This window comes from Marichromatium sp. AB31 (assembly GCF_003718685.1).
Lineage (GTDB): Bacteria > Pseudomonadota > Gammaproteobacteria > Chromatiales > Chromatiaceae > Marichromatium > Marichromatium gracile.
Map to the genome: position 1 here is coordinate 111,361 of NZ_RHFI01000006.1, position 56,159 is coordinate 167,519.

Below are 56,159 nucleotides of genomic sequence, written 5' to 3' on the forward strand. Positions count from 1 at the left end.
TCGTCGAGGGCGATGGCCGCGGCCAGCGCGAGGTGCTGGTTGCGACCGCCGCGTCCGGGGCGGGGCGGTAGCCTGACCGTGGTCTCGCCGCTCCACAGATAGAGCCCCGGCGTGGTCGTGGCGGCGAGCTGGGTGGCCAGGCGCTGACCGGCGACGGCGGCCTCTCCGGTGAGCGGCTGGGGGTGCGGCCAGGTGGCGAGTCCCTGCGCACGGGCGTGTGCGAGCGCGGCGGCGCGGGCGTGGGCGGCGGCGCGGGCGTGGGCGGCGGTGGCCACCAACTCGATCTCCGGGCCGGGGCCGGTGGGCGCGGGGCGCGCGGCCAGTCCGTGGCGGACCAGCCGGTCGAGCCAGTCGGGCAGTCCGTGCAGCCCGCTGCAGCGGGCTGTCAGCTCCGGTTCGGGCACCAAGAGCCCGGAGCCGATCACCCCGGGGTCGTCGCCGGGGACGTCGGAGATCGCCAGCACCCGGGGGGTGTGCCCCGGCGGGCAGACGGCGAGCAGTCCGCCGGCCTTGATCCGCGACAGCGCCTTGCGCACCAGATTCATCGTCGCGATCGGTTGGCCGCTGGCGAGCAGCCAGTCGTTGACCCGCACCAGGGTGTCGAGATCGACCCCGGCGACCGGTACCTCGACCAGGCTCGAGGCCCCGCCGGAGATCAGCAAGAGTGGCTCGACCCCGGCGGGCAACGCGGCGAGCCGCGCGATCAGCGCGCGCCCGGCATCGAGGCTGCCGGCATCGGGCAGCGGGTGGCCGCCGCAACGGCAATCGAGTCGGGGGAAGTCGGCCGGGTCGACATGGCCCGCCTTGGTGATCAGCAGGCCGCCGGCGATCCTCTCCTCGCCGAGGGCGTTACAGGCGCCTCGGGCCATGGCGGCCGCGGCCTTGCCGATGGCGAACAGCTCGACCGGGTGAGGCGGCGCGCGCGCCTCCAGTGCGCGGGTGACCGCCCGGGTGCCGCCGACGGCTGCGATCGCCGCCATGAAGCAGTCGATGAGCAGGCGCCGGTCGTCGGTCATTCCCGGGATCAGCCCTTGCGGGTGACCTGATCGCGCAGATAGACGGGGATGGCCAGCTCCGGCACCACCTCGTGACCGAGCCGGTGCTCGGCCTCGGCGAGCACCGCCAGGTCACGCGCCTCGCAGACCCCTTCCTCGAGCACCCCGGCGAGTGCCGTGCCGATCTGCGGGCGCAGCCGTTCCGCATAGGCCGCCCAGCCGGGACCGACCCCGTACCAACCCTCGCCCTCGGGTGCTGGCACCGCTTCGGGGGCACAGACGCGCTCGCTGCCGCGCGCCTCGGCCAGCCCGGCTTCGTTGATCTCGAAGGCCCCCCAGTAGACCTCGTCCATGCGCGCATCGAGCGCCACCAGCAGCCGGGTGTGACCGCTGCGCCGGTAGGCGCCCTGGGCGATCGCCGCCAGGGTCGAGACCGGGATCACCGGCTGGTCGACGCCGAAGGCCACGCCCTGGATCACCGAGGCGGCGATCCGCACCCCGGTGAAGGACCCCGGCCCGCGCGCGAAGGCGAGCGCGTCGAGATCGGTGAGCCGCAGCCCGGCCTCGTCGACGAGCTGCTGCATCATCGGCAGGATGAGTTCGGCGTGGCGTCTGGGAGCGGTCTCGAGGCGCTGGGTCAGGGTCCCGTCCTGCAACAGGGCGGCTGAACAGGTCTCACCTGAGGTGTCGATCGCGAGGAGCTTCATGATGGTGGGATTACCGGGGTGATCGATGGTGCCCGTCGAGGACGGGCGATGACGCCGGGGCCGGGGCCCCGGCGGGCCGGGGCGGGCGGGATCAGGCGAAGTCGCGCAGCACCGCCTGGGTTTGCTCCGTGGTCAGGCGCGGGCCGAGGCTGGTGACCAGTCGCGCCGAGGCCGCCGAGGCCAGATCGCCGGCGCGCTGATGATCCCAGCCCTGGCTGAGACCATAGAGGAAAGCACCGGCGAACATGTCGCCGGCGCCGACGGTGTCGACCGCCTTGACCGGCACCGGAGCGATCTCGAGCATCTGTGCGCCGTCCCACACCAGCGCGCCCTGCGGGCCGCGGGTGATGGCGAAGCTGCGGCTGAGGGTCTTGAGATAGGTGATGGCGTCGCCGAGGTCCTCGCTGCCGGCCATGCCCATGGCCTCGAACTCGTTGGCGAACAGCAGGTCGACGCCCGAGCCGATCATCTCCAGCAGGCCGTCCTTGAAGAACTTCACCATGTTGGGGTCGGAGAGCGAGAAGGCGGTCTTGACGCCGGCCTCGTCGGCGATGCGCTTGGCCGCCTTGGCCGCCTCGCGGGCGCTGTCGGAGGTGACCAGATAGCCCTCGGTGTAGAACCAGCCCGAGTCGCGCAGCGCCTCCTCGACCAGTTCGTTGGTCGACAGCCCCTGGCTGATGCCGAGGAAGGTACACATGGTGCGATCGCTGTCGGGGGTGACCAGCACCACGCAGCGACCGGTGTCGCCGGCCTCCTTCTTGGTGTGGAGGTTGGTGTCGATACCGCCCTCGACCAGGTCCTGCATATAGAAGTGCCCGAGTTCGTCGTCGGCGACCTTGCAGGAATAGAAACCGCTGCCGCCGAACTGACCGACCGCGATCACGGAGTTGGCCGCCGACCCGCCCGAGCCGCGCTGATGGTGACGCTCACGGAGGTGGTCCATGATCGCTGCCTGCTGCTGCTCGTCGACCAGGGTCATCACGCCCTTGTCGATGCCGAGGATGCCGAGGTCGTTGGGGTCGACCTCGAACTCCATGTCGACGAGTGCGTTACCGATCCCATAGATGTCGTACTTGGCCATAGTGTCTCCGTGCTCCTGAAGTCGAGGGGGCACATTGTACAGATGTCGCTCGGGGGTGCAGGGCGGCGATGTGCTCAGTCGCGACCGGCGCGGTCGACGCGTCCGCCCTTGCAGCCAGCCGCGCGCGGCGGTGCGGCGCGCAGCAGTGCGTCGAGTCCGCGTCCGGCCTCGATCGGCCCCTTGAGGGCGAGGCGCAGCTCGCTGATCAGGCCGTCGTGACAGACCAGTTGCACCCGCTCGCCCGCGCCCTTGCCGAAGGCCCTGTCGAAGACCGCGCGTACCTCGCTCGCGCGCAGGTGCTGGCCGATGCGCGAGACGAAGAGGTCGCGGACCGGCGAAGCGTTGAGCGCGGCCAGGAGTCGCAGCGAGTCGGCGAAATAGCCCTCGGGGTCGTCGCCGTAGCAGCTGCCGTGCTTGACCCACTCGTGACGGTGCAGGGCCGAGCGCGTGCCCGGCATCACCCGGTCGAGTTCGCGTCGGGTGTCGGGCGCGAGTGCGAGCGCCGGCAGACGCTGCCAGTCGCCGTCGCGCGACAGCGCCCGTGCCTTCGCCGGGACATCGCAATAGACGTTGTCGCGCGGTTGCGGCCATAGTCCGTGGAGCGAGAAGGCGCGGGCATCGAAGCGTTGCGGGGTCTGGTCGCGGCACTCCGGTGCACGGCCACGGCGCTCGCAGAAGGCCGGCTGCCAGCTCACCGCGAGCAGATAGCGCGGTTCGCCGGTTGGGGCGGGCGGCGTGGCCGTGTCGGCGACCTCGACCAGCCGACCGCAGTCGTGCGCCACCCAACGCTGGGACGGCTCGACGCCCTGCAGACGCAGCAGATAGTGGCTGGGCTGGTCGGGGCGGTTGGCACCGACCACCGGGTAGCGCGCGCCCGGGTCGAGATGGATCGCCCCCGGGTTGGCGTCGTGACGGATGGCGACGGTGGCCGGGCAGGCGCGTTCGGCGATCAGGGTCGCCGAGAGCGGCGCGGCGCGCAGCGGCGCGAGCGCGCCGAGCGCGAGCAGCAGCGCTGCCGTCGCGCGCCATGTCGGCAGCGGTCTGATCGATGGGGTTCGGGTCATACGGTCACATCCTCGCTGGCGCGGGCCCGGCGCGTGCCGGGCCGATCAATGTGGGTGCGGGTGCGCGGGCGAGGGCAGCTGACGGTATTCCGAGCAGCGTCGTGGCGTCGGCACGCCCTTGCCGGGGTTGAGCAGTCCCGCGGGGTCGAAGACCGATTTTACCGCGTGGAACTGGGCCAGTTCGCGGGCGCTGAACTGTACGCACATCTGTCCGAGCTTCTCCACCCCGACCCCGTGCTCGCCGGTGATGGTGCCGCCGACCTCGACGCACAGCTCGAGCAGACGGGCGCCGAGCGCCTCGGTGCGTTCGAGTTCGCCGGGACGGTTGGCGTCGAACAGGATCAATGGGTGCAGGTTGCCGTCGCCGGCGTGGAACACGTTGGCCACCGCCAGGTCGTGTTCCGCGGCCAGCTCGGCGGTGCGGCGCAGCACCTCGGGCAGGGCGCGGCGCGGGATGGTGCCGTCCATGCAGTAGTAGTCGGGGGAGATCCGACCGACGGCGGGGAAGGCCGACTTGCGCCCCTGCCAGAAGCGCGCGCGTTCGGCCTCATCGCGCGAGACCCGCACCTCGGTGGCGCCGGCGCGCGCGAGCAGGGTCTCGACCGCCTCGACCTGGGCGGCGACCTCGGCCTCGGTGCCGTCGAGCTCGCAGAGCAGGATGGCGGCGGCCTCGACCGGGTAGCCGGCACCGATGAAGTCCTCGGCGGCGCGGATCGCCGGGCCGTCCATCATCTCCAGCCCCGCCGGGAGGATACCGGCGGCGATGATCTCGCCCACCGCCGCGCCGGCCCGACCGACGTCGTCGAAGGCGGCGAGCAGCGCGCGCGCCAGCGGCGGGCGGGGCAGCAGCCGTACCGTCACCTCGACGGTGATCCCGAGCATCCCCTCGGAGCCGATATAGAGCGCGAGCAGGTCGTAGCCGGGGCCGTCGAGCGCCTCGCCGCCGAGTTCGATCAGCTCGCCCTCGGCGCTGACCAGCTTGACCGCAAGCACGTTGTGCACCGTCAGGCCGTATTTCAGACAGTGCACCCCGCCCGAGTTCTCGGCGACGTTGCCGCCGATGGTGCAGGCGATCTGGCTGGAGGGGTCGGGGGCGTAGTAGAGCCCGTGGGCGGCGGCCGCCTCGCTGATGGCGAGGTTGCGCACCCCGGGCTGGACCCGCGCCAGCCGCGCCTCGGGGTCGAGTGCGAGGATGCGGTCGAGCCGCGCCAGGCTGAGCACGATGCCCTCGCCGCAGGGCAGGGCGCCGCCCGAGAGTCCGGTCCCGGCGCCGCGCGCGACCACCGGCACCCGACGCTGATGACACAGCCGCATCACTTGCTGCACCTCGGCGACATCGCGCGGCAGGACCACCAGCAGTGGCGTCTGGCGATAGACCGAGAGTCCGTCGCACTCGTAGGGGCGCACCTCCTCCTCGCGTGCGAGTACCGCCTCGGCGGGGAGGAAGGTGCGCAGCGCGCGCGCCAGTTCGGCACGGCTGGCGCACAGCTCGGGGTCGTCGAACGGACGTCCGGGTGGCTGGATCCGACTCATCGGCGGTCTCCTCGGCGCTGGTCTCGTGGTGTGCCGTCGGTCGGGACGAACGACGGCATTTGAGCATCGGGTGCGCTTCGCGCTAGAATCGCCTCCCCCAGCACCCTTCTTGGGTGCCGGCACCCCTACCTCAAGGCTGGCGTAGCTCAGTTGGCAGAGCAACTGATTTGTAATCAGTAGGTCGTCGGTTCGAATCCGTCCGCCAGCTCCATCTCTCCGCTCCCCGGTCTCAGTCGATCTCCGCGTCCCGAGACACGATCACGGTTGCTGTGATCCGGGCGTCATGTCCCTGCTGCAGGCCCCGGACCCCATCGCTCTACTTCCGCTCGTTGACGGTCGCTGTCGTGCCCTGCCAGTCGGATAGGATGCGCTGGCAGCCCTGTCGCCGGGATCGGTCCGCTATGCGGCGGCCGTCTCGATGTGTCTGGCCAGATGGGCATCGAAACGGCTCAGGGCCTGCTCGATGTCCGGGTTCTTCATCACGTCGTAGCAGGCGAAGGTCGCGAGCGGCTCCATGCCGAAGAAGCGGAAGTTCATGTGCATGGGGAAGAACAGGTCGTCGACCGAGCGGCCCTGGAAGAGGTCTTGCTCGGGGTCGTCGAAGGCCGCCCGGGGCGCGTTGAAGGTCAGTGAGAGCATGTAGCGCTTGCCGGTCAGGGTGCCGCCGGAGCCGTATTGTCTGGAGGGGTCGCTGCGGGTGCGACCGTCGCCCTCGCACAGCTCGCCCGCCATGCCCGCCGAGTAGACCTCGTCCATGTAGCGCTTGAACGTCCAGGGCACGCTCATCCAGTAGACCGGGGTCTGCAGCAGGATGATGTCGGCCCACCGGTGTTTGTCGAGTTCGTCGGCGAGCCTGTAACCATCGTGGACGACAGTGGTGCGGATAACGTGACCTTGGTCCCCGAGCCGGGTACGGGCGCGCTCGACGAGCGTGGCGTTGAGCCGGCCGGGCGAGGACGGGCAGGGCTCATGGGCGTTGATGATGAGGATGTTCGACATCGCTGCGGCTCCACCGTGTGAGACTGTGGTGGTATGGTGTGACACCAAGTAACCCTCGTCAATCAGTATACTTTTTGTAACCACATGAAGACACCCAAGCCCTCCCTCGAACCCGTGCCGGATGGGTGTAAGGCCGTCCTCGATGCCTGTACCGAGCCCTGTCCGATCGAGCGCGGGATGCGGATCATCGGTGGCAAGTGGAAGGGCTCGATCCTCTGGCACCTGCAGGACGGCCCCGTGCGCTTCAACGACCTGGCGCGCCAGCTCGGCGGTGCCAGCAGGAAGATGGTCGCGCAGCGGCTCAGGGAGATGGAGGAGATGGGGCTGGTGGAGCGCACCGTGCTCAGCACCCGCCCGATCGCCGTGACCTACGAGATCACCGACTTCGGGCGCTCGTTGCTGAGCGTGCTGGAGCAGCTCAAGGCGTGGGCCGAGGCCCACGGGGTATGAGCATGTGATGCCCGCTCAGCCCCCGGCGTCCGCCGCCAGCCCGTGCGCGGCCTTGAGCTGCTGGCGGATCCACAGGCACATCGGGTCGCGGTGGAAGCGCTCGTGCCAGTAGAGATGGATCTGCGGGCGATCCAGGGTGGTGGTGGTCGGCGCCTCGCGCACCACCAGCGCGCTGCCCCGGGTGAGTGTCTCGGCGAAGCGTCGCGGCAGGCGGAAGACGACGTCGCTGTGCTCGCAGAAGGCGGCGATGGCGCTGAAGCTCGACAGTCGCAGCGGCTCGTTGAGCCGTTCGCCGGGTGCGAGCAGCCCCTGCTCGACCAGTTCCTGCCCGAGTAGGCCGCCGCCGCGACTGGTGAGCGAGACCAGACCGTGGCGCGCGGCGACATAGCGCTCGACGGTCAGCTCGCCCGCTGCCAGCGGGTGGTCGGCGCGCATCACCAGCGCAAAGGTCAGTGGTGCCAGCGGGGTGCGATGGAGTTCGCCGGTGCCGGCGGCGGGGGTGAACGCGGAGAGCACGAAGTGCACCTCGCCGCGCTCGAGTTGGCCGAAGTGCTCGCGCGGCTCGCTCTGGACCTCCAGCACCATCCCCGGCGCCAGCCGACTCATGCGCGCGAACAGCGGTGGCAGGAACCAGCCGATCTCGGGCTCGGGGCCGTGGAAGCGCACCGTCTGGGTCGAGGTCGCCGGGTCGAAGTCCGGGCCGGCGACCAGTCGCTCGGTCTCGGCAAGCAGCTGGCGCAGCCTCGGCAGCAGTCGCTCGGCACGCGCGCTCGGCACATAGCCGCTGGGGGTGCGCACCAGCAGCGGGTCGTCGAACAGGGCGCGCAAGCGCCGCAGCGCACGGCTGACGGCGGGCTGGCTCATCCCGAGCTGCTCGGCGGCGCGCGAGACGTGACGCTCTTCCAGGAGCTGGCGCAGCACCACGAGCAGGTTCAGGTCGAGGTCGCGGAGATTCATTCAGCGAATATGCATTATCGCACTCATGCATTGGAAGCATGAGTGTGCACCCCCTAGTCTGGCGACATCGAAACCAACCGCCGCTGCGCGGCGCCAGACGGAGATTGAACGATGCGTCCAGATACCCCCACCAGACTGAGCGGCAACACCATTGCGCTGCACTGGATCGTCGCGGTGATGATGATCGTACTGACCCTCAGTGGGCTCTACATGGAACAGGCCGGGGTCTATGCGCTCTACCCCTGGCACAAGTCCTTCGGTGTGCTGATCGTGCTCTTCGTGGCACTACGGGTGCTCTGGCGCATCCGTAACGGCTGGCCCGCGCACGTCGGTCGCTACACCCGGATCGAGCAGTGGCTGGCCAAGGCGGTGCACTGGCTGTTGATCATCGGTACGGTGCTGATGCCGGTCTCCGGCTTCATGATGTCGGCGCTGGGCGGGCACGGCGTGTCGCTGTTCGGGCTGGAGCTGGTGGCGCCGAACCCGGACCCGGCCGACCCGCAGCAGGTGGTGCCGATCAACGCGCTGCTGGCGCAGCTCGGTCACTGGCTGCACGGTCTCGGCGGCGATCTGCTGATCGGTGCCGTGGCGCTGCATCTCGTCGGCGCGCTCAAGCATCATCTGATCGATCGCGACGGCACGCTGCGACGGATGCTCGGCGCCGAGGTGCAGGTCGACGGCTGAGGCCGGTCGGTCGGCGCGACGGGCCGGGTTGGTCCGTCGTCGCCGTGCTGCTAGTGTTGCCTCGACATGACCAACCCTGGGAGTGCGAGACATGCGCGACGCGCACCATGACCTGCGAACCGTCACCCTGCGCAACGGCGTGCGGATGCCGACCCTCGCCTTCGGCACCGCCTTCGGCGACTGGGTGGGCGCGACCGCCTTCCAGGGCTTCCTCCCCGAACGGGCCTGGCGCGCCGTCGATCTGGCGCTGGACAACGGCTATCGGGCGTTCGACTGTGCCCATGTCTACGGGACCGAGCGCATGGTCGGCACCCTGCTCGGTCAGCGCTTTGCCAGCGGCGCCCTGACCCGCGATGCGGTCTTCATCACCACCAAGCTCGCCCATCCGGCGGCGCCGCCGCACCTCAACGTCTCGCACAAGCGGACCTGGGACGCCGACCGGGTCGAGGACATCGCCCAACGGGTCCGCGACGACATGGTCGACAGCCTCGATGATCTCGGGCTCGGCTATGTCGACCTGCTGCTGGTGCACTGGCCGGGGAGCTTCAGCGCGCCGCCCGGCGGCGACCCGGAGGTCTCGCGGCGCGCCCGCGCCACCATCTGGCGCGCCTTTTGTGAGCTTGCCGACAAGGGCGCGGCGCGCGCCATCGGTGTCTCCAACTTCACCATCGACCATCTGCGCCAGCTGATCGCCGACGTGCCCGAGCCCGCGTACCGTCCCGCGGTCAATCAGGTCGAGATCCACCCCTATTGCCGGGACCCCGAGCTGGAGGCCTTCTGCCGCGCGCAGAGCATCGTCGTCACCGCCTATGCGCCCTTCGCCAGCGGGGCCTTCGAGTTGCTGCGCGACCCGGTCCTGGTCGCCATCGCCGGGCGTCACGGCAAGAGCCCCGGTCAGGTCGTGTTGCGCTGGCACCTGCAGCGCGGTCGCACCGCGCTGCCCAAGACCTCCAGGGCCGAGCGCATGGTCGAGAACCAGTCGATCCACGACTTCATCCTCGACGCCGAGGAGATGCGGGCGATCGACGCGCTCGGCGTCGGCACCCCCCGCCGCACCTGTCCTGACCCGACGGCGATCGCCTGAGGGGCGATCGGGTTTCCAGCCGTCAGTCGGCAGTCGGCAGCCGCCAGCTTTCAGCCGCCAGCTTTCAGCCGCCAGCCGCCAGCTGCCAGCTGCCAGCCTTCCCGCTGGCGGCTGATTCGCCGCGTCTCCCTATCTGCGCCGGTCATGAACACCGGCCCTCCCCACTGGAGGCTGACAGCTGGGGGCTGGCCGCTTGAAGACTGGCAGCTTGAAGACTGGCCGCTGGCAACGGATTCCGCGCCCGCGGCATGAGCGGCATCAGTTGACGACCTCGACTCGGTCGCCGAGACGCAGGCGCTCGAAGAGGAAGCGGGCGTCGCGCTCGCCGACGCGCACGCAGCCGTGCGAGTCGGGGTAGCCGGGGAGCCAGCCCTCGTGGAGGAAGTAGTGGCCGTGGAACTGGATGGCGTAGGGCATCCACGCCTGCCAGCCGAGCTGGTTGGTGTAGCGCGAGGAGACCTTGTCGATGTCCTTGGCGAGCACGGCGAAGCGTCCGCGCGGGGTGGGGTGGCCGGCGCGGCCCGATGAGATCGGGCCGCTGTGCACCGGCTCGCCGTCCTCGATATAGGTGAAGCGCTGCTCGCCGAGATCGATGCGGATGGCGCGCCTGGCGGCGTCGCTCGGCCCGCTCGGCGGTCCGGGATCGGTGGTCGGGGGTGTTCCGGGTGGTTGTGGCTCGGTGGCGACCGTGGCGGGTGCGGTCGCGACTGGGGCGTCGACCGGCTCCGGCGCGGGGCGCTCGGGCGGCGCCGCGCAGCCGCTGCCGAGCAGGGTCACGGTGAGCAGGATGGTCGGGGCGGTGGCGGGATGGTTTCGGTCTGTTGCCGTGTCGCTCGGCTGCTCCATGGTTCGCTCCCTCGGCGTGCCCGCCCGTCTCCGGGGCCGGGGCCCGCCGGTGTGGATCCGCGTCGCGCCCTCCCTGTCCGCGCCGCCCGGCGGCTCATAGCACCGAGATCCGCACCTCGTAGACCCCGCCGATCACCACGTACTCGTCCTCGCCCTTGAGCAGGTCGGGGAGCAGCCGGTTGTAGAAAAATACCTTGGGGCGCGGCACCTCGGTTTCGAGGATGTAGTCGCCGAACTCGTCGGCGCGCTCGCGCTCGCTGGTGAAGCTGTTGAGGTTGTTGAGCAGCACGCGGTAGCGATGGCGTCCGACCCGTTCGAGGACCTCGTGTTCGTCGATGCGGTTGATCCCGCGATAGAGCCGCAGGTGGGTGCGCCCGGGGTCGCGGCGCTGCAACTCGTACTGGCCGTAGGTATAGAGCAGGTCGAGTTGGGACTCGAGCGCGTTGGTGGCGTAGAGCCCCTGGGTGCCGGCGGCGACATAGCGCAGATAGGTCTCGCTGCCGCGTCCGTGCAGCGGGCCGGCGTGGTGGCGTGCGAGCAGGCCGAAGCGGCTCTCCGCCCAACGCTTCAGCACTGCGCCCTCGCGCCCGTCGGAGTCGAACGACCAGCCGCGCACCATGCGTTGGTAGTCGGCCTTGGCGCGTCCGCGACGTCCCCGGGTGAGCCCGGCCTCCTCGGGGAGGTCGAGGAGGAAGCGCCAACGCATGTAGTCCTGGAAGTGACGCGCGCGCGCGCGATGCTCGGGGATGGCGTCGAGGTTGCGCAGCAGTGGGGTGTGGAGTGGGGCGATGCCGTCGAGTTCGAGGTCGACCGGGTGTTGCTGGTAGGTGAGGCTGCCGAGGATCACCGCCGGCAGGTTGCAGCGGTTGAGCGTGAGTCTGGCGTGTGCCGGGAGCGAGGGTGGCGGCGGGTCGGGCGCCTGGGTCGTTTGTCTGTTGCTATCCATACAGCCCCTGCGGCTTTGTCGTGGATACGACCATCCGGTCTCTGCCCGAGGGGTGTTGAATAATCGAGCCCAATCAATGCGGTAGGTCGTTTTATCGATGTTGGCACGGTGGCTGCTTGAGCCTCCGTGTGGATAACGTCGTGCAACGCTCGCCAAGCGAGCCAACGAGAGGAACCTACCATGGCAACACGGCAATGCGCCATCTACGGCAAGGGCGGCATCGGTAAGTCGACCACCACCCAGAACCTGGTCGCCGGGCTCGCCGAGCTGGGCAAGCGGGTGATGATCGTCGGGTGTGACCCCAAGGCCGACTCGACCCGTCTGATCCTGCACTCCAAGGCCCAGGAGACCATCATGCAGATGGCCGCCGACGCCGGCTCGGTCGAGGATCTGGAGCTCGAAGACGTGCTCAAGGTCGGCTTCGGCGACATCAAGTGCGTCGAGTCCGGCGGTCCCGAGCCGGGTGTCGGCTGCGCCGGTCGCGGCGTCATCACCGCGATCAACTTCCTCGAGGAAGAGGGCGCCTACGAGGAGGATCTCGACTTCGTCTTCTACGACGTGCTCGGCGACGTGGTCTGCGGCGGCTTCGCGATGCCGATCCGCGAGAACAAGGCGCAGGAGATCTACATCGTCTGCTCCGGCGAGATGATGGCCATGTACGCGGCCAACAACATCGCCAAGGGCATCGTCAAGTACGCCAGTTCCGGCGGCGTGCGTCTCGCCGGGCTGATCTGCAACAGCCGCAATACCGCCCGCGAGGACGAGCTGATCATGGAGCTTGCGCGTCAGCTCGGCACCCAGATGATCCACTTCGTCCCCCGCGACAACATCGTGCAGCGCGCCGAGATCCGTCGCATGACGGTTATCGAGTACGACCCCAAGTCGGGCCAGGCCGACGAGTACCGCACGCTGGCGCAGAAGATCATCGACAACCAGATGTTCGTGGTGCCGACGCCGATCTCGATGGATGAACTCGAGGACTTGCTGATGGAGTTCGGCGTGCTCGAGGAAGAGGACGAGAGCATCGTCGGCAAGACCGCGGCAGACGAGGCGGTGGCCTGAGCCCAGTCCCGAGCCATCGCGCGGACGCGCCGCCGTCGGCGACGTCCTGTCCCCCAGCGTTTCTCACCGCGCGACCGTCGGCGGATTGGCCGCGGCGCCGTATAGAGGACACAGCATGTCGAACATGACCCTCGAAGAGACCAAGGCCCTCATCCAAGAGGTGCTCGAGGCCTATCCCGACAAGGCGCGGAAGGATCGCGCCAAGCATCTCGCGGCCAACGACCAGTCGGTCGAGCAGTCGAAGAAGTGCATCATCTCCAACCGCAAGTCGCAGCCCGGCGTGATGACCATCCGCGGCTGTGCCTACGCCGGCTCCAAGGGCGTGGTGTGGGGGCCGATCAAGGACATGGTGCACATCTCCCACGGCCCGGTCGGGTGCGGTGCCTATTCGCGCGCCGGTCGTCGCAACTACTACACCGGCCACACCGGGGTGAACACCTTCGGCACGATGAACTTCACCTCCGACTTCCAGGAGAAGGACATCGTCTTCGGCGGGGACAAGAAGCTCGAGAAGCTGATCGACGAGATCGAGCAGCTCTTCCCCCTGGTCAAGGGCGTGAGCGTGCAGTCGGAGTGTCCGATCGGCCTGATCGGCGACGACATCGAGGCGGTGGCCAAGAAGAAGACCAAGGAGCACGGCAAGCCGGTGGTGCCGGTGCGCTGCGAGGGCTTCCGCGGCGTGTCGCAGTCGCTCGGCCATCACATCGCCAACGACGCGATCCGCGATCACGTGCTCGGCAATCGCGACGATCAGGCGTTCGAGTCGACCCCCTACGATGTGGCCATCATCGGTGACTACAACATCGGCGGTGATGCCTGGTCCTCGCGCATCCTGCTCGAGGAGATGGGGCTGCGGGTGGTCGCGCAGTGGTCGGGCGACGGCACCCTGCCGGAGATGGAGCTGACCCCCAAGGTCAAGCTCAACCTGATCCACTGCTACCGCTCGATGAACTACATCAGCCGCTACATGGAGGAGAAGTACAGCATCCCGTGGATGGAGTACAACTTCTTCGGTCCGACCAAAATCGCCGAGTCGCTGCGCAAGATCGCCGCCTTCTTCGACGAGACCATCCAGGCCAACGCCGAGAAGGTCATCGAGAAGTACCAGGCCGAGTACGAGGCGGTGATCGCCAAGTACCGTCCGCGCCTCGAGGGCAAGAAGGTGATGCTCTATGTCGGCGGGCTGCGTCCGCGTCACGTCATCGGCGCCTACGAGGACCTCGGCATGGAGGTCGTCGGCACCGGTTACGAGTTCGCCCACAACGACGACTACGACCGCACCATCAAGGAGGTCGACAACGCGACCCTGCTCTACGACGACGTCACCGGCTACGAGTTCGAGGAGTTCGTCAAACGCGTCAAGCCCGACCTGATCGGCTCCGGCATCAAGGAGAAGTACATCTTCCAGAAGATGGGCGTGCCCTTCCGTCAGATGCACTCCTGGGACTACTCGGGTCCGTATCACGGCTACGACGGTTTCGCCATCTTCGCCCGCGACATGGACATGACCGTCAACAACCCCTGCTGGAACAGCATGCAGGCCCCCTGGCTCAAGCCGGCCGCGGCCGAGACCGAGGCGACCGCCGCGAGCGCCTGATGATCCGTTAGTCCCCAGCGGTCAGCAGCCAGCGACCAGCCCGCCCGGGCTGGTGGCTGGAGGCTGACGGCAGACAGCCCTAGACCTAGATGCCGTCGTCCGCGGATTTGCGGCGCGGCAGGAGCACAAGCCATGAGCCAGACCGTCGACAACATCAAGCCCTGTTATCCGCTGTTCCGCGACGCGGACTATGTCGAGAGCCTCGCCAACAAGCGCGAGACCGTCGAGGAGGTCGCCTCGCCCGAGAAGATCGAGGAGACCTTCGCCTGGACCACCACCGAGGAGTACCAGGAACTCAACTTCAAGCGCGAGGCGCTGACCATCAACCCGGCCAAGGCCTGTCAGCCGCTCGGTGCGGTGCTCTGCTCGCTCGGCTTCGAGAAGACGCTGCCCTATGTGCACGGCTCGCAGGGCTGCGTGGCCTACTTCCGCACCTACTTCAACCGTCACTTCAAGGAGCCGGTGGCCTGTGTCTCGGACTCGATGACCGAGGACGCGGCGGTGTTCGGCGGCCAGAAGAACATGTTCGACGGGCTGGAGAACGCCCGCGCGCTCTACAAGCCGGAGATGATCGCCGTCTCCACCACCTGCATGGCCGAGGTCATCGGTGACGATCTCAACGCCTTCATCGGCAACGCGCGCAAGGAAGGTCACGTCCCCGAGGACTTCCCGGTGCCCTTTGCCCACACCCCGAGCTTCGTCGGCAGCCACACCACCGGCTGGGACAACATGTTCGAGGGCATCCAGCGCTACTTCACCCTCAACGCGATGGAGGACAAGGTCGTCGGCTCCAACGGCAAGATCAACCTGGTGCCGGGCTTCGAGACCTATCTCGGCAACTACCGGGTGATGCACCGGATGATGCAGGAGATGGGGGTCGACTACAGCCTGCTGTGCGATCCCGCCGAGGTGCTCGATACCCCGGCCGACGGTGAATTCCGGATGTACGACGGCGGCACCTCGATCGCCGAGGTCAAGGATGCGCCCAACGCCGTCGACACCCTGTTGCTGCAGCCCTGGCAGCTGGTCAAGACCAAGAAGTTCACCCAGCAGACCTGGAAGCACGATGTCCCGGCGCTCAACATCCCGATGGGGCTGGCGTGGACCGACGACTTCCTGATGAAGGTCTCCGAGCTCACCGGCAAGCCGATCCCCGAGTCGCTGACCCGCGAGCGCGGCCGTCTGGTCGACATGATGACCGACAGCCACACCTGGCTGCACGGCAAGAAGTTCGCGCTCTACGGTGACGCCGACTTCGTCATGGGCATGACCCAGTTCCTCATGGAGCTGGGCGCCGAGCCGACCCACATCCTCTGCAGCCACGCCAACAAGCGCTGGAAGAAGGCCGTCGAGAAGCTGCTCGCCGAGTCGCCCTACGGCGCCTCCGGCAAGGTCTACGTCAACCACGACCTCTGGCACCTGCGTTCGCTGTGCTTCACCGACAAGCCCGATTTCCTGATCGGCAACAGCTACGGCAAGTTCATCCAGCGCGACACCCTGCACAAGGGCAAGGACGCCGAGGTGCCGCTGATCCGCATCGGCTTCCCGATCTTCGACCGTCACCACCTCCACCGCATGACCACCATGGGCTACGAGGGCGCGATGTACATCCTCACCACCCTGGTCAACGCGGTGCTCGAGCGCCTCGACGAGGAGACGCGCGAGATGGGCGTGACCGACTTCAACTACGACCTGGTGCGCTGACCTGGAACCGCGAAGGCGCCAAGGACGCAAAGGTGTGATGGGCGCGTCCCGCTGCCTTCGCGGTCGAGCCACGCACGTGGGGTGCGCTGCCGACCATCGCTCGCCCGACTCTTGGTGGACGCAAAGGCTGTTCGCAAGGTCGCCCGGAGCGAAACAGAAGCAGGTCTGTAAGCACCCCATGTGTGCCGATCCATCAGATGCGCGCGGGCCGGAGAGCCTGGAAACCGAATACCGTGGACGGGGTAGGTGCTCTTGGTGCTCTTCGCGTCTTCGCGGTTTTTCCCGCCGCATCGCAGACAAGGCGAAACCGATGCCTAACGTGATGATCCGCAAGAATGAAACCGGGGCGCTGCTTTTCTATGTCGCCAAGAAGGACATGGAGGAGACCATCGCCTCGGTCGAACAGGACAGCGCCGAGCGCTGGGGCGGGGAGGTGGCGTTGACCGACGGCTCGCGCTGGTACATCGACCCGATCAGCCCGCCGCCGAGCTTCCCCACGACGCTGCGCTTTCGCCGCGTGGACGACTGAACCGCCCTGAGGAGGTACCCAATCATGGCCTATCAAATCCTGCGCGACCTGTGCACCGCCTGCGGCGACTGCCAGCAGGCCTGCCCGAACCAGTCGATCAGCCCCTGGAAGGGGGGCTACCGGATCGACGCCGCGACCTGTACCGAGTGCGATGGCGAGGGCGAACCGGGGATGCCGCAGTGTCTCGACGCCTGCATGGAAGAGGACTGCATCGTCCCGGCCTGAGCCGGATCCGGCCCGTCCCGGCGCATCGGGACGGGTCCCGCCAACACCAGGGAGTCACCCTCATGACCGTCGTACCACTCTCCGACGACATCGCGCTGCGTATCGGGCTCGCCGCCCGCATCCTCCCCGAGATCGATGTCGCGCGCCTGCTGCGCGTGCTCGAGACCACCCTGGGACTGCCGCCGACCGCCGACAAGCTCGATCGTCTGCGATTGCGCGATCTGCGCCAGGGTGCCGACGGCGCGCTCGCCGACCTCGAGCCCGAGCGTCTCAGGGACGCGCTCGCCATCCTCAAGGGCGAGGCCGGCGAGACCCAGCCGCCGCCGCTGCCCGAGCCCTATGCCGAGGGTGAGTTGCCGGACTCGATCCGGGTCGCCTGCGCCTCGGACTCGGGTGAGCAGCTCGACGGCCATTTCGGCGCGGCGCGACGCTTCCTGGTCTATCAGGTCTCGGCCGAGGCGATGCGGCTGATCGAGGTCCGTGAGATCGACGACAGTCAGGCCGAGGACGATCGCAACAGCTATCGCGCCGGTCTGATCGCCGACTGTCAGCTGCTCTACGTCGCCTCGATCGGGGGACCGGCCGCGGCCAAGGTGGTCAAGGTCGACGTCCATCCGATCCGCGTCGCCGATGGCGGCGAGGCGCGTGCGCACTTGCGCGAGCTGCAGGGCGTTCTCGCCGGGCATGTCCCACCGTGGCTGGCCAAGGCGATGGGGCAGGCGGGCGCCCGGAGCGGGGTTGCGGCATGATTGCGCCCGAGCGGATCGAGCAGGTCGTTGCCGTGGTCTCGCGCATCGGTGTCAACGCGCAGACCGTGCAGGCGCTGCGCGAGAGTTTCGACGAGCTGCACTTCACCCTCTGTCTGGAGGATGAGGTCGGCGTCCGCGAGCCCTATCGCGAGCTGCCCGGGGTGAGCCTCTATCTGGTCGGCGCCGGCGCCTCGGGTTGCGCCGCCCTGACCGATGATCCGGCCGAGGCCAGCGGGTTGCTGCTCGCCACCCACGCATGAGCCGGGGGCCGGCCCGTGCTCCTGTCACCGAATCGAGTCCAGTCCGATGACGATGATCGCCAGCACCACCGTCCACCCGCCTGTCGCCGAACTCGAACTCGCCGTCGCACGGCACTGTCAGGACTGTCCGCCCGAGGGCGGGATCGGGTCCCTGGTCAGGACACTCCAACGGCTGTTCCCGGCCTGGCCGCTGCGCCACGTCCTCACCCGCGGCGGCTGGTATCGGCTCGGCGGCGTGGTCGATCTCGACGGTGAGCGGGTGGCCGAACAGATCCGCCCCTGGGCCGAGGCGGCGCTCGCCGCCGCCGGCGGTGATCTGGAGCAGATGCTCGACGAGCTGCCGCAGGGGCGTCTGTTCGCCACCCGGGTCGAGGGTCGCACCCATTACCTGACCGTTGCCACCGGGCACAGCCCCGATGCCGCCATCCAGATCGAGGTCGAGGAGCTTCAGGAGGTGTTCGAGCGCCCACTGACCGATCCCGACTGGTTCCCCGAGGGGCTCGGCGAGTTCATCGACCCGGTCGATGTCCCCAGGGTCGAGCCCGAGCCGGTGGGGGCGCCGCGACTGGTGTTCCGACGGTTGCTGCGTCTCGACACCCTGGAGGAGCACGACACCGGGTTGCGGCGCTTCTTCGCCGACTGGGCGCGCAGCTCCGCCGGTGAACAGGCGCAGCTCTGTCACCATTGGATTGTCGCGGTGCGCGATGGCGGAGGACGCGGCAGCGCCCGACCGGTGGCGGCCTGCGCCGCCGCCCCGCCGCTCACCGTCGGCGAGGGCATGCGCGGCACGGCGCTGGCCAACCAGCTCCACGCCTTCGACCGCCGCCTGGGCTATCCCTTCGCCTGGTACTTCCACATGCTGACCAGCCCGCGGGTGTCGCACCAACTGGTCGAGGCGGTGCATGCCGATCTGATGGGCGCCTACGACTATCTGCCGGCGCGTGACCTGCAAGTGCTGCGTGACTGGTATCGAGATCCGTATGGTGTCTGACCCGCAGGTTTGCGATCGACTGCGGCCCCGAGGTTTTGAGGCGGTGCTAGAATCGGGCCACGGAGGCATGCCGGTTTGCGCATGCCGACCCGACAGGCAGTCCTGCCTTCATTACCGCACCGCACCGCGCCCGCGCGGGCGGTCAACCAGGGGAGTTGGTTATGAAATGCGCCATGCTTCTGACCGGAAACGGCCCGATCGTGATCCTGACCTCTTACGACTCGATCGAGAATCCGAAGCTGCTCGAGCGGCTCAACAACAAGGGGATCCCCAAGTTTCTCGCCTATGAGATCCCGCTGGAGTTGGCCGAACAGCGTTATGGCGGCCACTTCCGCAAGGTCACCAACGGTTTTACCGAGACCGACGACCTGCGGGTGCTCGATCACAACGGTCATCGCGCCTTCAACCTGTTCAGCTGGGACGAGCTGGGCGAGCCGCTGGCCCACGAGGCTCCGCTCTCGACCCACATCTAGACCGACCCCGCCCGGCCCCTCTCGGGCCGGGCGTCCCGCCGCTCACAACAGGCTGTGGCTGGTGCTCACCCCTGCCATCACGATGGCCACCACGCTCATCAGCTTGACCAGGATGTTGAGGCTCGGCCCCGAGGTGTCCTTGAAGGGATCGCCAACGGTATCGCCGATCACCGAGGCGCGATGGGCGCGTGAGTTCTTGCCGCCGTGGTGACCGGCCTCGATGTATTTCTTGGCGTTGTCCCAGGCGCCGCCCGAGTTCGACAGGAACACCGCCAGCACGAAGCCGCTCGACAGCCCGCCGACCAGCAGCCCGATCACCCCCGCCACCCCCAGCAGCAGACTCACCGCCACCGGCGCGCTCACCGCGATCAGCGCCGGCACCAGCATCTCGCGCTGGGCACCGAGCGTCGAGATCGCCACGCAGCGCTCGTAGTCCGGCTCCGAGGTGCCGGCGAGGATGCCGGGGTCGGCGCGGAACTGACGGCGCACCTCCTCGACCATCAGCCCGGCTGCCCGCCCCACCGCCTGCACCGTCAGCCCGCTGAAGACGAAGGCGACCATCGCCCCGAGCAGCACCGCCACCAGCACCGCGGGGTTGAGCAGGGTGACGTCGAAATAGGTCATGAAGTCGGCGAGGGTCGCCCCGGCGGTGGCGACCACCACCTCGTGACCGAGTTCGAGGGTGGCGACCCCGGTGCGGATCAGCTCGATGCGCACCACCTCGACATAGGAGGCGATCAGCGCCAGCGCGGTGAGCGCCGCCGAGCCGATGGCGAAGCCCTTGCCGGTGGCGGCGGTGGTGTTGCCGAGGGCGTCGAGTGCGTCGGTGCGGGCGCGGACCTCGGGGCCGAGGCCGCTCATCTCGGCGTTGCCGCCGGCATTGTCGGCGATCGGTCCGTAGGCATCGCTCGCCAGGGTGATGCCGAGCGTCGAGAGCATCCCCACGGCGGCGATCGCCACGCCGTAGAGCCCCTGGTTGAGCGCCCCGGGGTCGAAGCCCGAGGCGCAGAGGAAGGCGACCAGGGTGCCGGCGCCGACGGCGAGGATGGGCACCGCCGTCGACAGCATCCCCACCCCGATGCCGGCGATGATCGCCGTCGCCGGTCCGCCTTCGGCCTGCTGGGCGATGTGCAGCGTCGGCGCATAGCTCGGCGAGGTGTAGTACTCGGTGGCGCGACCGACGACGATGCCGGTGAGCAGTCCGCTGACCACCGCGCCCCAGATCCCCCAGGGGTTGGCGACACCGAGCGCCCACAGCAGCAGCGCGCTGGCGACGACGATCAGCGCCGCGGCGGCATTGACCCCGCGCGAGAGCGCGCCGAGCAGGGCGCGCTGGTCGGCGCCCTCGCGGGTGCGCACCAGGAAGACCCCGAGGATCGACAGCAGCACGCCGAGCCCGGCGATGGCGATCGGCGCCACCACCGCCTTGATCTGCAGCGTCGGCTCGCCGACATAAGCCGCGGCGCCGAGGGCGCAGGCGGCGAGGATCGAGCCGCAGTAGGACTCGAACAGGTCGGCGCCCATGCCGGCGACGTCACCGACGTTGTCGCCGACGTTGTCGGCGATCACCGCCGGGTTGCGCGGGTCGTCCTCGGGGATGCCGCTCTCGACCTTGCCGACCAGATCGGCGCCGACATCGGCGGCCTTGGTGAAGATGCCGCCGCCGACCCGGGCGAACAGCGCCTGCATCGAGGCGCCCATGCCGAAGGTCAACACCGTGGTGGTGACCAGCACCATGCGCACCCCGGCATCCTCTCCGGCCGGCAACAACCAGTCGGCGAGGGCGAACCAGACGACGATGTTGCCGAGTCCGAGTCCGACCACCACCAGCCCCATCACCGCACCGCTGCGAAAGGCGATGCGCAGCGCCTGGGGCAGCGAGGTGCGTGCCGCCGCCGCGGTGCGGGTGGCCGCGCGGGTGGCCGTCTGCATGCCGATGTAACCGGCCAGCGCCGAGAACAGCCCGCCGCAGACAAAGGTCGCCGGCAGCCAGGTGCTCTGCAGCCCGAACCCGTAGGAGAGCAGCGCGAACAGCGCGGTGAGCAACGCGAACACCAGCAGCATCAGCCGATACTGCTGGCGCAGATAGGCCATGGCGCCGTGGCGGACATGGTCGCCGATCTCGCGCATGCGCGCGTTGCCCTGCTCCTCGGCAAGCATCTCGCGGAAGAAGCGCGCCGCGACCACCAGCGCGGTGAGCGCGGCGACGGGGGCGATCCAGAAGGCGATCTCGTTCATCGGTGGTCTCCCTGACGGGGGTTTCGGGTCATGCGAGCGGACCGAGCTGGGCCGAGCGCCACCAGTCGCGGTACTGGTCCTCGAGCAGCCCGTGATCGGGGAAGGGGTAGTAGGCGAAGTCCTGCTGATCGCCGACATAGAAACCGTTGTGCACCATGCGATAGAGCACCCCGGCCTTGACCTGGCGCAGCACCAGCTTGCTCGACTTGGTGGTGGTGTCGCTGTTGAGTTCGACCAGCACGTCGCGCAGATGGGCGAGGTTGGGATAGGGCAGGTCGTCGGCCGCGCCGTGTTCGGGATCGGTGGCCAGCGCCCCGAGACGCAGCTCGGAGAACACCACTCGGGGGACGTGCACCGGGTTGTCCGGGTCGGTGATGAAGTCGCAGAAGTCGTGCGGTTCGAGCCGGCTGGCGACCAGCGGGGTGACCGGGCTGAACTCCTGGTAGAGGTGCGAGCGCTGCTCGGGGTGGGGCTGGTAGGGTGCGCGCTCCAGGGTCAGGGTCTTGCCGTCGTTGGTGACCAGATGGAGGTTGCCGAGGGCGGCGACCGGGATGCGCTCGAGCACCCGGTAGATGGCGAGATAGACCGAGCGCTTGAGCGCGCCCTCAGGGGTGCGCACGCAGCGCTTCTCGATCAGCTCGAAGGGCAGGTCGGCGTCGCGGAATCCGGGGTCGACCTCGAAGAAGATCGACTCGCCCTGGACGTGGACCTTGGCGCCGATCGAGTAATAGCTGCCGAACGCCTCGGGGGCGAGCATCGAGGCGATCAGTGCCTGCGGGATCAGGGACAGATAGAGGTGCTGCGGATCGGTCATGCGGGGCCTCGCCTTGGCGGTGGCGCCGACCGGTGATGCCGGCGCATCCCGATCACTATAGATCAGCGCGATGACGGTCTCGGTGGTCGAGAGTGGGCCTCGTTCTTGCTATCTCCCGACTGCGACCCCGTTGCGGGGTCGAACCCGTGTTCCGTCGGGTGGGTATTTCCTTGATCGGCAAGCGGTTGTGGCACCAGAACGCAGATTGGCTCAGAACCCCTTGGTGGCAAAACCGACATCACTGTGAGATTCCCACCTCGACGGACGCGCCCCGATTCCCCGTCCTTTGTGGAGATCCTGATCAATGCTGCTCGATACCTATCAACAACAGGAACGGTTCTGGCTCAAGACCCTGTTCGGTACGCCGAGTCGCGAGGGACTGCAGGTCTTTCGCGGCGAGTTCGTGGTGCTCGAGGGCGAGCTCAAGGCCTCGACCGGCAAACGTACCCCGCCCAAGGCGGTGCTCAAGCAGGCGGTGATGGTCGGCGACGAGACCCGGCTGCAGATGGTGGTGGGCAACTTCGCGAGCATCGACGAGTTGCCCGAGTTCGTCGCGCGCTTCCACGACGTACTCGCCCCGGAGTGTCGTCCGGTGCTCTTCATCGACAATGTCGCCGAGAGCGCCGAGGTCGAGATCCAGGGGCATCCCTATGTGCTGATCCAGCACAGCGACGGGGTGGTGTGGAACGCGCTCACCGAGTGCTGCTATCTCGACAAGCAGGACCTCAAGGGGCTCTCCGGCGAGGACAAGGTGATCCGGGTGTTCGAGGCCCTGGCCGACTACCGGCCGGGCCTGCCGAGTCGCGACCTGGAGACCATGCTCGCGACCAAGACCGAGGCCAAGCGCACCACCTGGGGCGCGGTCTGATCCCCGGGCGGGACGGGCGGCTCAGGGCGCGTCGCGCAACAGCCGTCCGGCCCGCCACACCAGCGCCACCACCGGGATACCGATGAGGGTGGTGAAGACGAAGAAGCCGGGATAACCGAGGCCGTCGACCAACGAGCCGGAGTAGCCGCCGAGGACCTTGGGCAGCAAGGTCATCAAGGAGCTGAAGATGGCGTACTGCACCGCGGTGAAGGAGATGCTGGTGAGGCTCGAGAGGAAGGCGACGAAGGCCGCACTGGCCAGCCCGGCGGCGAGGTTGTCGGCGCTGACCGCGAGATAGAGCAGCAGCGGCTCGTTGCCGGCGTAGGCCAGCAGCACGAACACCAGATTGGTGAGGGCCGAGAGCAGGGCGCCGAGCAGCAGGATGCGCATCACCCCGAAACGGGTGGCGAGGACGCCGCCGAGCAGCCCGCCGAGGATGCTCACCAAGACCCCGAAGGTCTTGACCGCCGAGGCGATCTGCGGCTTGGTGAAGCCGATGTCCTGATAGAAAACGTTGGCGATCACCCCGAGGACGATGTCCGAGATCCGGTAGAGCCCGATCAGCGCGAGCAGCAGCAGCGCGGTGCGCAGCCCGTAGCGCGAGAAGAAGTCGGCCACCGGCTCGATCCAGGTCTCGTGCGCCAGCCGCCGCTCGAGCAGGCCGAGGCGCACCAGCCCCCAGCCGACCGTCGCCGCCACGGCGATGGCCGCGGCGAGATGGGCCACCTCCAGCACGAAGCGCAGCAGTGCGTCGCCGGCGGGCGCGGCGAACAGTGGCGCGCCGAGGAAGAAGGCGCTGACGAAGCTCGCCGCCACCAGTACGAACACCACCACCAGACGCAGATAGTCGCGCCCCGGATAAGGGTGTGCGAGCCGTTCTCTGGTCTCGGGCTCGCGCATCAGCAGGGTGGTGACGAGCCCGACGCCGAGGGTGGCGGCCATCACCAGATAGGTGTTGCGCCAGGCGCTATAGCTGTAGGTCTCGGCCGTCGAGCCGAACCAGGCGGCGAGATAGAGTGCGCCGGCCCCCGAGACCACCATGCCGATGCGGTAGCCGGCGATATAGGTCGAGGACATCAGCGCCTGGAGTCGTGCTGGCGCAGACTCGATGCGCAGGGCGTCGATGACGATGTCCTGGGTCGCGGCGGTCAACCCGAGCAGGGTGGCGGCCAGTGCCATGCGCGCGAGCGCCGACTCGCCGCCGGCGGGGTCGGTGAAGGCCATCAGCGCGATCGCCCCGGAGACCCCGAGCTGGGCGAGCAGCAGCCAGCCGCGGCGGCGTCCGAGTGCGCGGGTGAGCAGCGGCAACGGCAGTCGGTCGACCAGCGGCGCCCAGACGAACTTGAACGAATAGCCGAGCGCGGCCCAGCTGAAGAAGGTCACCGCGTTGCGCTCGATCCCGGCCTCGCGCAGCCACAGCGACAGCGAGGAGAAGATCAGCAGCAGCGGCAACCCGGCCGAGAAGCCGAGGAAGAGCATCGCGATCACGCGGCGCTCGAACAGGGCGAGCAGGGTCTGTCGCCAGTCGGTGGCGGTCTGGCCGTCGGCTTGGGGCATCCGGGATCCGGTCGGGTTGGGGCGGTGGCGTGCGGCTACGCTAGCGGTATCAAAGGGTCTGGCGCAAGCCCGCGCCGCCCCTGCAGGTCGTGCTCAGAGGTACTACCCTTGGGGCAGCAGTCGCGTCCGGCCCCGGGGCCGGACACCATTCATGCTGACAGGAGGTGGCATCGTGTCGAGTCCCGCTGCAGGCAGTCTGCGTCGTCTGTTACTGGCCGAGTGGCCCTATGTCGTGCTCTATGTCGCGGTCATCATCGGGGTTGGGCTGACCAATCTGGTCCCGGGGACCGCGCTGCTCTACTGGCAGGTGCTGATCCCGCTGTTCGGTGCGCTTGCGCTCTGGGTCGGCTGGGACGGTTTCGAGTCCGATTCGGGTGCGCGTACCGCCTTCGTGGTGCGTACCCTGGCGCACTGGGCGGCGCTGTTCGTACTGGTGCGACTGCTCTATCTGCCGCAGCTCCAGTCGGTGTTCGACAACGCGGTGATGGGGCTGATGATGGTGCTGTTGCTCGGCTTCTCGGCGCTGCTCGCCGGTATCTACGGGCATCTGCGCATGGCCGGGGTGGGGGTGGTGTTGATGTTGAGCGCGGTGGCGATCGCCTTCCTCGACGATGCCGCGGTGGCGGTCGCCGTGGTCGCCGTGGTGGTGGCCATCGTGCTGACCCTGCTCTGGCAGCGTCGTCAGCTCGAGGTCGGCATGGACGAGACGGAGAGGAAATAAAAGGGCCATCGGATCCGCCGCCACGGATCACGATGGCCAACCTTGGGGAGACGCGAGGAGGAGTGCCGCGTTCCCCGGGGATGCTCAGTTCCTTTCGCTGCACGGTCAGGGGCGTCGGGGCCCGGGGGGAGTGAGCGCGCCGACGTTTGATCCTGCCCGGCTGACCCTGTGGGCGCGACGCCGTGGACTGCCCGGCGCCGCGCCCCGTCCCGTGTCTGGTGGTCTGTGCGACCTCACGAGCCGATGGGGCCGGCTTCTCTTTGTTTCAGGCGTCTGGCGCCGATCTGTGCGTCCTTCGGGGCCTTGCCTGCGCTTAGTAAATGCATGAGGCATGCCACGCTTCTCGTAGACGCGTGATCTGTTTTTATCTATTTGTTTTGTTTTGATTTTTTGTTTCGCGGGGGACGCGAGGAGATGCCGCGACGCTGTCGCGGCGAGCGGGCGGGACTGACAGAAGCTGTCAGCTGACAGCTTCTGTCGGCAGCGTGGCGGGTCAGCCGGCCTGCACGGCGGCCAGCGCGGTCATGTTGAGCAGCCCGCGCACCGTGGTGCTGGGGGTGGCGATGTGGGCGACGTGCGCCGAACCGAGCAGGATCGGACCGAGCGAGGCGCCCTCGTCACGCATCCGCAGCAGGTTGAAGGCGATGTTGGCGGCGTCCTGGTTGGGCATGATCAGCAGGTTGGCCGCACCGGTCAGACGCGAGTTGGGGAAGCGCGCCAGCCGGCCCTCGGGATCGAGGGCGAGGTTGGCGTGCATCTCGCCCTCGACCTCGAGTTCGGGGGCCTGCTCGCGCAGCAGCTGCAGCGCGTTGTGCATCTTCTGCGCCGAGGGCGAGTTGTGGCTGCCGAAGTTCGAGTGCGACAGCAGCGCGACCTTGGGGGTGAGGCCGAAGCGCTCGACCTCGGCCGCGCACAGTCGGGTGATCTCGGCGAGCTGCTCGGCGTCGGGGTCGGCCTGGACATAGGTGTCGGCGATGAACAGCGGCCCCTTCTCCAGCACCACGGCGTTCATCGCGGTGAGGTGGGTGACGCCCGCGGCGGTGCCGATGACCTCCTCGACATGACGCAGGTGACGGGCATAGCGCCCGACCACGCCGCAGATCATGGCGTCGGCGTCACCACAGCGGACCATGGCCGCGGCCAGCACCGTGGGGTCGTTGCGGATGTACTCGCGGGTCTCGTCGGGGGCATAGCCGCGTCGCTGCACCCGCTCGTAGACCGCCTGCCAGTGGTTCTCGAAGTTCGGGTTCTCGCAGGGCACCACCACCTCGAAGTCCTGCTCGGGACGCATGCTCAGGCCGAGGGCCTCGATGCGCGCGCCGATCACCTCGGGGCGACCGATCAGCAGCGGTCGGGCGATGCCCTCGGCCACTGCCTGCTGCGCGGCCTGCAGCACCCGATCCTCCTCGCCCTCGGCGAAGACCACCCGCTTGGGGGCGATGCGCGCCTGGTCGAACACCGGCTTCATGGCGATGCCGGTGCGGTGCGAGCGCGCGTGCAGGTCGCGACGATAGGCCTCGAGATCGGCGATCGGCCGGGTGGCCACGCCGCTCTCCATCGCCGCGCGCGCCACCGCCGGTGCGAGGTGCTCCATCAGCCGCGGGTCGAACGGCTTGGGGATCAGGTACTCGGGGCCGAAGCTCAGCTGATGGCCGCCGTAGGCCGCGCGCACGATGTCGGAGGGTTCGGCCATGGCCAGGTCGGCGATGGCGCGCACGCAGGCGGCCTTCATCGCCTCGTTGATCTCGCTGGCGCCGCAGTCGAGTGCGCCGCGGAAGATGAAGGGGAAGCAGAGGACGTTGTTGACCTGGTTGGGGTAGTCCGAGCGACCGGTGGCGATGATCGCATCCGGACGCGCCTCGCGAGCCAGATCGGGCATGATCTCGGGGACCGGGTTGGCCAGCGCCATGATGATCGGCGACCCGGCCATCTTGCCCAGCCACTCGGGCTTGAGCACGCCGGCGGCCGAGAGCCCGAGGAAGATGTCGGCGCCCTCGATCGCCTCGGCCAGGGTACGCTGCTCGGTGGCCTGGGCGTAACGACCCTTGTAGGGGTCCATCTCCTCGGTGCGGCCCTCGTGGACCACCCCGGCGATGTCGGTGAGGGTGATGTTCTCCTTGGGCAGGCCAAGGGTCACCAGCAGGTCGACACAGGCCAGTGCCGCGGCGCCGGCGCCGGCGGTGACCAGACGCACCTTGCTGATGTCCTTGCCGACCACCCGCAGGCCGTTGAGGATGGCCGCGCAGACCACGATCGCGGTGCCGTGCTGATCGTCGTGGAAGACCGGGATGCCCATGCGCTCCTTGAGCGCCTTCTCGATGATGAAGCAGTCCGGGGCCTTGATGTCTTCGAGGTTGATGCCGCCGAAGGTCGGCTCGAGGCGGGCGACGGTCTCGATGAAGGCCTCGGGATCACGCTCGTCGACCTCGATGTCGAACACGTCGATGTCGGCGAACTGCTTGAACAGCACCGCCTTGCCTTCCATCACCGGCTTGGAGGCCAGACCGCCGATGGCACCGAGCCCGAGCACCGCGGTGCCGTTGCTGATCACCGCTACCAGGTTGCCGCGTGCGGTGACCTCGGAGGCGGCCAGCGCGTCCTTGGTGATCTCGCGACAGGCCGCGGCCACGCCGGGCGAGTAGGCCAGCGCCAGGTCACGCTGGTTGGCCAGCGGCTTGGTGGCCTTGATCTCCAGCTTGCCGGGCTTGGGGTAACGATGGTACTCGAGTGCGCTCTGGTCGAATTCTTCCGACATCGGGGTCTCCGAATGATGGTTTGCGGTCGCGCCGCAGTCTCTCTCGTGGCGGGGTCGATCCCCGCTGCTCATGGCGTGACACAGCGAATGCGCGCGCTCGGCGCGCCGCAGGCCGGTATCGTGGTGGGCTCGAGGGCGGGGGACGCGGTGCCGGACGCATGGATTGGGGTGGCGCGCATCGATCGCGGCGCAGCGGGCGTCTTGCCCGTGCGTACGCCCGATCACGCTTGCTGCGACACACCAGTATACCCGTTAGAGTGGGTGGGCAGCGAGTCGGCATCAGCGCGGTTGGCGGTCGGGGGTGGCTCACGGCTATCATCGTCGGTTGCGATGTGGGGCGCGGCCCCGGGGCGGGGCCGATGGCGACCCTGGCGAATGGACGGGATCCGAGGAGAGACGATGGGCGCGAGACGGGTAGGGAGCGGATGCGGATTCAGCTGATCAGCGTGGGACGTCGCATGCCCGGCTGGGTCGAGCAGGGCTATGCCGAGTACGCCAAGCGCCTGCCCCCGGAGTGTGCCCTGCAGCTCCAGGAGATCGAGCCGGCACGCCGGGTCAAGAACGGCAGCGTGGCGCGCTACAAGGCCGAGGAGGCCGAGCGTATCCTCAAGGCAGTGCCCAAGGGCGCGGCGGTGATCGCGCTCGACGGCGGTGGCCAGTCCTGGAGCACCGAGCGTCTCGCCCAGGCGCTCGAGGGTTGGCTCGCCGACGGTCGCGATCGCGCCCTGCTGGTCGGTGGTCCGGATGGGCTCGATCAGCGCTGTCTGGCCCGCGCCGAGCAGTCCTGGTCGCTCTCGCGCCTCACCTTTCCCCATCCACTGGTCCGGGTGATCCTGGCCGAGCAGCTCTATCGCGCCTGGTCGCTGATGCACGGCCACCCCTACCATCGTGGCGACTGAGATGGACGCCGCCGCGCCGCGCCTCCATCTCGCCTCGCGCTCGCCACGACGCGCCGAGCTGCTCGAGCAGATCGGCGTGCGTTTCACGCGCCTCGATGCCGAGGTCGACGAGACCGTCCGTCCCGGCGAGGCCCCCGGCGACTATGTGCGCCGGGTCACCGGCGACAAGGGTCGGGCCGGCTGGACGCAGGTCGCCGCGCGCGCCGATGCCCTGGTGCTCGCCGCCGACACCGCGGTGGTGGTCGACGCCTGCATCCTCGGCAAGCCGCGCGATCGCGCCGACGCGCTGGAGATGATGGAGCTGCTCTCCGGGCGCGAGCATCGGGTGCTCACCGCGGTGGCCCTGGTCGGCGCCGCCGGCGAGTCGCTGCGTCTCAGCGAGACCCGGGTCCGCTTCCGCCAGGTCGCGCCCGCAGAGGCCGCGCGCTACTGGGCGACCGGCGAGCCTCGCGACAAGGCCGGCGGCTATGCCATCCAGGGGCTCGGCGCGGTGTTCGTCGCCGCGATCGCGGGCAGTTACTCGGGGGTGATGGGGCTGCCGCTGTTCGAGACCGCGACGCTGCTGGCCGAGGCCGGGATCCCGGTGCTCGGCGCCTCGCCCCCCGGTCAGGACTGATTCGTCCACGGGTTCACGCAGTGAACCGATCGCGCCGCCGGTCGCGGCGCGACCGCCGGCTCATGGTTTTCGCGCGCGTGCCGCCAGGCGCGCGCGCCCCCATCTCCATATCCAAATCCATAAGTGAGAACCTCCCGTGAGCGAAGAGATCCTGATCAATGTCACGCCACCCGAGACTCGTGTCGCCGTGGTCGAGAACGGCGTGGTGCAGGAGATCATCATCGAACGCGCCGAACGTTGCGGTCTGGTGGGCAATGTCTACAAGGGCCGGGTCTGTCGGGTGCTGCCGGGGATGCAGGCGGCCTTCGTCGAGATCGGTCTGGAGCGCGCCGCCTTCCTGCACGCATCCGACATCATCGGTCCCCATGGTGAGCCGCTCAGCGAGCACATCCAGGACCTGGTGGTCGAGGGCGACCCGATCGTCGTCCAGGTGGTCAAGGACCCGCTCGGCACCAAGGGTGCGCGGCTGACCACCAACATCTCGGTCGCCTCGCGCTATCTGGTGTGCATGCCCGCCCTCGGCGGCATCGGTGTGTCGCAGAAGATCGACGACGAGGACGAGCGGCGGCGCCTGCGCGATATCCTCCAGGCCTTCGTCGACGATCACGACGGGCAGGGCGGGTTCATCGCCCGCACCGCCGCCGAAGGCGTCGACGAGCACCTGCTGGTGCGCGACATGGGCTTCCTCGATCGGCTCTGGCGCGGGGTCAAGGAGCGCTGCGCCAACGCCTCCGGCGACGGCCTGATCCACGAGGACCTGCCGTTGGCGCTGCGCGCGCTGCGCGATCTGGTCACCCCGGACGTCGAGCGCGTGCGCATCGATTCGCGCGCCATGGTCGACAAGGCGATCCCCTTCGCCGCCAAGTACATCCCCGAGATCAAGGATCGTATCGACCTCTACCAGGGCGAGCGTCCGCTGTTCGATCTCTACGGGGTCGAGGACGAGATCCGCAAGGCGCTGCATCGCAAGGTCAGCCTCAAGTCCGGCGGTCACCTGGTGATCGATCAGACCGAGGCGATGACCACCATCGACGTCAACACCGGCGCCTTCGTCGGTCATCGCAACCTCGAGGAGACCATCTTCAAGACCAATCTCGAGGCGGCGCAGGCGATCTGTCGGCAGTTGCGCCTGCGCAACCTCGGCGGCATCATCATCATCGACTTCATCGACATGACCGAGGATGAGCACAAGCGCCAAGTGCTGCGTGCCCTCGAGAAGTGTCTGGCGCGCGATCACGCCAAGACCCATATCACCGAGGTCTCCTCGCTCGGGCTGGTGGAGATGACCCGCAAGCGTACCCGCGAGTCGCTCGAGCACGTGCTCTGCGAGCCCTGTCCCTGCTGTGGCGGTCGCGGCTCGATCAAGACCGCCGAGACCACCTGCTACGAGATCTTCCGCGAGATCATGCGCGAGTCGCGTCAGTTCGACGTCGAGAGCCTGCTGGTGCTCGCCTCCCAGGAGGTGGTCGATCGACTGCTCGACGAGGAGTCGGCACACCTGGCCGAACTCGAGGAGTTCATCGGTCGACCGATCCGGCTCCAGGCCGAGGCGCTCTATACTCAGGAACAATATGACGTGGTGCTGATCTGACCGAACGCCCCGGGGCGTTCGACCGGGTCTCGCGGACCGGTCCCCGGTCGCGGCGCTCCGCCACCCGTTCACGCCAGCCGCGAAGCACTGCCCATGTCCTCGATCCGTCGTCTCTACGCGCCCCTGTCCAGGTCCATGCTCGTCGTGCTGGTGGTGTGCGCACTCGCGCTCACCGGCGTTCGCGTCGGGCTCTCGCTGATCGATCACTATCGCCAGCCGTTGCTGCGCTCGGTCGCTGCCGCGCTCGGCGTCGAGCTGGAGGCCGAGCGGCTGCGTGCCGGACTGGTCGGGCTGCGTCCCTATCTGGCGCTCGATGGCCTGGTGCTGCGCACCCCGGGTGCAGCGGCGCCGCTGCGACTCGACACCCTGGCGATCGAGCTCGCGCCACTCGCTTCGCTGCGCGCCGGCGCCCCCCGGCTCGCCGGACTGGGGCTCGCCGGTGGCCAGTTGAGCTTGGTGCGCGATGGCGCCGGGCGGCTGTCCCTGCCCGCACTCGACGGACTCGGCGGCGGCGACCCCGAGGGGCTGGTGCGATTGCTCGAGCGAGGACGGGTGACGCTCACCGACATCGATCTCGACTATCACGATCCGCAGCTGTCCGCTCCGCTGCGTCTCGACGGGCTGACGCTGACCCTGGACAACGGCTGGCATGGTCGCCGGGTGGCGCTCGCCGCCGCCGTGCCGGCGCTCGCCGGGCGCATCGAGGCACGCGCCCGGTTGCACGGACCACTGCGCGAACCGGCGCGCTGGTGGGGGCACGTCGCGGCGCGGGTGGCGGCCTCGCGGCTGGAGGCGCTGCCGACGCAATGGGCGGGGCAGGCGCTGCCCCGGGTCGCCGGCGGCGAGGTCGAGCTGTGGGCCGAGCTGGTGCCCGGCCGGCTGGCCGGCGCCAGTCTGGCGCTGGCCCTCGACGGGCTGGCCAGCGCCGCGGGCGAGCCGGTGTTGCGTCGGGTGCGGACGCTGGCGCAGCTGCGTCCGGATCGCCACGGCTGGCGGCTACGGTTGGCCGACCTCGATCTTGTCGGGGCCGCGGGCGGCGCGGTGGCGATCGGCGACCTCGCGCTCGATCTCGACCCCAGAGGGCGAGCGCGCGCGCTCGTCGCCGAGTCCCGCACCCTCGATCTCGCCGCGCTCGGCACCCTGCTGCGTGCCAGTCCGCGCCCCTTGCCGGACGCGCTCGCCGGGCTCCTGGCCAGCGCCCCGCGTGGCCGGCTCGATGCCTGCGCCCTGGAGGTGGCGCTGCCGGTCGATGCGCCGCCGCGCTGGCGTCTCGACGCCCGGCTCGTCGGGATCGGTCTCGATCGTCACGGACACTGGCCCGGTCTCAGCGGGCTCGACGGGACGCTCAGCGTCGACCAGGACGGCGGGCGGCTGGCGCTTGCGCCGCGTCGTTTCGCGCTCGATCTGGCGCCGCTGTTCGATCGGCCGCTGGCGTTCTCCCGACTCGACGGCACGCTGCGCTGGCACCATGCCGATGACGGCTGGCAGCTGGCGGCCGAGTCGCTCGAACTGGCCACCGCCGATCTCGCCGGTGACGCGCGCTTCAGCCTCCACCTGCCCGGCGACGGCGCCAGCCCGCTGCTCGATCTGCGCGCGCGTTTCCACGACGGCGACGCCGCCCAGACCCGCAGCTATCTCCCGGTCGGACAGATGCACCCGCGTCTGGTCGCCTGGCTGGAGCGCGCCATCGTCGCCGGTCGGGTGCCCGAGGCCGAGGTGCTGTTTCGCGGCCCGCTGGCCGCCTACCCCTTCCGTGCTCAGGAGGGGCGCTTCGAGTTGCGTCTCGACTATGCCGACACCCGGCTCGACTATCTCCCCGGCTATCCCCCGTTGGAGGGGGCCAGCGGCGAGCTGCGCTTTCTCAACCAGGGCATGAGCGTGCGTCTCGACCGGGCGCGCGTCCTCGACAGCGACGTCAGCGCCGGCTGGGCGCGGCTCCCCGATCTGCGCGACAGCCGGGTGCTGGAGATCCATGCCGAGGCCGATGGCCCCTTCGCCGACGGCGTGCGGGTGTTGCGCGAGAGCCCGTTGCGCACGCGCCTCGGCGCCCTGGCCGCGCGGCTCGAGGCGAGCGGTGACTCGCACCTGGCGCTCGATATCGGGTTGCCGCTCAAGCGCGAGCAGCCGCTGGCGCTCAGCGGGCGCCTGACCTGGCCCGAGGACGATGCCGCGCTGCGCCTGATCGAGACCCCGCTGCGACTGGCCGATCTCGATGGCGCACTCTCCTTCGACACCCAGGGGGTCGCGACCGAGTCGATGACCGCCCGACTCTGGGGGCGGCCGCTGCAACTGGCGCTGCGCACCGAGCCCGAGCGGGTGGTGCTCGAGGCCGCCTCGCGCACCCCGGTCGAGACCCTGGCCGCGCAGTTGCCCGCGCCGCTGTGGTCGAGCCTCGGCGGCGAACTCGACTGGCGCCTGATGCTCGGGCTGGCCCACGCCGAGCTGGGCGCCTCCGCCCCCCGGCTCGACTGGCGGTTGGAGAGCGGCCTCGAGGGGCTGGCGCTGGCGCTGCCGGCGCCGCTCGGCAAGCGCGCCGAGGGTCGGCGGCGGCTCGACCTCGCCGGCACCCTGGTGCCCGACCAGCGCCTCGCCGTCGCCGGTCGGGTCGGCTCGCTCGGCGTCAATCTCGCCCTGGGGCTGGCGCCGGCGCGGCTCGAGCGCGGCCATCTGCGTCTCGACGGCGCCGCGCCCCGGCCGGGGCGCGACGGGCTGTTCATCGACGGCCGGGTGAAGCGGCTCGATCTCGATGCCTGGTCGACCTGGGCGCGTCGGCGCCCGGGTGGCGGCGCGGGTGCCACGCCGCTCGTCGGGGTCGAGGTCGCCGCCGAGGAGGCGCGTCTCGGCGCGTTGCGGCTGCATCGTGCCACGCTTGCGCTTGCGCTGGCGCCCGAGGCGCGCGGCTGGCGCCTGGGATTCGACAGCCGCGAGCTGGCCGGGCAGGTGGTGCTGCCCACTGCGCCGGGCGCGCCCGACGCGCCGCTGCGGCTCGATCTCGATCGGCTCGAACTCGACGCCCTGCTCGCCAGCGGTGGTGGCGCCGGGAGCGCGGCGCGCGCGCCGGGCGACTGGCCGGCGCTCGATCTCGCCGTCAGCGATCTGCGCTGGGGCGGTGAGGGGCTCGGTCGGCTGGCCCTGGAGCTGCGGCCGAGCGCCGCCGGCATCGGCATCCCCCGGCTGCGTCTGAGCGATGGCGAGCGGCTCGCGCTGAGCGGCTCGGCGAACTGGCGCGACGGCCCCGGCGGCGGTCACAGCCGGGTCACCCTGGCGCTGGAGTCGGGCGATCTCGGTGAGTTGTTGCGCCGGCTCGGCTATCGCAGCGTGCTCGAGGGCGCACCGGTCGACGCCCATGCCGAACTCGACTGGCCGGGCGCGCCGGGTGACTACGCGTTGGCGCGTACCCACGGCTGGATCGACGTCGACATCGGCGCCGGGCGCCTGCTCGAACTCGAGCCCGGGGTGGGACGCGTGCTCGGCTTCCTCAACCTGGGCGCGATCAGCCGCCGTCTGGCGCTCGACTTCAGCGATCTCTATGCCCAGGGCTTCGCCTTCGAGCGGATGCAGGGACGACTGCTGCTCGCCGATGGTCAGGCCGGCAGCGATCGCTTCGAGGTTGTCGGTCCCTCGAGCCGGCTGATCATCGGCGGGCTGACCGATCTGGTCGAGCGGCGCTTCGATCAGACCGTGGTGCTCGAGCCCAAGCTCGGCTCCAGCGTCGCCCTGGCCAGCGCCGTGGCCGGCGGTCCCGTGGTCGGCGCCGCGGTCTATCTGGTCGACCGGGTGGCGGGGAACGCCATCGACCGATTGGGGCGCTATCAGTACCGGGTCAGCGGTCCCTGGGGCGAGCCGCGGGTGACGCCGCTGGGCTGGGATCCGCAGCTGGTGCAGTCCGTCGCCGAGGACGAGACGCCGAGTCGCGACGAGCCGGTGAACCTGTTTCTCGAGTGAGCGCGCGGTCGGCGGTTTCGGCTCGACCGGGGGGATGGTATCTTTCCGATAGGTACGCAGTCGCCGCCATCGGCGGGTGGCTGCTCGGACGCAAAGGCGGAGATCGGCGAGGTCGCGGGCCGACCGGACCGGCGAGGCGGTGCAGACGATGAATGCGAAACCCAAGGTCGGGGCGGTGCAGATGGCGACCGGCCCCAACGTGAGCGCGAACCTGTTCGAGGCCGAGCGGTTGATCAAGGAGGCGGCCGAGGGCGGCGCGCAGCTGGTGGTGTTGCCCGAGAACTTCGCCTTCATGGGCAAGCGCGACCAGGACCAACTCACCCTCCGCGAGGAGGACGGCGAGGGGCCGCTGCAGGCCTTCCTCGCGCGGGTGGCCAAGCAGTACGGCGTGTGGCTGGTCGGTGGCACCATCCCGATGGTGGCCGAGGACTCGTCCAAGGTTCGCGCTGCGTGCATGGTCTATGACGACCAGGGCCAGCGGGTGGCGCGTTACGACAAGATCCATCTGTTCGATGTCAGTCTGCCCGAGGTCGACGAGCGCTATCACGAGTCGGCCGCGATCGAGGCCGGTGACGAGGTGGTGGTGATCGACAGCCCGCTGGGACGGCTCGGCGTGGCGGTGTGCTACGATCTGCGCTTCCCGGAGATGTTCCGCAAGATGCTCGATCGCGGGGTGGAGATCCTGGTGGTGCCCTCGGCCTTCACCGCGATCACCGGCAAGGCACACTGGGAGACCCTGGTGCGCGCGCGCGCCATCGAGAACCTGGTCTATGTGGTCGCCGCCGCCCAGGGTGGTTTCCACATCAATGGGCGCGAGACCCATGGTCATACCATGATCGTCGACCCCTGGGGCTCGGTGCTGGCGCAGGTGCCGCGCGGGGCCGGCAGCATCTGCTGCCCGGTCGACGAGGAGTTCCTCGAGTCGGTGCGTCGCAATTTCCCGACCATCGAGCACCGCCGTTTGAAATGTCACGGCTGAAGCCTCAGCTAGATCGCAAAGGGTCCCGCCGCCGGCGGACCCGCTCCGGGGGGGGCATCCCCCCCGGGTCCCAGCAGTCCCTGCTCGTGCCGAGGGGGGCGGGGACCGGTTGCACGGCACTGCGCTGAAGCTGCCTCGTCCCACGTCCATTTCGGGCCCGCCAGTTCACCCCTCGGCCGGTCACGGTCGGGGAGATGCTCCCCAGGAGTCCTCTAGATCCGATGAACGATTCACTAGCGCTCGCGCGCGACAGCATCCTCGCGCCGGTCGGTCTCTCCGACGGTGATCTCGACCGTCTGCTCGGGCTGCTCGCCGGTGCCTCGGTCGACGCCGCCGACATCTATTTCCAGTCCAGCCGCCTGCAGTCCTGGGTGATCGAGGACGGTCTCATCAAGGACGGTAACTTCAACATCGAGCAGGGCGCCGGGCTGCGGGTGATCTGCGGCGAGAAGACCGGGTTCGCCTACTCCGACGAGTTGCAGTTCCCGGCCCTGGCGCAGGCCGCCGAGGCGGCGCGGACGATCGCCCGCGGCGGTCGGGGGCACAGCGTCGCGGTCGGAGCCAAGGCGCCGGCCGCTGCCCTGTACCCGCCGATCAACCCCATCGACAGTCTCGAGAACGCCGACAAGATCGCGCTGCTGCGTCGCGTCGACGCCGAGGCGCGCGCCGCCGACCCACGGGTGCGCGAGGTGACCGCCAGCCTGGTGGCGGCGCACGATGTGGTGCTGGTGCTTGCCGATGACGGCTCGCTGGCTGCCGACGTGCGCCCGCTGGTGCGGATGAACGTGAGCGTGATCGTCGAGGCCGACGGGCGTCGCGAGCAGGGCTCGAGCGGCGGCGGTGCGCGCACCGATCTCGGCTTCTTCCTCGCCGAGGAGCGGGCGCTCGGCTTCGCCCGCGAGGCGGTGCGTCTCGCCCTCACCAGCCTCGAGGCCGAGGAGGCCCCGGCCGGCACCATGCCGGTGGTGCTCGGTCCCGGCTGGCCCGGGGTGTTGTTGCACGAGGCCGTCGGTCACGGGCTCGAGGGCGACTTCAACCGCAAGGGCACCTCAGCCTTCGCCGGGCGGCTCGGCGAGCGGGTGGCCGCGCCCGGGGTGACGGTGGTCGACAACGGCACCCTGCCGAGACGGCGCGGCTCGTTGGCGATCGACGACGAGGGCACCCCGACCCAGGAGACGGTGCTGATCGAGGACGGCATCCTGCGCGGCTACATGCAGGACAAGCTCAATGCCCGGTTGATGGGCGTGGCGCCCACCGGTAACGGGCGGCGCGAGTCCTACGCCCATCTGCCGATGCCGCGCATGACCAACACCTATATGCTTGCCGGGGATCGTGATCCGGGCGAGATCATCGCCTCGGTCGACAAGGGGCTCTATGCCGCCAACTTCGGCGGCGGCCAGGTCGACATCACCTCGGGCAAGTTCGTGTTCAGCGCCAGCGAGGCCTATCTGATCGAGAACGGTCGGATCGGTCGGCCGGTCAAGGGCGCGACCCTGATCGGCAACGGCCCAGAGGTGATGACCCGGGTGAGCATGATCGGCAACGACCTCAAGCTCGACGAGGGTGTCGGGACCTGTGGCAAGGACGGACAGAGCGTGCCGGTCGGGGTCGGGCAGCCGACCCTGCGCATCGATGCGCTCACCGTCGGCGGCACCAGCGCCTGAGTCCGTCGCGACCCGGTCTTGATCCTGGGTCGCGACGCGTGTCGAATTCAATCCAGTCTGAAGGAAACCGCATGTCCATCAGTGCCACAGAGGATACCGCCGAGCGTCTGGCGCGGCTGCAGGAGAGCGTCGAGGAGCTGCTGCGCGAGGCCGAGCGCCAGGGCGCGAGTGCGGCCGAGGCCTCGGTCGGCAGCAGCACCGGACTCGAGGTCGCGGTGCGGCTGGGCGAGGTCGAGACGGTCGAGCACATCCGCGACAACGGGCTCGGCGTCACCGTCTATTTCGGTCACCGCCGCGGCTCGGCCAGCACCACCGACCTGTCGCCGGCGGCGGTGCGCGACGCGGTGCGCGCCGCCTGCGCCATCGCCGAGTACATCCAGGAGGACAGCTGCGCCCATCTTGCCGCGCCCGAGCTGATGGCGCGCGAGGTGCCCGACCTCGATCTCTGTCACCCCTGGCCGATCGGGGTCGACGCCGCCGTGGCCCTCGCCGTCGAGTGCGAGGAGGCCGCGCGCGGTCATGACCCACGCATCGTCAACTCCGAGGGGGCGAGCCTCTCGACCCATTTCGGACTGCGTGTCTATGGCAACAGTCACGGCTTCATCGGGGGCTATCCGAGCACCCGACACGGGCTCAACTGCGCGGTGATCGCCCAGGAGGGCGAGTCGATGCAGCGCGACTACTGGTGGAGTTCGGCGCGTGCCCCCGAGGATCTCGATGCCGCCGCGCGCATCGGCGCGCGCGCCGCCGCACGCACCGTGGCCCGGCTCAACGGGCGTCGTCTGGGCACGCGCAAGGTGCCGGTGCTGTTCCGCGCCGAGGTCGCCACCGGACTGTTGCGCGGGCTGATCGGGGCGATCAGCGGCGGCAGCCTCTATCGGCGCGCGAGCTTCCTGCTCGACAGCCTCGATGAGCAGATCTTCCCCGAGTTCGTGCGCATCCACGAGCAGCCGCTGCTGCCGCGGGGGCTGGCCAGCGCACCCTTCGACGGCGACGGGGTGGCGACCCGGGCCAAGGACCTGGTGCGCGACGGGGTGCTGCAGACCTATGTGCTCGATACCTATTCCGGCTGTCGGTTGGGGATGCCGAGCACCGCGAATGCCGGCGGGGTGCGTAACCTCACCATCGACTCGGGACCGCTCGATCGCGCTGCGCTGTTGCGCGAGATGGGCACCGGGCTGATGGTCACCGAGCTGATGGGGCACGGGCTCAACATGGTCACTGGCGACTATTCGCGCGGTGCCGCCGGGTTCTGGGTGGAGAACGGCGAGATCCAGTATCCGGTCGAGGAGGTGACCATCGCCGGCAACCTGCGCGAGATGTTCGCCAACCTGGTGGCCGTCGGTGATGACTGCGACTTCCCCGGCAGCACCCGCACCGGCTCCTGGCTGATCGAGCGGATGACGGTCGCCGGCGAATGACCGCCGCCGGGGCGCAACCGCTGGAGCAGGCCTTGGCGGCGATCGCGGCGGCGCCGGGCTCGGCCTCGGCGCTCACCCTCTATGCCCTGGTGTGCACCCTCGAGCAGCCGCGCTCGGGCTCTCTGTTCCGGCTCGACAAGCTCGCCGACCTGGAGCCGGCGCATCGGTCGATCGCCTATGGTTTGATGGAGACGCTGGCGACGGGCGGCGTCGCCACCTCGGAGTGGCGCCAGCTGCGTGCGCAGATCGAGGCCGTGGTACGCGGTTGATGTGCCGCTCGTCGTCTCGGCGTTGCAACCACGGCATGATGGCGGGAAATCTGCGTGTGTCGATGACTTGATCCCTCGCGATGGGGCTCGATGTTCCCGGGAGGGGCGCGTTGGCGCACGTATCACGGACGGAGGGGGCCGAAGCGATTCGGGATCAGACGATGCCAGTGGAAACCATCGGAGTGATCGGCGGCGGGATCGGTGGACTCGGTGCCGCCTGGATGCTGGATGCGCGCTATCGGGTGATCCTGCTCGAGCGCAACGACTATGTCGGCGGCCATACCCATACCCTGGAGGTCGAGGGGGTCGCCGGGCGCTTCCCGGTCGATACCGGGTTCATGGTGTTCAACCGCCGCAACTATCCGCTGCTGTGTGCGATGTTCGAGCAGCTCGGGGTCGAGAGCTATCCCACCAGCATGTCCTTCGCCGCCAGTCTCGATGATGGCGCGATCGAGTATGCAGGCTCCGGCCTCAACTCCCTGTTCGGCCAGCGCGCCAATCTGGTGCGTCCGGGATTCTGGCGGATGCTCGGCGAGATCCTGCGTTTCAACACCGCCGCCAAGGCCTTCATCAACTCCAATCCCGGCACCACCCTGACCCTGGGTGGGTTTCTCGAGCGCGGGCGTTACTCGCGGCGTTTCGCCGAGGACTATCTGCTGCCGATGGCCGCCGCGATCTGGTCCTGTCCGACCGCCGACATGCTCGACTTCCCCTTCCTCGCCTTCGCCCGCTTCTTCTCCAACCATGGATTGCTCGATCTGATCGACCGGCCCGAGTGGGAGACGGTGCGCGACGGCAGTCGCGCCTATGTCGCCCGTATCCTCGAACGGATGCGCGGCGAGGTGCGTACCTCGACCCCGGTGCGCCGAGTGCGGCGGGTCGAGGGCGGGGTCGAGGTCGAGACCGCCGGCGGGGAGCGGCTCGGCTTCGATGCGGTGGTGTTCGGCTGTCACGCCGATCAGGCGCTGTCGCTGATCGAGTCGCCGAGCGCGCGCGAGCGCGAACTGCTCGGCAGCTTCCGCTATCAGGCCAACAAGGTCTATCTGCATACCGATCGGACGCTGATGCCACGCCGCCGCCGGGTGTGGTCGTCGTGGAACTATCTGCGTCATCGCGGCGATCCGGCCAGCCTGCCGGTGACCATCACCTATTGGATGAACAGCCTGCAGGCGCTGCCGCCCGAGCGTGATGTCTTCGTCAGCCTCAACCCGCATCGGGCGCCGGCCCGGCAACATGTGCTCGCCGAACTCGACTACGATCACCCGCTGTTCGATGCCCGGGCGATGGAGGCGCAGCAGCGCATCGGCGAGATCCAGGGCCGCGACCGGTTGTGGTTCAGCGGCGCCTATCTCGGCTACGGTTTCCATGAGGACGGACTGCGTGCAGCGCTGGAGGTGGCCGAGGCGTTCGGCGCGACCCCGTCCTGGGCGCCCGCGCGCACCGCCCCGGTCGGTCGCGGTGCGCGCGGCGGCGAACTGCCGCCGGTCGTATCATGACCGCGCCGGCGGCGAGACTGCTGTTCGGCGAGGTGATGCACCGGCGGCTGTTCCCGGTGCGCTACCGCTTCACTTACCGGGTGTTCAGCCTGCTGCTCGATCTCGATCGTCTCGATGAGTTGGCCGCCGGGTCACGCTGGTTCTCACACAATCGCTTCAACCTGCTCGCCTTCCACGACCGCGATCACGGCCCGCGCGATGGCTCGCCGCTCAAGCCCTGGCTGCTGGCGCGGCTGCGCGGGCAGGGACTCGAGGTCGCGGTGGCGCGGGTCGAGTTGCAGTGCTTTCCCCGTCTGCTCGGCTATGGCTTCAACCCGTTGACCATCTGGACCTGTTTCGATCAGGAGGAACGCCCGTTGGCGGTGCTCTGCGAGGTCCACAATACCTTCGGCGAGAGCCACAGCTATCTGCTCCACGAGGGCGGGATGCCGCTGCGCTGGCCGATCCGCGCCCGCCATGCCAAGGACTTCCATGTCTCGCCCTTCATCGGCATGGCTGCCGACTATCAGTTCAGGTTCGCGCGTGACGGGCAGCAGCACAGCGTCGTCATCCGCGAGTTCCAGGAGGAACGGTTGATGTTGGCGGCCGTTCACAGCGCCCGGCTGCTGCCCTGCGACGATGCCAACCTGTTGCGCGCCGCGTTGAGCTATCCGCTGATGACCCTGAAGGTGATGCTGATGATCCACTGGCAGGCGCTGAAGATCTGGCTCCGTGGCGGGCGTTATCACGCCAAGCCTGAGCCGCCCCGCGAAGAGGTGTCCTGATGTCCGTCGAAGAGCCGTTGTCCGGGCCGCAACCGGTCGATACCAGGGGCGCCTGGCGCCTGTTCGAGCGTTTCTTCCGCGATCTGCTGTTCGGTCAGGTGCTGGTGCGCATGGGCGCCGACGGTGCCCGACTCTATCGCGGGCGCTTCTGTGGCGGGGCCGGTGAGCTGGCGATCCACCATCCCTGGCGTTTCGCCACCCGGGTGGTCGTGCGCGGCGAGATCGGCTTCGCCGAGTCCTATATCGCCGGGCACTGGTCCTCGCCCGATCTCCCGGCGCTGCTCGGGGTGCTCTACGACAATCTCGAGCACCTCGGCGGCGGTCCACAGGGGATGCGCTGGGGGCGTTGGCTCAATCGTCTCACCCATCTGCGCCGGCGCAACCATCGCCGCAACAGTCGGCGCAACATCGCCCGTCACTACGATCTCGGCAACGACTTCTATCGTCTCTGGCTCGACCACGGCATGACCTATTCCTCGGCGCTGTTCGCGCCGGAGGCGGGCGATGAGTCGTTGGAGCAGGCCCAGGCGCGCAAGTACGAGCGCCTGCTCGACGCCATCGACGCCCGTCCCGGCGAGCATCTGCTCGAGATCGGCAGCGGCTGGGGCGGTCTGGCCGAGGCCGCGGCGCAGCGCGGGCTGCGGGTGACCAGTATCACCCTGTCGCGCGCCCAGCTCGACTATGCCCGAACCCGACTGGCCGCGGCCGGGCTCGCCGACCTGGTGGAGTTCCGTCTCGCCGACTATCGCGAGGTGCGCGGCAGTTTCGATCACGCCATCTCGATCGAGATGATGGAGGCCGTCGGCGAGGCCTACTGGTCGACCTATTACGATACCCTGCGACGGCTGGTGCGCCCGGGCGGGCGGATCGCGCTGCAGGTGATCACCATCCACGAGGACGATTTCCCGCTCTATCGCCGTACCCCCGACTTCGTGCAGCTCTACATCTTCCCCGGTGGCATGTTGCCCTCGCCGCGGCGCATGACCGAGGAGGCCGCGCGCGCCGGGCTGCGTATCCGCGACACCCGCTGGTGCGGCGACGACTATGCCGAGACCCTGCGGCGCTGGCGCGCGCGTTTCCATGCCGTCGACGCCGAGGTCGCGGCGCTCGGCTACGATGCCGCCTTCCGGCGCATGTGGGACTACTATCTGGCCTATTGCGAGGCGGGGTTTCGCGCCGGTTGCGTCGATCTGGTGCAGACCCTGCTCGAGGTGCCGCGGCGGACCTGAGTCGGACGCGACGATCTGCGTTAAAGTACCCCCCATCGATCAGCCGCGGGCCACGCATCCGGGCCCGCGCCGCCGGTTCAGGGACGCCCGGCGGATGCGGTCTGACCCTGACCGACCGTCCAGGACGGACGAGACCGCATCGACCCGAATCCGAATCCTCGTGACCCAATACAGACCTTCATGAGCCAAATCGTACTGATCAACGTGGCCGGTGAGGACCGTCCCGGCATCATCGCCGCACTCACCGAGACCCTGGCCCGCTATCACATCCCGGTACTCGACATCGGCCAGTCGACCATCCACGACGCCCTGGCGCTGGGCATGCTCGTCGAGCTGCCGGCGGCCGATCGCGACAGCGGCGTCTTTCGCGACCTGCTGTTCACCGCCCACGGCATGGGGCTCGACATCCGCTTCACCCCGATCGACGGCGACAACTACGAGCGCTGGGTGCGCGAGCAGGGCCAGCCGCGTCATATCCTCACCCTGCTCGGGCGCGAGATCGGCGCCGAGCACATCGCCCGGGTCTCGGCGCTGATCGCCGAGCGCGGACTCAACGTCGATCGCATCAACCGGCTCAGCGGTCGCATCTCGCGGCGCACCGCGCCGGCGCCGCACGCGCTCGCCTCGGTGGAGTTCTCGGTGCGCGGCGCGGTCGATGATCTCACCGCACTGCACGGCGCGCTGCTCGGGCTCAGCCAGGTGATGGATGTCGACGTCGCGGTCCAGGAGGACACCGTCTTTCGCCGCACCCGGCGGCTGGTCTGCTTCGACATGGACTCGACCCTGATCCAGACTGAGGTGATCGACGAGCTGGCCGCGGCCGCCGGGGTCGGTGCCGAGGTGGCGGCGATCACCGAGGCGGCGATGCGCGGCGAGCTCGACTTCCAGGAGAGCTTCCGCCGCCGCATGGCGCTGCTCGAGGGGCTCGACGAGTCGGTGCTGGTGGGGATCGCCGAGCGGCTGCCGATCACCGAAGGCGCCGACCGGCTGATCGCCATGCTCAAGCGGCTCGGTTACAAGATCGCCATCCTCTCCGGCGGCTTCACCTATTTCGCCGAGCATCTGCAGCGACGCTTCGGCATCGACTACGTCTATGCCAACCAGCTCGAGTTCCGCGACGGCAGGCTCACCGGGGAGGTCGCCGGCGAGATCGTCGATGGCGCGCGCAAGGCCGAGCTGCTGCGCGAGCTGGCCGCGCGCGAGGGCATCCGTCTCGAACAGGTGATCGCCGTCGGCGACGGTGCCAACGACCTGCCGATGCTCTCGATCGCCGGGCTCGGCATCGCCTTCCACGCCAAGCCGATCGTCACCCGGCAGGCGCGTCACTCGATCGCCACCGTCGGGCTCGACGGCATCCTCTATCTGCTGGGGATGCGCGATCGCGACCTCGCCGCGCTCGATCGCATCTGATCCGCGCCGTGCCGGGATCGACCCCGGCGCTCATTCCATCAGCTCGACCTCGACCCCCAGCGCCTCGATGCGCTCGCGCCGCGCCGCCAGATAGCGCTGGAAGCTCGGCTGCCAGCGATAGGCGCCGGTGGCGACATAGTCGAGCGCGCCGTGCAGGTGAAAGGCGCGCAGCTCGCCCTCGGCGCGGAAGACCTCGCGCCCGGCCGCGTCGAAGAACACCAGGGTCGGGGTGTAGAGGATACCGAGCGCCTCGGCCCAGTCGCGCGCGGCGCGGGCGGCACCGTCCGGGGTCTGCAGCGGGGTCTCGGCGTCGATATCGACGAGCGCCACGTCGAAGGCGCTGAGCGCGGCGCCCAGCGCCGGGCGGCGCAGCAGATCGTCGTGGAGACGGTCGCAGCCGCGACAGGTGCGTTGTTCGAACAGCACCACCAACGGGCGTGGCGAGCGGTCGCGATTGTCGGCCAGGCGCAGCGGCGGTTCGAGAAAGCCGGTCTCGTGGTGCAGCTCGCCGCTTGCCGGCGGACCGCCGCGCCTGGCGTGGAAGTCGACGAAGCGCTCGCCGAACTGCTCGCGCCGCTCGGCGACATAGGCCAGCGCGGCGGCGAGACGCGCCGGTGGCTGGTAGCCGTTGATCCGCAGCACCACGGCGCCGGCCTCGTCGAGCAACAGCAGTGTCGGGGTGAACTGGACGCCGAGGGCTGCGGCCAGCCCCTTCTCGGTGGTGGTCTGGCCGTCGAGCCCGACCACCTCGCGATCGCCCCAGATGTTGAGCGCGATGACCTCGAAGCGCTCCTGTGCCAGTCGTGCGATCTCGGGATCGGCGAGGTTCACCCGCAGCAGCAGGGCGCAGTAGGGGCAGCCGTCCTGGTAGAAGTAGAGCATCAGCCGGCGGTCTGCGGCGGTGGCCTCGGCGACGTCCTCGGCGAGATCGAGGAAGGACTGCTTGAACCAGGGTGGGTGTTGCGCTGGGGCGCTGAGGATATCGCCGGCGGCTGTCAGCAGCAGCGCGAGCGCGAGCAGGACGAGGCGCGGGCGGATGGGCATGATGGCCTCCCCGGGCGGACCGGTCTGGGGCGCGCCGGGGGTGGCGCGGCCTGTCCGCAGTCTAGCCGATGGTCTGTGCCCCGACGCTGCGTGGGGCTGGCGGGCCGGGGAAGCGCCGCGCCTCGGGGTAGGGGAAGACGTCCTCGAGCCGGCCGCGGCGGATATGGGTCTGGCGCTCGCGCCACCAGTCCGGGTCGAGCAGCTCGGCGTGGAGTTCACGAAACAGCGCCCGGGTGCGCGGGTCGGTGAGCAGGAAGGTCTCGAACTCCTCGGGGAAGACGTCGGCCGGGGCGATGCTGTACCAGGGCTCGTCGGCCAGCTCCAGCTCGGGGTAGGGCGCCTCGGGGATCTTGCGGAAGTTGCACTCGGTGAGATAGCAGAGCTCGTCGTAGTCGTAGAACACCACCCGCCCACGCCGGGTGACGCCGAAGTTCTTGAACAGGAAGTCGCCGGGGAAGATGTCGGCGGCGGCGAGCTGGCGGATGGCGTCGCCGTACTCGGCCACCGCATGCCGCGCGTCCTCGGCGTCGGCCTCCTGCAGATAGAGGTTGAGCGGGGCCATGCGCCGCTCGATATAGAGGTGCTTGATGATCAGGTGCTCGCCGTCGTGCTCGAGGCTGCCTGCGCACTCCTCCTCAAGCAGCGCGCGCAACGCCGGGGAGAAGCGCGCGGCGGGGAAGGCGACGTGCGAGTACTCCCAGGAGTCGGCCATGCGCCCGACGCGGTCGTGGAGCTTGACCAGCTGGTACTTCTCCTTCACCGCCTCGCGGCTCATCTCCTTCTGCGGCGGGAAGCGGTCCTTGATCACCTTGAACACGAAGGGGAAGGAGGGCAGGGTGAAGACGCACATCACCATGCCGCGGATCCCCGGGGCGATGACGAACTCGTCGGCGGAGTGACGCAGGTGTTTGAGGAAGTCGCGATAGAACTCGGCCTTGCCGAACTTCTGCAGCCCGATCGCGGTATAGAGCTCGGCCTTGCCCTTGCGCGGCAGCAGCGGGCGGAGGAACTCGACGACCGCCGCCGGCACCTCGGTGTCGACCATGAAATAGGCGCGCGAGAAGCTGAAGATGTCCGACAGCTCGTCCTCGCCGACCAGCAGGGTGTCGACATAGAGCCCGCGCTGCTCGTCGTTGAGGACGGGGATGGCAAAGGGGATCTGGTCGGCGCCGTTGATCGCCTTGCCGATGAGATAGGCGGCCTTGTTGCGGAAGAAGGGGCTGCGCAGCACCGCGAGCTGGAAGTTCTGCTGCCGGGTCTGTGCTGCGGGCAGGCGCTCGCGCAGCGCGCGCAGCAGACAGCGCAGGTCGTGGCGCGGGGCGCGGAAGGGTCGCTCGAAGCCGGCGTCGGTGAGGATGCGGGCGAGCACCCGGGCGAAGCCGTCGCGGGTGGGGTAGTAGGGGCGGTAGATCGGCACCTCGGCCTCGAGGTGCTCGGTCGAGATCATCGGCCAGACGAAGATATAGCGGTTGTCGTAGTAGCGTCGATCGAACAGGCGACAGAACACCGAGTTGTAGAAGGTCTCGGCCAGCTCGGGTTGGCGGTGCAGCGGCAGCAGCCGTAGATACTCGACCTTGACCCGCTGCCACAACGCGTCGCTCGGGTCACGCAGATGGAACTCGCGGCGCAGCAGCGCCACGGTCTCGCCGACCCGGGTGTCGTAGTAGCTGATGCGCGCGCGGGCGGCGGCCTGGACGGCCGGCCAGTCGGCGCGCTCGAAGCGCGTCCGGGCCTCGCCGGTACAGGCGCGGAACAGTCGGTAATGACGCTCGAAACCATCGAGGATGGCCTCGGCGATCAGCTTCGCCTCGGTCCAGGCCATGATGCGTCCTCAGCCGTCGGTGAGCGACCGCTCGGCGATCACCACGCCGTCCTCGTCGCAATAGACCTGATCGCCCGGGTTGACGCGCGCCCCGGCGATGTTGATCGGGATGTCGCGCTGGCCCTCGCCGCGACGATGGCTCTTGCGCGGGGTGCTGGCCAGCGCCTTGATGCCGATCGCCATGGCTGCCAGCTCGACCCGGTCGCGCACGCAGCCGTGGATCACCACCCCGGCCCAGCCCTGCTCGACGGCACGCGCGGCGATCAGGTCGCCGAGCATGGCGCAGCGCAGCGAGCCGCCGGCATCGACCACCAGCACCCGACCCTCGCCGGGTTCGGCCAGGGTCGACTTGACCAGCGAGTTGTCCTCGAAGCACTTGATGGTGACCGCCTCGCCACTGAAGCGCGAGCGGCCGCCGAAGTCCTGGAACACCGGGTCGCAGACCTGCAGGGCGTCGCCCTCCTGGTCGTAGAGATCGGCGGTCTTGAAGTCCATGCGCGGGGTCTCCTGGTACGGCTGGGGCGGTGCGGGGCGGGCGCCGGGGCGTGATGGCCCCGGCGCGGGGGAGGGCGTTGTTAGAACTGCTCCTCCTCGGTCGAGCCGGTCAGTGCGGTGACCGAGGAGACGCCGCCCTGGATGGTGGTGGTGACGTCGTCGAAGTAGCCGGCGCCGACCTCCTGCTGGTGCGAGACGAAGGTGTAGCCCTTGTCGCGCGCGGCGAACTCCGGCTCCTGCACCTTCTCGACATAGTGGCGCATGCCCTCGCCACGGGCGTAGTCGTAGGCGAGGTCGAACATGTTGAACCACATGTTGTGGATGCCCGCCAGGGTGATGAACTGGTACTTGTAGCCCATCGCCGCCAGCTCGTCCTGGAACTTGGCGATGGTGGCATCGTCGAGGTTCTTCTTCCAGTTGAACGAGGGCGAGCAGTTGTAGGCGAGCAGCTTGTTGGGGTTCTTCTCGAGCACCGCCTGGGCGAACTCGCGGGCGAAGCCGAGGTCCGGGGTGCCGGTCTCGCACCACACCAGATCGGCATAGGGGGCGTAGGCCAGGCCGCGGCTGATCGCCTGCTCGAGTCCGTTCTTGACCCGGTAGAAGCCCTCGTTGGTGCGCTCGCCGGTGACGAAGGGACGATCGTTGTCGTCGACGTCGCTGGTGAGCAGGTTGGCCGCCTCGGCATCGGTACGCGCCAGCAGCAGCGTGGGCACGCCCATGACGTCGGCGGCGAGTCGCGCGGCGACGAGCTTCTGCACCGCCTCGCTGGTCGGCACCAGCACCTTGCCGCCCATGTGGCCGCACTTCTTCACCGCGGCGAGCTGGTCCTCGAAGTGCACCCCGGAGGCGCCGGCGGCGATCATGTTCTTCATCAGCTCGAAGGCGTTGAGCACGCCGCCGAAGCCGGCCTCGGCATCGGCCACGATCGGCAGGAAGTAGTCGACGTGGGCCGGGTCGCCGGGTTCGATCTCCTTGGCCCACTGGATCTCGTCGGCGCGCTTGAAGGCGTTGTTGATGCGACGCACCATGGTGGGGACCGAGTCATAGGCATAGAGCGACTGGTCGGGGTACATGGTTTCGGAGGTGTTGCCGTCGGCGGCGACCTGCCAGCCGGAGAGATAGATCGCCTCGATCCCGGCCTTGGCCTGCTGCATCGCCTGACCGGCGGTGATCGCGCCCATGCAGTTGACGTAACCCTTCTTGGCGTCGCCGTGGATCAGCCCCCAGAGTCGTTCGGCGCCGCGTCGGGCATAGGTGTGCTCGGGTTGCACCGAACCGCGCAGTCTCACGACGTCGGCCGCCGAGTAGGCGCGGGTGACATCGGTCCAGCGGGGGTTCTCTGCCCAATCCTGTTCCAGGGCCTTGATCTGGTCTTGGCGGGTCATCGGCATGGGGTACTCCTTCTTGATCGTGTCGGTTCGCGCGATCTGTGTCGTCTTCCAGGCCCCGTGGCATCCGTTCACGGTAGCCCGTGGAAGCGAATCGGCGGATGATTGACCGTCTTGGTAGGTCTTGGAGGGATGAAACTACCCCGGGTTCCAATCATTTGGCGAGTCAATTATCCTAATTCTGTCCATTAGTTTTGATAATTATCAATGAGAAGACATCCTCTGATTTTCCCCTCGCGTCCGACCGGGCGTGCCCTGCTCGGTCTCCAGCTTGCCGGGGTGGCGGCATGACGGCGAGCCCCGAAGAGATCCGCGCGCAGGGCATGGCGGAGGGGCTGGCGCGCGAGTCGCTCGCCGCCGATCCCTTCTCCCAGTTCGAGCAGTGGTACCAGGTGGCGGTCGGCAGCGGCATCCCCGAGCCCAACGCGATGACCGTCTCCACCGTCGATGCCGAGGGACAACCCTCCTCGCGCACCGTGTTGATGAAGCTCTACGACGAGCGTGGATTCGTCTTCTTCACCAACTACGCCAGTCGCAAGTCGCACCAGATCGAGACCAATCCGCGGGTCTATCTGCTGTTCCCCTGGGTGGCGCTGGCGCGTCAGGTGGGGATCTCGGGGCGTGCCGAGCGGATCTCGGCGGCCGAGTCCTTCCGCTATTTCACCTCGCGGGCGCGCGGTAGCCAGATCGGCGCCTGGGCCTCGCCGCAGAGCCAGGTGATCCGCTCGCGGGCGATGCTCGAGGCCAAGGTCGAGGAGATGCGCCAGCGTTTTCGCGACGGCAAGATCCCGCTGCCCGAGTTCTGGGGCGGCTACCGCGTCGTCCCCGACAGCATCGAGTTCTGGCAGGGCCGTGACTGCCGCCTCCACGACCGCTTCCTCTACCGCCGTGCGGCCTCGGGCTGGGACATCGAGCGGCTGGCGCCCTAGGGGGGGCTCAGCCGCCAGCCATCAGCTTTCAGCCGCCAGTGGGGGAGGGCAGTTTTCCGCTGACGGCTGCTGGTTTGAACCACAAAGACGCGAAGTGCGCAAAGTTAGGGACGGCTTTTGGTGATCGCCAGCCGCCAGCCGTCAGCTGTCAGCGACCAGCCGCCAGTGGGGATGGAGTGGCCTCATGACTGGCGGCTGAAAGCTGGAGGCTCTCCCCCTTGCTTCGCCGTCTTTGCGGTTCAATCCCCTGGTCGCTGGAGACTGGCGCCCTTGAGGTGTCGGGGACGGCTTGGATCACGAGACGCGAAGCACGCAAAGGTAGAGACTGCTTTTGGTGATCGCCAGCCGCCAGCGGTCAGCGATCAGCTTCCAGCTGCCAGTGGGGAAAGAGCGGCCTCATGACTGGCGGCTGGGAGCTGGAGGCTCTCCCCCTTGCTTCGCTGCCTTTGCGTCTTTGCGGTTCAATCCCCTGGTCGCTGGTCGCTGGTCGCTGGTCGCTGGTCGCTGGTCGCTGGTCGCTGAGCGCTGGCGGCTCTCCTCGGCGGCTGGCGGCTGGCGGCTGAAAGCTGAATAATGCCGGTTCGTTCTTGCAACCCGACCGAGCGGCCGGCGCCGGCCCGAGACCCAGTATCCATGTCCGAACACGCCAAGACTCATCGTATCGGCCCGATTCATCTTGCCCCCGAGATCAGCCTGCGCCACGGCTGGACCTTCATGGTCGTGGCCTTCTTCTCGATCGGGCTCATGGTCTTCGTCTCCATTGGCCAGACCTATATCCTCAACGAGCATCTCGGCATCCCCGAGTCGAGCCAGGGCCGCATCAGCGGCAACCTGGTGTTCCTCACCGAGATCGTCACCCTGTTGCTGTTCCTGCCCGCCGGGGTGCTGATGGACCGCCTCGGGCGGCGTACCGTCTATGGTGTCGGCTTCCTGCTGCTGGCGCTGACCTACGTGCTCTATCCGCTTGCCACCTCGGTGGAGATGCTCTACGGCTTTCGGGTGATCTACGCCCTCGGCGTGGTGGCGGTCGCCGGGGCGCTGTCGACGGTGCTCGCCGACTATCCCGCCGAGCGCTCGCGCGGCAAGCTGGTGGCGTTGGTCGGGGTGCTCAGCGGACTCGGCGTGGTGATCGTCGGTCAGGGACTGGGGGCGCTGCCCAAGGTCTTCACCAATGCCGGTTTCGACGGCGTCGAGGCCGGTCGCCTGACCCATTTCATCATCGCCGGGCTGTCGGTGGCGGTCGCCGTGTTGGTCTTCTGGGGGTTGAAACCCGGGGTGCCGGCGCGTCATGACGAGCGTCCGAACGTGCGTACCCTGTTCGCCAGCGGTTTTGCCCAGGCGCGCAATCCGCGCATCCTGCTCGCCTATGCCTCGGCCTTCATCGCGCGTGGCGATCAGTCGGTCAACGCGACCTTCATCATCCTGTGGGGCACGCTGGCCGGCAAGGCGGCGGGGATGGAGACGCCGGAGGCGGTACTCGCCGGGACGGTGATCTTCGTCATCACCCAGCTCTCGGCGCTGGTCTGGGCGCCGTTGCTCGGCCCGCTGCTCGATCGCATCGACCGGGTCTCGGCGATGGCCGTATGCATGGGGCTGGCCGCGCTCGGCAACCTGGCGCCGCTGCTGCTCGACGACCCGCTGGCGCGGATCGGCATCCTCTTCTTCATCCTGCTCGGGATCGGTCAGATCAGCGTCTTTCTCGCCGGACAGTCGCTGATCGGTCAGGAGGCGCCGACGGCGCAACGCGGCTCGGTGCTCGGCGCCTTCAACGTCACCGGCGCGATCGGCATCCTGCTGATCACCCTGGTCGGCGGTTATCTCTTCGACCATGTCGATCCGCGCGCGCCCTTCGCGGTGGTCGGCACGATCAACCTGCTGCTGCTGTTCGCCAGCCTCTATGTGCGCTGGCGTCATCCTCAGGTGGGTGCGGTCGGGCGCTGATGGCCCGGGTCGGCCGGGGCGCGCGCCTCGGTCGATCAGCCGTGCCCGGCCCGGTGCTGATGCAGGTAGGGCAGGGATGGAGAGATTGCAGGCACAAAAAAACCGGCGCGAGGCCGGTTTTCTTGATCTAGCGGAGATTGGTCGGGGTGACTGGATTCGAACCAGCGACTTCTGCCTCCCGAAGACAGCGCTCTACCAAGCTGAGCTACACCCCGATATCGGGAATTCTTTAGTACGACCGGCTGACCGCGAAGTCTGCCAGCGTTGCCATGGCATCACGTGCGGGACTCGGATCGAGGATCTCGAGTGCCTCACGGGCCTTTTGGGCGTGCCGTTTAGCAAGATCGCCAGTATAGGCGATTGCGTCGGTGGATGCAATAGCCTCGATCACGGCGTCGATCCGCTCGCGACCACCGTGCTCGATGCAGTCGCGCAGCATCGCGCGCTGCTCGGCGGTGCCGACGGCCATGGCGCGGATCAGCGGCAGGGTGGGCTTGCCCTCGTCGAGGTCGTCGCCGACGTTCTTGTCGAGGCTCTCGTTGTTGGTGCTGTAGTCGAGCGCGTCGTCGATCAGCTGGAAGGCGATGCCGAGATTGAGCCCATAGCTGGCGAGCGCGGCCTCGACCTCCGGGGTGGTCTCGGCAAGGATCGCGCCGAGGCGGGTGCCGGCGGCGAACAGGGTCGCGGTCTTGCGCTCGATGACCTCCATGTAGCGCGCCTCGTCGGTATCGGCGTCGCGCGCGTTGAGCAGCTGCAGCACCTCGCCCGCGGCGATGCGGTTGGTGGCGTGCGCGAGCACCTCCATCACCCGCATGCTGCCGACGTCGACCATCATCTCGAAGGCGCGCGAGTAGAGGAAGTCGCCGACCAGCACGCTCGCCTCGTTGCCCCAGACGGCGTTGGCCGTCTCGCGGTTGCGACGCATCTCGGAGTTGTCGATGACATCGTCGTGGAGCAGGGTCGAGGTATGGATGAACTCCACGATCGCGGCCAGATCGATGTGACGCTCGCCGCTGTAGCCGCAGGCGCGGGCCGCGAGCAGCACGGAGAGCGGACGCAGTCGCTTGCCGCCGCTGTTGACGATGTAGTGACCGATCTGGTTGATCAGTACGACATCGGACTCGAGCCGACGCAGGATCAGGGCGTCCACCGCCTTCGAGTCGTCGGCGACGGGGTGTCGAATCGTGGAGAGGTCCATTCGTATGCGGGGTCTATCGATAGTGACGGCGGATGCTAGGTGCGAGGCACCGAGCTGTCAAGGAGGTCGCGGAACGCGATACGTGCGTCCTCCCACGGCAACGGAAACGGGTGTACTGGCAGGTCCGGGGTGTCTCGGATCCTGCGGCCCTGAGGACGCCGCCTGGTGTTGCCGGGCCCTGGGCGACCGCCTCCCGTTCAAGGACCAGGAGTCAGCCGTTTCTCCGTCCAATCTGCCAACTGCGCCCTGGCGCGTCAAGTCTCGACCGGGCGGCGATGGTGCGCCGTCACATTCGGAGAGGCATCGACGTTGACGCACGTCATGGCTTCGCGGTAGGATTCCGCTTCTTTGTTCCGGCGCGGAGCTGCGAGCTGCGTCGGCTGTTTCCGAATTATTCTGGGGATCTGCTGATCATGTACGCGGTCATTCAAACCGGTGGAAAACAATACCGGGTTTCGGAAGGCGACACACTCAAGGTCGAGAAGCTCGCCGCCGAGGAAGGTTCCAACGTCGACTTCGAGGTGCTGATGGTCGCCGACGGCGAGACCATCAAGGTCGGCAAGCCCTTCGTCGAGGGCAGCAAGGTGAGCGCCGTGGTCGAGTCGCACGGTCGTGGCGACAAGGTCTCGATCATCAAGTTCCGTCGTCGCAAGCACCACATGAAGCGTCAGGGCCACCGCCAGTGGTTCACGTCGCTCAAGATCACTGGCATCAACGCCGGCTGAGGAGAGATTACCGATGGCACACAAGAAAGCAGGCGGTAGTTCGCGTAACGGCCGCGATTCAGAGTCCAAGCGCCTTGGCGTCAAGGTCTTCGGTGGTCAGCGTGTCAGCGCCGGCGCCATCATCGTGCGTCAGCGCGGTACCCAGTTCCACGACGGTGTGAACGTTGGCTGTGGTCGCGACCACACCCTCTACGCCCTGACCGACGGTGTCGTGAAGTTCGTCACCAAGGGTCCGCAGAAGCGTAAGTTCGTCACCGTGGAAGGCGCCTGATCCGCGAGCGGGTCCAGCCCTGGCCCCGCGCCTTCCGTGGAGACCGCGCAGCCTCGTCCGGGTGACGAGGCTTTTTCGTTTCTGCCGCACCGTCAGGGTGTGCGCCCGCGACCCCTGCATCGGCAATCGCACAACGGATCGATCGCATGAAATTCGTCGACGAGGCATACATCCGGGTCGAAGCCGGTGACGGCGGCAGCGGCTGCGTCAGCTTCCGCCGTGAGAAATACATCCCCAAAGGTGGCCCCAATGGCGGCGACGGCGGGGACGGCGGCAGTGTCTATCTGCTCGCCGACAACAATCTCAATACCCTGGTCGATCTGCGCGATCAGCGCATCCAGCGCGCCGAGCGCGGCCAGAACGGCATGGGCCGCGACATGACCGGACGCAGCGGTCAGGACCTGGTGATCCGGGTCCCGGTCGGCACCCGGGTGATCGAACGCGACACCGGTGAGCTGATCGGCGAGCTGATGGCCTCGGGCGAGCGCCTGCTGGTCGCCCAGGGCGGCTTCCACGGCATCGGCAACGCCCGCTTCAAGTCCAGCACCAATCGCACCCCGCGTCAGTCCACCCCGGGTACCCCGGGCGAGCGTCGCGATCTCCATCTCGAGCTGCTGCTGCTCGCCGACGTCGGCCTGGTCGGCTTCCCCAACGCCGGCAAGTCGTCGCTGGTGCGCCAGGTCTCGAGCGCGCGTCCGCGCGTCGCCGACTACCCCTTCACCACCCTGCATCCGAACCTCGGGGTGGTGCGTCTCGGGCGCGAGCGCAGCTTCGTCATCGCCGACATCCCCGGGCTGATCGAGGGCGCGGCCGAGGGCGCCGGACTCGGCACCCGCTTCCTCAAGCATCTGTCGCGCACCCGGTTGCTGCTGCACCTGGTCGATGTCGCGCCGCTCGGCGATCACACCGACCCCTACGACGAGATCCGCAAGGTCGAGGCCGAGATGCGCGCCTTCGGGCGCGAGCTGATCGACAAGGAGCGTTGGCTGGTGTTCAACAAGGTCGATCTACTCGACGAGGAGACCTTCGCCGCCCGTCGCGAGGCCCTGCTCGAACGGCTCGACTGGCAGGGGCCGGTCTATGCCATCTGCGCGCTCAGCGGCAAGGGCACGGAGCCGCTGATGCAGGATCTCATGAACCACCTGGAGCGGTTGCGTGCGGCCGAGACCGTCGTCGAGCCCGAGGACGGGACCAGCGAGGACGATGCCGCCGAAGACGATTGGCATCCGCTGGGCTGATCGACCATGATCTCGCGCGAGGAACTCCCCGGGACCCGACGCTGGGTGGTCAAGATCGGCAGTACCCTGCTGACCCGTGACGGTCGCGGCGTCGGACGCGACCTGCTCGAACCCTGGGTGGCGCAGATGGCCGCCCGTCATGGTGCCGGTGCCGAGGTCGTGTTGGTCTCCTCGGGAGCGGTCGCCGAGGGCATGGCGCGGATGGGGTGGCGCGAGCGCCCCGGTGCGCTGCACGAGTTGCAGGCGGCCGCCGCGATCGGCCAGATGGGGCTGGTGCGCGCCTACGAGGACTGCTTTCGCGATCATGGCCGGCACACCGCCCAGGTGCTGCTCACCCGTGACGACCTCTCCAACCGGGTGCGCTATCTCAACGCCCGCAGTACCCTGCGCACCCTGATCCGTCACGGTGTGGTGCCGGTGATCAACGAGAACGACACCGTCGCCAACGACGAGCTGCGTTTCGGTGACAACGACACCCTCGCCGCGCTGGTCGCCAACCTGATCGAGGCCGATCTGTTGGTGCTGCTCACCGACCAGGACGGCATCTTCGACCAGGATCCGCGCAACAATCCCGAGGCGCGCCTGATCACCGAGACCTGGGTCGACGACCCCATGCTCGATCAGGTCGCCGGCGGCAGTGGCTCGGGCCTGGGCACCGGTGGCATGGTCACCAAGGTCCGCGCGGCGCGGCTCGCCGCCCGTTCCGGCACCCCGACGGTGATCGCCCCCGGTCGCGGCGAGCGGGTGTTGGAGCGGATCGGTGCGGGTGAGTCGATCGGCACCCTGCTGATCCCCTTCCAGGGGCCGCAGGCGGCGCGCAAGCAGTGGATCGCCGGTCAACTGCAGGTGCGTGGTCGGCTGGTGCTCGACGCCGGTGCGGTGCGGGCGCTGCGCGAGCAGGGTACCAGCCTGCTGGCCGTCGGGGTGCGGGCGGTC

Annotated in this window: 50 protein-coding genes and 2 tRNA genes (2 of these 52 only partly in view); 33 read left to right on the forward strand and 19 right to left on the reverse strand. The window is 68.7% G+C overall.

Annotated elements, in window-relative coordinates; all coding sequences use genetic code 11:
* From EBL84_RS06840 to EBL84_RS06860, 5 genes are all read right to left on the reverse strand, one after another.
* Positions 1-1,016, reverse strand: partial view of a DUF4147 domain-containing protein gene (locus EBL84_RS06840; protein WP_123140125.1) — the 5' portion only. Its footprint begins 238 nt before the window's first position; 1,016 of the gene's 1,254 nt are visible here — the first part of the coding sequence; it begins with the start codon at positions 1,014-1,016; the stop codon falls past the left edge of the window.
* Positions 1,017-1,024: 8 nt separating this feature from the next.
* The gene (gene tsaB, locus EBL84_RS06845) at positions 1,025-1,702 is read right to left on the reverse strand and encodes a tRNA (adenosine(37)-N6)-threonylcarbamoyltransferase complex dimerization subunit type 1 TsaB (RefSeq protein ID WP_123140126.1); all 678 of its coding nucleotides are present in this window, start codon (positions 1,700-1,702) and stop codon (positions 1,025-1,027) included.
* Between the two features lie 91 nt (positions 1,703-1,793).
* Complete coding sequence (locus EBL84_RS06850; RefSeq protein ID WP_123140127.1) at positions 1,794-2,783, reverse strand: adenosine kinase; 990 nt, start codon at positions 2,781-2,783, stop codon at positions 1,794-1,796.
* A gap of 74 nt (positions 2,784-2,857) precedes the next feature.
* Entirely contained in the window at positions 2,858-3,847 is a 990-nt protein-coding gene (locus tag EBL84_RS06855; protein ID WP_123140128.1) for a ribonuclease T(2), read from the reverse strand.
* Between the two features lie 45 nt (positions 3,848-3,892).
* Positions 3,893-5,380: an FAD-linked oxidase C-terminal domain-containing protein gene (locus EBL84_RS06860; protein ID WP_123140129.1), complete on the reverse strand. Its 1,488-nt coding sequence runs from the start codon at positions 5,378-5,380 to the stop codon at positions 3,893-3,895.
* 135 nt (positions 5,381-5,515) lie between these two features.
* Here EBL84_RS06860 and EBL84_RS06865 point away from each other — a divergent pair.
* Positions 5,516-5,591: transfer RNA gene (locus EBL84_RS06865), tRNA-Thr, on the forward strand.
* Between the two features lie 188 nt (positions 5,592-5,779).
* On the opposite strand, the gene EBL84_RS06870 is transcribed toward EBL84_RS06865, so the two are convergent.
* Positions 5,780-6,379, reverse strand: a complete 600-nt coding sequence (locus EBL84_RS06870) for an NAD(P)H-dependent oxidoreductase (RefSeq protein WP_123140130.1) — start codon at positions 6,377-6,379, stop codon at positions 5,780-5,782.
* Positions 6,380-6,463: 84 nt separating this feature from the next.
* Here EBL84_RS06870 and EBL84_RS06875 point away from each other — a divergent pair, with 84 nt between their 5' ends.
* The gene (locus EBL84_RS06875) at positions 6,464-6,829 is read left to right on the forward strand and encodes a helix-turn-helix domain-containing protein (protein ID WP_123140131.1); all 366 of its coding nucleotides are present in this window, start codon (positions 6,464-6,466) and stop codon (positions 6,827-6,829) included.
* 15 nt (positions 6,830-6,844) lie between these two features.
* Here EBL84_RS06875 and EBL84_RS06880 read toward each other — a convergent pair whose 3' ends face one another.
* On the reverse strand, positions 6,845-7,786 hold the full coding sequence (locus tag EBL84_RS06880) for a LysR family transcriptional regulator (protein ID WP_123140132.1): 942 nt from the start codon (positions 7,784-7,786) through the stop codon (positions 6,845-6,847).
* Between the two features lie 111 nt (positions 7,787-7,897).
* Between EBL84_RS06880 and EBL84_RS06885 the strand changes: the two genes are divergently transcribed.
* Together EBL84_RS06885 and EBL84_RS06890 are read left to right on the forward strand one after the other, a co-directional pair.
* Entirely contained in the window at positions 7,898-8,470 is a 573-nt protein-coding gene (locus EBL84_RS06885) for a cytochrome b (RefSeq protein WP_123140133.1), read from the forward strand.
* 91 nt (positions 8,471-8,561) lie between these two features.
* Positions 8,562-9,554, forward strand: coding sequence for an aldo/keto reductase (locus EBL84_RS06890; RefSeq protein ID WP_123140134.1), 993 nt, complete (start codon positions 8,562-8,564; stop codon positions 9,552-9,554).
* Positions 9,555-9,812: 258 nt separating this feature from the next.
* On the opposite strand, the gene EBL84_RS06900 is transcribed toward EBL84_RS06890, so the two are convergent.
* Entirely contained in the window at positions 9,813-10,400 is a 588-nt protein-coding gene (locus EBL84_RS06900; RefSeq protein WP_123140135.1) for a L,D-transpeptidase, read from the reverse strand.
* A 94-nt stretch (positions 10,401-10,494) separates the two neighbouring features.
* Positions 10,495-11,346: an NAD(+)--dinitrogen-reductase ADP-D-ribosyltransferase gene (locus EBL84_RS06905; protein ID WP_123140136.1), complete on the reverse strand. Its 852-nt coding sequence runs from the start codon at positions 11,344-11,346 to the stop codon at positions 10,495-10,497.
* A 180-nt stretch (positions 11,347-11,526) separates the two neighbouring features.
* Between EBL84_RS06905 and nifH the strand changes: the two genes are divergently transcribed.
* The 9 genes from nifH (at position 11,527) to EBL84_RS06950 (ending at position 18,936) form a co-directional block, all read left to right on the forward strand.
* On the forward strand, positions 11,527-12,408 hold the full coding sequence (gene nifH, locus EBL84_RS06910) for a nitrogenase iron protein (RefSeq protein ID WP_123140137.1): 882 nt from the start codon (positions 11,527-11,529) through the stop codon (positions 12,406-12,408).
* A gap of 115 nt (positions 12,409-12,523) precedes the next feature.
* Positions 12,524-14,005, forward strand: coding sequence for a nitrogenase molybdenum-iron protein alpha chain (nifD, locus tag EBL84_RS06915; protein WP_123140138.1), 1,482 nt, complete (start codon positions 12,524-12,526; stop codon positions 14,003-14,005).
* Positions 14,006-14,137: 132 nt separating this feature from the next.
* Positions 14,138-15,709, forward strand: coding sequence for a nitrogenase molybdenum-iron protein subunit beta (gene nifK / locus EBL84_RS06920; protein WP_123140139.1), 1,572 nt, complete (start codon positions 14,138-14,140; stop codon positions 15,707-15,709).
* Positions 15,710-16,019: 310 nt separating this feature from the next.
* Complete coding sequence (gene nifT / locus EBL84_RS06925; protein ID WP_005224876.1) at positions 16,020-16,238, forward strand: putative nitrogen fixation protein NifT; 219 nt, start codon at positions 16,020-16,022, stop codon at positions 16,236-16,238.
* Between the two features lie 24 nt (positions 16,239-16,262).
* Complete coding sequence (locus tag EBL84_RS06930; RefSeq protein ID WP_123140140.1) at positions 16,263-16,463, forward strand: 4Fe-4S binding protein; 201 nt, start codon at positions 16,263-16,265, stop codon at positions 16,461-16,463.
* Between the two features lie 62 nt (positions 16,464-16,525).
* Entirely contained in the window at positions 16,526-17,212 is a 687-nt protein-coding gene (locus tag EBL84_RS06935) for a dinitrogenase iron-molybdenum cofactor biosynthesis protein (RefSeq protein WP_123140141.1), read from the forward strand.
* A complete protein-coding gene (locus tag EBL84_RS06940) occupies positions 17,209-17,472 on the forward strand; it encodes a DUF6129 family protein (RefSeq protein ID WP_123140142.1) in 264 nt (87 codons plus the stop codon). The genes EBL84_RS06935 and EBL84_RS06940 overlap by 4 nt, the downstream gene beginning before the upstream one ends.
* 46 nt (positions 17,473-17,518) lie before the next feature.
* Positions 17,519-18,463, forward strand: a complete 945-nt coding sequence (locus EBL84_RS06945) for a hypothetical protein (RefSeq protein ID WP_123140143.1) — start codon at positions 17,519-17,521, stop codon at positions 18,461-18,463.
* A 173-nt stretch (positions 18,464-18,636) separates the two neighbouring features.
* Positions 18,637-18,936, forward strand: a complete 300-nt coding sequence (locus EBL84_RS06950) for a hypothetical protein (protein WP_223806118.1) — start codon at positions 18,637-18,639, stop codon at positions 18,934-18,936.
* Positions 18,937-18,978: 42 nt separating this feature from the next.
* Here EBL84_RS06950 and EBL84_RS06955 read toward each other — a convergent pair whose 3' ends face one another.
* The gene (locus EBL84_RS06955; RefSeq protein WP_123140144.1) at positions 18,979-21,174 is read right to left on the reverse strand and encodes a sodium-translocating pyrophosphatase; all 2,196 of its coding nucleotides are present in this window, start codon (positions 21,172-21,174) and stop codon (positions 18,979-18,981) included.
* A 28-nt stretch (positions 21,175-21,202) separates the two neighbouring features.
* Positions 21,203-21,988 (reverse strand): hypothetical protein, encoded by a 786-nt coding sequence (locus tag EBL84_RS06960; RefSeq protein ID WP_123140145.1) that lies wholly within the window; start codon positions 21,986-21,988, stop codon positions 21,203-21,205.
* A 304-nt stretch (positions 21,989-22,292) separates the two neighbouring features.
* On the opposite strand from EBL84_RS06960, the gene EBL84_RS06965 reads away from it, so the two are divergent.
* Positions 22,293-22,856: a hypothetical protein gene (locus EBL84_RS06965; RefSeq protein ID WP_123140146.1), complete on the forward strand. Its 564-nt coding sequence runs from the start codon at positions 22,293-22,295 to the stop codon at positions 22,854-22,856.
* A gap of 21 nt (positions 22,857-22,877) precedes the next feature.
* On the opposite strand, the gene EBL84_RS06970 is transcribed toward EBL84_RS06965, so the two are convergent.
* Positions 22,878-24,413, reverse strand: a complete 1,536-nt coding sequence (locus tag EBL84_RS06970; protein WP_123140147.1) for an MFS transporter — start codon at positions 24,411-24,413, stop codon at positions 22,878-22,880.
* A 172-nt stretch (positions 24,414-24,585) separates the two neighbouring features.
* Here EBL84_RS06970 and EBL84_RS06975 point away from each other — a divergent pair, with 172 nt between their 5' ends.
* The gene (locus EBL84_RS06975; RefSeq protein ID WP_123140148.1) at positions 24,586-25,134 is read left to right on the forward strand and encodes a hypothetical protein; all 549 of its coding nucleotides are present in this window, start codon (positions 24,586-24,588) and stop codon (positions 25,132-25,134) included.
* Positions 25,135-25,627: 493 nt separating this feature from the next.
* Here EBL84_RS06975 and EBL84_RS06980 read toward each other — a convergent pair whose 3' ends face one another.
* Positions 25,628-27,889, reverse strand: coding sequence for an NADP-dependent malic enzyme (locus EBL84_RS06980; RefSeq protein WP_123140149.1), 2,262 nt, complete (start codon positions 27,887-27,889; stop codon positions 25,628-25,630).
* Positions 27,890-28,314: 425 nt separating this feature from the next.
* Between EBL84_RS06980 and rlmH the strand changes: the two genes are divergently transcribed.
* The 12 genes from rlmH (at position 28,315) to serB (ending at position 44,172) form a co-directional block, all read left to right on the forward strand.
* On the forward strand, positions 28,315-28,788 hold the full coding sequence (rlmH, locus tag EBL84_RS06985) for a 23S rRNA (pseudouridine(1915)-N(3))-methyltransferase RlmH (protein ID WP_123140150.1): 474 nt from the start codon (positions 28,315-28,317) through the stop codon (positions 28,786-28,788).
* A gap of 1 nt (position 28,789) precedes the next feature.
* A complete protein-coding gene (locus EBL84_RS06990) occupies positions 28,790-29,404 on the forward strand; it encodes a nucleoside triphosphate pyrophosphatase (RefSeq protein WP_123140151.1) in 615 nt (204 codons plus the stop codon).
* Between the two features lie 136 nt (positions 29,405-29,540).
* Positions 29,541-30,995, forward strand: coding sequence for a ribonuclease G (gene rng / locus EBL84_RS06995; protein ID WP_123140152.1), 1,455 nt, complete (start codon positions 29,541-29,543; stop codon positions 30,993-30,995).
* A 93-nt stretch (positions 30,996-31,088) separates the two neighbouring features.
* Positions 31,089-34,940, forward strand: coding sequence for a YhdP family protein (locus tag EBL84_RS07000; RefSeq protein ID WP_123140153.1), 3,852 nt, complete (start codon positions 31,089-31,091; stop codon positions 34,938-34,940).
* Between the two features lie 148 nt (positions 34,941-35,088).
* Entirely contained in the window at positions 35,089-35,919 is an 831-nt protein-coding gene (locus tag EBL84_RS07005) for a carbon-nitrogen hydrolase family protein (protein WP_062275306.1), read from the forward strand.
* A gap of 221 nt (positions 35,920-36,140) precedes the next feature.
* Entirely contained in the window at positions 36,141-37,583 is a 1,443-nt protein-coding gene (tldD, locus tag EBL84_RS07010; protein WP_123140154.1) for a metalloprotease TldD, read from the forward strand.
* 71 nt (positions 37,584-37,654) lie between these two features.
* A complete protein-coding gene (gene pmbA, locus EBL84_RS07015) occupies positions 37,655-39,004 on the forward strand; it encodes a metalloprotease PmbA (protein ID WP_123140155.1) in 1,350 nt (449 codons plus the stop codon).
* Positions 39,001-39,273 (forward strand): hypothetical protein, encoded by a 273-nt coding sequence (locus tag EBL84_RS07020; protein WP_123140156.1) that lies wholly within the window; start codon positions 39,001-39,003, stop codon positions 39,271-39,273. The genes pmbA and EBL84_RS07020 overlap by 4 nt, the downstream gene beginning before the upstream one ends.
* A gap of 161 nt (positions 39,274-39,434) precedes the next feature.
* Positions 39,435-40,769: an NAD(P)/FAD-dependent oxidoreductase gene (locus EBL84_RS07025; RefSeq protein ID WP_123140157.1), complete on the forward strand. Its 1,335-nt coding sequence runs from the start codon at positions 39,435-39,437 to the stop codon at positions 40,767-40,769.
* Positions 40,766-41,533 carry a DUF1365 domain-containing protein gene (locus EBL84_RS07030; RefSeq protein WP_123140158.1) on the forward strand — a complete coding sequence of 256 codons (768 nt, stop codon included), beginning with the start codon at positions 40,766-40,768 and terminating at the stop codon, positions 41,531-41,533. The genes EBL84_RS07025 and EBL84_RS07030 overlap by 4 nt, the downstream gene beginning before the upstream one ends.
* Entirely contained in the window at positions 41,533-42,762 is a 1,230-nt protein-coding gene (locus tag EBL84_RS07035) for a cyclopropane-fatty-acyl-phospholipid synthase family protein (RefSeq protein WP_123140159.1), read from the forward strand. The genes EBL84_RS07030 and EBL84_RS07035 overlap by 1 nt, the downstream gene beginning before the upstream one ends.
* A 180-nt stretch (positions 42,763-42,942) precedes the next feature.
* Positions 42,943-44,172, forward strand: coding sequence for a phosphoserine phosphatase SerB (gene serB, locus EBL84_RS07040; RefSeq protein ID WP_123140160.1), 1,230 nt, complete (start codon positions 42,943-42,945; stop codon positions 44,170-44,172).
* A gap of 30 nt (positions 44,173-44,202) precedes the next feature.
* Here the strand turns inward: serB and EBL84_RS07045 are convergent, their stop codons facing one another.
* The 4 genes from EBL84_RS07045 to aceA form a co-directional block, all read right to left on the reverse strand.
* Positions 44,203-45,216 carry a thioredoxin fold domain-containing protein gene (locus EBL84_RS07045; RefSeq protein ID WP_123140161.1) on the reverse strand — a complete coding sequence of 338 codons (1,014 nt, stop codon included), beginning with the start codon at positions 45,214-45,216 and terminating at the stop codon, positions 44,203-44,205.
* Positions 45,217-45,277: 61 nt separating this feature from the next.
* The gene (aceK, locus tag EBL84_RS07050) at positions 45,278-47,038 is read right to left on the reverse strand and encodes a bifunctional isocitrate dehydrogenase kinase/phosphatase (protein WP_123140162.1); all 1,761 of its coding nucleotides are present in this window, start codon (positions 47,036-47,038) and stop codon (positions 45,278-45,280) included.
* 9 nt (positions 47,039-47,047) lie between these two features.
* Positions 47,048-47,533 (reverse strand): ribonuclease E activity regulator RraA, encoded by a 486-nt coding sequence (rraA, locus tag EBL84_RS07055; RefSeq protein ID WP_123140163.1) that lies wholly within the window; start codon positions 47,531-47,533, stop codon positions 47,048-47,050.
* A gap of 80 nt (positions 47,534-47,613) precedes the next feature.
* Positions 47,614-48,918: an isocitrate lyase gene (gene aceA / locus EBL84_RS07060; protein ID WP_123140180.1), complete on the reverse strand. Its 1,305-nt coding sequence runs from the start codon at positions 48,916-48,918 to the stop codon at positions 47,614-47,616.
* Positions 48,919-49,208: 290 nt separating this feature from the next.
* On the opposite strand from aceA, the gene pdxH reads away from it, so the two are divergent.
* Both pdxH and EBL84_RS07070 read left to right on the forward strand, forming a co-directional pair.
* Positions 49,209-49,850 (forward strand): pyridoxamine 5'-phosphate oxidase, encoded by a 642-nt coding sequence (gene pdxH / locus EBL84_RS07065; protein WP_123140164.1) that lies wholly within the window; start codon positions 49,209-49,211, stop codon positions 49,848-49,850.
* Positions 49,851-50,483: 633 nt separating this feature from the next.
* Positions 50,484-51,791, forward strand: coding sequence for an MFS transporter (locus EBL84_RS07070; RefSeq protein WP_123140165.1), 1,308 nt, complete (start codon positions 50,484-50,486; stop codon positions 51,789-51,791).
* A 138-nt stretch (positions 51,792-51,929) separates the two neighbouring features.
* On the opposite strand, the gene EBL84_RS07075 is transcribed toward EBL84_RS07070, so the two are convergent.
* Both EBL84_RS07075 and EBL84_RS07080 read right to left on the reverse strand, forming a co-directional pair.
* Positions 51,930-52,006 (reverse strand) — tRNA-Pro (locus EBL84_RS07075).
* 14 nt (positions 52,007-52,020) lie between these two features.
* Positions 52,021-52,989, reverse strand: coding sequence for a polyprenyl synthetase family protein (locus EBL84_RS07080; RefSeq protein WP_123140166.1), 969 nt, complete (start codon positions 52,987-52,989; stop codon positions 52,021-52,023).
* Between the two features lie 413 nt (positions 52,990-53,402).
* Here EBL84_RS07080 and rplU point away from each other — a divergent pair, with 413 nt between their 5' ends.
* From rplU to proB, 4 genes are all read left to right on the forward strand, one after another.
* Positions 53,403-53,714 carry a 50S ribosomal protein L21 gene (gene rplU / locus EBL84_RS07085; RefSeq protein ID WP_062275340.1) on the forward strand — a complete coding sequence of 104 codons (312 nt, stop codon included), beginning with the start codon at positions 53,403-53,405 and terminating at the stop codon, positions 53,712-53,714.
* Positions 53,715-53,727: 13 nt separating this feature from the next.
* The gene (rpmA, locus tag EBL84_RS07090) at positions 53,728-53,985 is read left to right on the forward strand and encodes a 50S ribosomal protein L27 (protein WP_005224844.1); all 258 of its coding nucleotides are present in this window, start codon (positions 53,728-53,730) and stop codon (positions 53,983-53,985) included.
* A gap of 146 nt (positions 53,986-54,131) precedes the next feature.
* Positions 54,132-55,223 carry an Obg family GTPase CgtA gene (gene cgtA, locus EBL84_RS07095; RefSeq protein ID WP_123140167.1) on the forward strand — a complete coding sequence of 364 codons (1,092 nt, stop codon included), beginning with the start codon at positions 54,132-54,134 and terminating at the stop codon, positions 55,221-55,223.
* Between the two features lie 6 nt (positions 55,224-55,229).
* Positions 55,230-56,159, forward strand: the 5' portion of a protein-coding gene (gene proB, locus EBL84_RS07100) for a glutamate 5-kinase (protein ID WP_062275344.1). 195 nt of this gene lie beyond the right edge of the window; 930 of the gene's 1,125 nt are visible here — the first part of the coding sequence; it begins with the start codon at positions 55,230-55,232; the stop codon falls past the right edge of the window.

Coding starts and splice junctions, on each gene's coding strand:
- EBL84_RS07035 (WP_123140159.1), top strand. CDS start 41,533: ATGTCCGTCGAAGAGCCGTTGTCCGGGCCGCAACCGGTCGATACCAGG.
- rplU (WP_062275340.1), top strand. CDS start 53,403: ATGTACGCGGTCATTCAAACCGGTGGAAAACAATACCGGGTTTCGGAA.
- EBL84_RS07030 (WP_123140158.1), top strand. CDS start 40,766: ATGACCGCGCCGGCGGCGAGACTGCTGTTCGGCGAGGTGATGCACCGG.
- rlmH (WP_123140150.1), top strand. CDS start 28,315: ATGCGGATTCAGCTGATCAGCGTGGGACGTCGCATGCCCGGCTGGGTC.
- nifD (WP_123140138.1), top strand. CDS start 12,524: ATGTCGAACATGACCCTCGAAGAGACCAAGGCCCTCATCCAAGAGGTG.
- EBL84_RS06900 (WP_123140135.1), bottom strand. CDS start 10,400: ATGGAGCAGCCGAGCGACACGGCAACAGACCGAAACCATCCCGCCACC.
- pmbA (WP_123140155.1), top strand. CDS start 37,655: ATGTCCATCAGTGCCACAGAGGATACCGCCGAGCGTCTGGCGCGGCTG.
- EBL84_RS07020 (WP_123140156.1), top strand. CDS start 39,001: ATGACCGCCGCCGGGGCGCAACCGCTGGAGCAGGCCTTGGCGGCGATC.
- rraA (WP_123140163.1), bottom strand. CDS start 47,533: ATGGACTTCAAGACCGCCGATCTCTACGACCAGGAGGGCGACGCCCTG.
- EBL84_RS06940 (WP_123140142.1), top strand. CDS start 17,209: ATGATTGCGCCCGAGCGGATCGAGCAGGTCGTTGCCGTGGTCTCGCGC.
- tldD (WP_123140154.1), top strand. CDS start 36,141: ATGAACGATTCACTAGCGCTCGCGCGCGACAGCATCCTCGCGCCGGTC.
- EBL84_RS06860 (WP_123140129.1), bottom strand. CDS start 5,380: ATGAGTCGGATCCAGCCACCCGGACGTCCGTTCGACGACCCCGAGCTG.
- EBL84_RS06980 (WP_123140149.1), bottom strand. CDS start 27,889: ATGTCGGAAGAATTCGACCAGAGCGCACTCGAGTACCATCGTTACCCC.
- cgtA (WP_123140167.1), top strand. CDS start 54,132: ATGAAATTCGTCGACGAGGCATACATCCGGGTCGAAGCCGGTGACGGC.
- EBL84_RS07000 (WP_123140153.1), top strand. CDS start 31,089: ATGTCCTCGATCCGTCGTCTCTACGCGCCCCTGTCCAGGTCCATGCTC.
- EBL84_RS06965 (WP_123140146.1), top strand. CDS start 22,293: ATGCTGCTCGATACCTATCAACAACAGGAACGGTTCTGGCTCAAGACC.
- EBL84_RS06935 (WP_123140141.1), top strand. CDS start 16,526: ATGACCGTCGTACCACTCTCCGACGACATCGCGCTGCGTATCGGGCTC.
- EBL84_RS06850 (WP_123140127.1), bottom strand. CDS start 2,783: ATGGCCAAGTACGACATCTATGGGATCGGTAACGCACTCGTCGACATG.
- EBL84_RS06960 (WP_123140145.1), bottom strand. CDS start 21,988: ATGACCGATCCGCAGCACCTCTATCTGTCCCTGATCCCGCAGGCACTG.
- EBL84_RS06880 (WP_123140132.1), bottom strand. CDS start 7,786: ATGAATCTCCGCGACCTCGACCTGAACCTGCTCGTGGTGCTGCGCCAG.
- EBL84_RS07070 (WP_123140165.1), top strand. CDS start 50,484: ATGTCCGAACACGCCAAGACTCATCGTATCGGCCCGATTCATCTTGCC.
- tsaB (WP_123140126.1), bottom strand. CDS start 1,702: ATGAAGCTCCTCGCGATCGACACCTCAGGTGAGACCTGTTCAGCCGCC.
- serB (WP_123140160.1), top strand. CDS start 42,943: ATGAGCCAAATCGTACTGATCAACGTGGCCGGTGAGGACCGTCCCGGC.
- EBL84_RS06870 (WP_123140130.1), bottom strand. CDS start 6,379: ATGTCGAACATCCTCATCATCAACGCCCATGAGCCCTGCCCGTCCTCG.
- EBL84_RS06875 (WP_123140131.1), top strand. CDS start 6,464: ATGAAGACACCCAAGCCCTCCCTCGAACCCGTGCCGGATGGGTGTAAG.
- EBL84_RS07005 (WP_062275306.1), top strand. CDS start 35,089: ATGAATGCGAAACCCAAGGTCGGGGCGGTGCAGATGGCGACCGGCCCC.
- nifH (WP_123140137.1), top strand. CDS start 11,527: ATGGCAACACGGCAATGCGCCATCTACGGCAAGGGCGGCATCGGTAAG.
- EBL84_RS06890 (WP_123140134.1), top strand. CDS start 8,562: ATGCGCGACGCGCACCATGACCTGCGAACCGTCACCCTGCGCAACGGC.
- aceA (WP_123140180.1), bottom strand. CDS start 48,918: ATGACCCGCCAAGACCAGATCAAGGCCCTGGAACAGGATTGGGCAGAG.
- EBL84_RS06905 (WP_123140136.1), bottom strand. CDS start 11,346: ATGGATAGCAACAGACAAACGACCCAGGCGCCCGACCCGCCGCCACCC.
- EBL84_RS07080 (WP_123140166.1), bottom strand. CDS start 52,989: ATGGACCTCTCCACGATTCGACACCCCGTCGCCGACGACTCGAAGGCG.
- EBL84_RS06945 (WP_123140143.1), top strand. CDS start 17,519: ATGACGATGATCGCCAGCACCACCGTCCACCCGCCTGTCGCCGAACTC.
- EBL84_RS07025 (WP_123140157.1), top strand. CDS start 39,435: ATGCCAGTGGAAACCATCGGAGTGATCGGCGGCGGGATCGGTGGACTC.
- nifK (WP_123140139.1), top strand. CDS start 14,138: ATGAGCCAGACCGTCGACAACATCAAGCCCTGTTATCCGCTGTTCCGC.
- EBL84_RS07045 (WP_123140161.1), bottom strand. CDS start 45,216: ATGCCCATCCGCCCGCGCCTCGTCCTGCTCGCGCTCGCGCTGCTGCTG.
- EBL84_RS06930 (WP_123140140.1), top strand. CDS start 16,263: ATGGCCTATCAAATCCTGCGCGACCTGTGCACCGCCTGCGGCGACTGC.
- EBL84_RS06955 (WP_123140144.1), bottom strand. CDS start 21,174: ATGAACGAGATCGCCTTCTGGATCGCCCCCGTCGCCGCGCTCACCGCG.
- EBL84_RS06855 (WP_123140128.1), bottom strand. CDS start 3,847: ATGACCCGAACCCCATCGATCAGACCGCTGCCGACATGGCGCGCGACG.
- EBL84_RS06970 (WP_123140147.1), bottom strand. CDS start 24,413: ATGCCCCAAGCCGACGGCCAGACCGCCACCGACTGGCGACAGACCCTG.
- EBL84_RS06990 (WP_123140151.1), top strand. CDS start 28,790: ATGGACGCCGCCGCGCCGCGCCTCCATCTCGCCTCGCGCTCGCCACGA.
- aceK (WP_123140162.1), bottom strand. CDS start 47,038: ATGGCCTGGACCGAGGCGAAGCTGATCGCCGAGGCCATCCTCGATGGT.
- pdxH (WP_123140164.1), top strand. CDS start 49,209: ATGACGGCGAGCCCCGAAGAGATCCGCGCGCAGGGCATGGCGGAGGGG.
- rpmA (WP_005224844.1), top strand. CDS start 53,728: ATGGCACACAAGAAAGCAGGCGGTAGTTCGCGTAACGGCCGCGATTCA.
- nifT (WP_005224876.1), top strand. CDS start 16,020: ATGCCTAACGTGATGATCCGCAAGAATGAAACCGGGGCGCTGCTTTTC.
- EBL84_RS06950 (WP_223806118.1), top strand. CDS start 18,637: ATGCTTCTGACCGGAAACGGCCCGATCGTGATCCTGACCTCTTACGAC.
- EBL84_RS06885 (WP_123140133.1), top strand. CDS start 7,898: ATGCGTCCAGATACCCCCACCAGACTGAGCGGCAACACCATTGCGCTG.